Source organism: Dyadobacter sandarakinus (assembly GCF_016894445.1).
Lineage (GTDB): Bacteria > Bacteroidota > Bacteroidia > Cytophagales > Spirosomataceae > Dyadobacter > Dyadobacter sandarakinus.
In genome coordinates this window covers 1-57,671 of the sequence record NZ_CP056775.1, presented here as the reverse complement: position 1 = coordinate 57,671, position 57,671 = coordinate 1, and the positions used below count along the sequence as shown (strand labels likewise).

General features: G+C 48.9%; 45 protein-coding genes and 1 tRNA gene (1 of these 46 running past the window's edge). 29 read left to right on the top strand and 17 right to left on the bottom strand.

The annotated features are described in order from the left end of the window. On the bottom strand, nt 1-105 hold the 5' portion of the coding sequence (locus tag HWI92_RS00230) for a hypothetical protein (protein ID WP_204660208.1). Its footprint begins 348 nt before the window's first position; 105 of the gene's 453 nt are visible here — the first part of the coding sequence; the start codon lies at nt 103-105; its stop codon lies off the left edge, out of view. A 169-nt stretch (nt 106-274) separates the two neighbouring features. On the opposite strand from HWI92_RS00230, the gene HWI92_RS00225 reads away from it, so the two are divergent. Together HWI92_RS00225 and rfbD are read left to right on the top strand one after the other, a co-directional pair. Beyond that, nucleotides 275-589, top strand: coding sequence for a hypothetical protein (locus tag HWI92_RS00225; RefSeq protein WP_204660207.1), 315 nt, complete (start codon nt 275-277; stop codon nt 587-589). 178 nt (nt 590-767) lie between these two features. After that, nucleotides 768-1,634, top strand: a complete 867-nt coding sequence (rfbD, locus tag HWI92_RS00220; protein WP_204660206.1) for a dTDP-4-dehydrorhamnose reductase — start codon at nt 768-770, stop codon at nt 1,632-1,634. A gap of 60 nt (nt 1,635-1,694) precedes the next feature. Here the strand turns inward: rfbD and HWI92_RS00215 are convergent, their stop codons facing one another. Then, nucleotides 1,695-4,532, bottom strand: a complete 2,838-nt coding sequence (locus tag HWI92_RS00215; protein ID WP_204660205.1) for a family 78 glycoside hydrolase catalytic domain — start codon at nt 4,530-4,532, stop codon at nt 1,695-1,697. A gap of 24 nt (nt 4,533-4,556) precedes the next feature. Next, the gene (locus HWI92_RS00210; RefSeq protein WP_229248636.1) at nt 4,557-6,314 is read right to left on the bottom strand and encodes an alpha-L-rhamnosidase-related protein; all 1,758 of its coding nucleotides are present in this window, start codon (nt 6,312-6,314) and stop codon (nt 4,557-4,559) included. 343 nt (nt 6,315-6,657) lie between these two features. Here HWI92_RS00210 and HWI92_RS00205 point away from each other — a divergent pair, with 343 nt between their 5' ends. The 5 genes from HWI92_RS00205 (at nt 6,658) to HWI92_RS00185 (ending at nt 15,497) form a co-directional block, all read left to right on the top strand. Beyond that, entirely contained in the window at nt 6,658-8,361 is a 1,704-nt protein-coding gene (locus HWI92_RS00205; protein WP_204664126.1) for a sodium:solute symporter family protein, read from the top strand. 395 nt (nt 8,362-8,756) lie between these two features. Next, nucleotides 8,757-10,118 (top strand): TolC family protein, encoded by a 1,362-nt coding sequence (locus HWI92_RS00200; protein WP_204660204.1) that lies wholly within the window; start codon nt 8,757-8,759, stop codon nt 10,116-10,118. Between the two features lie 34 nt (nt 10,119-10,152). After that, complete coding sequence (locus HWI92_RS00195) at nt 10,153-11,247, top strand: efflux RND transporter periplasmic adaptor subunit (RefSeq protein ID WP_310589503.1); 1,095 nt, start codon at nt 10,153-10,155, stop codon at nt 11,245-11,247. Nucleotides 11,248-11,285: 38 nt separating this feature from the next. After that, nucleotides 11,286-14,450: an efflux RND transporter permease subunit gene (locus HWI92_RS00190; RefSeq protein WP_204660202.1), complete on the top strand. Its 3,165-nt coding sequence runs from the start codon at nt 11,286-11,288 to the stop codon at nt 14,448-14,450. A gap of 144 nt (nt 14,451-14,594) precedes the next feature. Then, the gene (locus HWI92_RS00185) at nt 14,595-15,497 is read left to right on the top strand and encodes a bestrophin family protein (RefSeq protein WP_204660201.1); all 903 of its coding nucleotides are present in this window, start codon (nt 14,595-14,597) and stop codon (nt 15,495-15,497) included. Nucleotides 15,498-15,554: 57 nt separating this feature from the next. On the opposite strand, the gene HWI92_RS00180 is transcribed toward HWI92_RS00185, so the two are convergent. Beyond that, nucleotides 15,555-16,949, bottom strand: a complete 1,395-nt coding sequence (locus HWI92_RS00180) for a DUF4270 family protein (protein WP_204660200.1) — start codon at nt 16,947-16,949, stop codon at nt 15,555-15,557. A gap of 484 nt (nt 16,950-17,433) precedes the next feature. Here HWI92_RS00180 and HWI92_RS00175 point away from each other — a divergent pair, with 484 nt between their 5' ends. Both HWI92_RS00175 and HWI92_RS00170 read left to right on the top strand, forming a co-directional pair. Continuing rightward, on the top strand, nt 17,434-18,462 hold the full coding sequence (locus HWI92_RS00175; RefSeq protein WP_204660199.1) for a Kelch repeat-containing protein: 1,029 nt from the start codon (nt 17,434-17,436) through the stop codon (nt 18,460-18,462). A gap of 32 nt (nt 18,463-18,494) precedes the next feature. Further along, nucleotides 18,495-18,797: a DUF4907 domain-containing protein gene (locus HWI92_RS00170; RefSeq protein ID WP_229248634.1), complete on the top strand. Its 303-nt coding sequence runs from the start codon at nt 18,495-18,497 to the stop codon at nt 18,795-18,797. On the opposite strand, the gene HWI92_RS00165 is transcribed toward HWI92_RS00170, so the two are convergent. Then, nucleotides 18,794-19,867 (bottom strand): endonuclease/exonuclease/phosphatase family protein, encoded by a 1,074-nt coding sequence (locus HWI92_RS00165; RefSeq protein WP_204660198.1) that lies wholly within the window; start codon nt 19,865-19,867, stop codon nt 18,794-18,796. The genes HWI92_RS00170 and HWI92_RS00165 overlap by 4 nt on opposite strands. A gap of 147 nt (nt 19,868-20,014) precedes the next feature. On the opposite strand from HWI92_RS00165, the gene rimP reads away from it, so the two are divergent. The 6 genes from rimP (at nt 20,015) to HWI92_RS00135 (ending at nt 28,030) form a co-directional block, all read left to right on the top strand. Continuing rightward, nucleotides 20,015-20,515: a ribosome maturation factor RimP gene (gene rimP / locus HWI92_RS00160; RefSeq protein ID WP_229248632.1), complete on the top strand. Its 501-nt coding sequence runs from the start codon at nt 20,015-20,017 to the stop codon at nt 20,513-20,515. Between the two features lie 83 nt (nt 20,516-20,598). Next, nucleotides 20,599-21,840: a transcription termination factor NusA gene (nusA, locus tag HWI92_RS00155; protein WP_204660197.1), complete on the top strand. Its 1,242-nt coding sequence runs from the start codon at nt 20,599-20,601 to the stop codon at nt 21,838-21,840. Between the two features lie 71 nt (nt 21,841-21,911). Next, on the top strand, nt 21,912-24,986 hold the full coding sequence (infB, locus tag HWI92_RS00150) for a translation initiation factor IF-2 (RefSeq protein WP_204660196.1): 3,075 nt from the start codon (nt 21,912-21,914) through the stop codon (nt 24,984-24,986). Nucleotides 24,987-25,217: 231 nt separating this feature from the next. Continuing rightward, nucleotides 25,218-26,198: a T9SS type A sorting domain-containing protein gene (locus HWI92_RS00145; protein WP_204660195.1), complete on the top strand. Its 981-nt coding sequence runs from the start codon at nt 25,218-25,220 to the stop codon at nt 26,196-26,198. Nucleotides 26,199-26,219: 21 nt separating this feature from the next. Further along, nucleotides 26,220-27,032 carry a phage tail-like protein gene (locus HWI92_RS00140; RefSeq protein ID WP_204660194.1) on the top strand — a complete coding sequence of 271 codons (813 nt, stop codon included), beginning with the start codon at nt 26,220-26,222 and terminating at the stop codon, nt 27,030-27,032. Between the two features lie 164 nt (nt 27,033-27,196). Beyond that, the gene (locus tag HWI92_RS00135) at nt 27,197-28,030 is read left to right on the top strand and encodes an exosporium glycoprotein BclB-related protein (RefSeq protein ID WP_204660193.1); all 834 of its coding nucleotides are present in this window, start codon (nt 27,197-27,199) and stop codon (nt 28,028-28,030) included. Nucleotides 28,031-28,106: 76 nt separating this feature from the next. Here the strand turns inward: HWI92_RS00135 and HWI92_RS00130 are convergent. The 3 genes from HWI92_RS00130 to HWI92_RS00120 all read right to left on the bottom strand — a co-directional run bounded on the left by HWI92_RS00130 (nt 28,107) and on the right by HWI92_RS00120 (nt 30,046). Further along, a tRNA-Val gene (locus HWI92_RS00130) sits at nt 28,107-28,181 on the bottom strand. Between the two features lie 21 nt (nt 28,182-28,202). Continuing rightward, complete coding sequence (locus HWI92_RS00125; protein WP_204660192.1) at nt 28,203-29,516, bottom strand: MFS transporter; 1,314 nt, start codon at nt 29,514-29,516, stop codon at nt 28,203-28,205. 71 nt (nt 29,517-29,587) lie between these two features. Further along, the gene (locus tag HWI92_RS00120; protein WP_204660191.1) at nt 29,588-30,046 is read right to left on the bottom strand and encodes a hypothetical protein; all 459 of its coding nucleotides are present in this window, start codon (nt 30,044-30,046) and stop codon (nt 29,588-29,590) included. Nucleotides 30,047-30,174: 128 nt separating this feature from the next. Here HWI92_RS00120 and HWI92_RS00115 point away from each other — a divergent pair, with 128 nt between their 5' ends. Next, on the top strand, nt 30,175-31,803 hold the full coding sequence (locus HWI92_RS00115; protein ID WP_204660190.1) for a T9SS type A sorting domain-containing protein: 1,629 nt from the start codon (nt 30,175-30,177) through the stop codon (nt 31,801-31,803). Between the two features lie 18 nt (nt 31,804-31,821). After that, nucleotides 31,822-33,837, top strand: coding sequence for a thioredoxin domain-containing protein (locus tag HWI92_RS00110; RefSeq protein ID WP_204660189.1), 2,016 nt, complete (start codon nt 31,822-31,824; stop codon nt 33,835-33,837). Here HWI92_RS00110 and HWI92_RS00105 read toward each other — a convergent pair. Next, a complete protein-coding gene (locus HWI92_RS00105) occupies nt 33,820-34,347 on the bottom strand; it encodes a DinB family protein (RefSeq protein ID WP_204660188.1) in 528 nt (175 codons plus the stop codon). The two genes, HWI92_RS00110 and HWI92_RS00105, sit on opposite strands and share 18 nt — an antisense overlap. A 215-nt stretch (nt 34,348-34,562) precedes the next feature. On the opposite strand from HWI92_RS00105, the gene HWI92_RS00100 reads away from it, so the two are divergent. The 3 genes from HWI92_RS00100 to HWI92_RS00090 all read left to right on the top strand — a co-directional run bounded on the left by HWI92_RS00100 (nt 34,563) and on the right by HWI92_RS00090 (nt 37,750). Further along, complete coding sequence (locus HWI92_RS00100) at nt 34,563-35,120, top strand: hypothetical protein (RefSeq protein WP_204660187.1); 558 nt, start codon at nt 34,563-34,565, stop codon at nt 35,118-35,120. Nucleotides 35,121-35,257: 137 nt separating this feature from the next. Further along, nucleotides 35,258-36,184, top strand: a complete 927-nt coding sequence (locus HWI92_RS00095) for a hypothetical protein (RefSeq protein ID WP_204660186.1) — start codon at nt 35,258-35,260, stop codon at nt 36,182-36,184. Between the two features lie 3 nt (nt 36,185-36,187). Further along, nucleotides 36,188-37,750, top strand: a complete 1,563-nt coding sequence (locus HWI92_RS00090) for a vanadium-dependent haloperoxidase (RefSeq protein ID WP_204660185.1) — start codon at nt 36,188-36,190, stop codon at nt 37,748-37,750. 71 nt (nt 37,751-37,821) lie between these two features. On the opposite strand, the gene HWI92_RS00085 is transcribed toward HWI92_RS00090, so the two are convergent. Together HWI92_RS00085 and HWI92_RS00080 are read right to left on the bottom strand one after the other, a co-directional pair. Further along, entirely contained in the window at nt 37,822-39,984 is a 2,163-nt protein-coding gene (locus tag HWI92_RS00085; RefSeq protein WP_204660184.1) for a xanthine dehydrogenase family protein molybdopterin-binding subunit, read from the bottom strand. A gap of 12 nt (nt 39,985-39,996) precedes the next feature. Next, on the bottom strand, nt 39,997-40,515 hold the full coding sequence (locus HWI92_RS00080) for a (2Fe-2S)-binding protein (RefSeq protein ID WP_204660183.1): 519 nt from the start codon (nt 40,513-40,515) through the stop codon (nt 39,997-39,999). Nucleotides 40,516-40,679: 164 nt separating this feature from the next. Here HWI92_RS00080 and HWI92_RS00075 point away from each other — a divergent pair, with 164 nt between their 5' ends. Continuing rightward, nucleotides 40,680-41,909, top strand: coding sequence for a DUF819 family protein (locus HWI92_RS00075; protein WP_204660182.1), 1,230 nt, complete (start codon nt 40,680-40,682; stop codon nt 41,907-41,909). Nucleotides 41,910-41,914: 5 nt separating this feature from the next. Here the strand turns inward: HWI92_RS00075 and HWI92_RS00070 are convergent, their stop codons facing one another. Both HWI92_RS00070 and HWI92_RS00065 read right to left on the bottom strand, forming a co-directional pair. Further along, a complete protein-coding gene (locus tag HWI92_RS00070) occupies nt 41,915-42,676 on the bottom strand; it encodes an MBL fold metallo-hydrolase (protein WP_204660181.1) in 762 nt (253 codons plus the stop codon). A 3-nt stretch (nt 42,677-42,679) separates the two neighbouring features. Further along, nucleotides 42,680-43,057 carry a response regulator gene (locus tag HWI92_RS00065; protein WP_204660180.1) on the bottom strand — a complete coding sequence of 126 codons (378 nt, stop codon included), beginning with the start codon at nt 43,055-43,057 and terminating at the stop codon, nt 42,680-42,682. A 224-nt stretch (nt 43,058-43,281) separates the two neighbouring features. On the opposite strand from HWI92_RS00065, the gene HWI92_RS00060 reads away from it, so the two are divergent. The 6 genes from HWI92_RS00060 (at nt 43,282) to HWI92_RS00035 (ending at nt 50,312) form a co-directional block, all read left to right on the top strand. Beyond that, entirely contained in the window at nt 43,282-43,896 is a 615-nt protein-coding gene (locus HWI92_RS00060) for a DUF1684 domain-containing protein (protein ID WP_229248630.1), read from the top strand. Nucleotides 43,897-43,935: 39 nt separating this feature from the next. Further along, nucleotides 43,936-46,362 carry a phenylalanine--tRNA ligase subunit beta gene (gene pheT, locus HWI92_RS00055; RefSeq protein ID WP_204660178.1) on the top strand — a complete coding sequence of 809 codons (2,427 nt, stop codon included), beginning with the start codon at nt 43,936-43,938 and terminating at the stop codon, nt 46,360-46,362. A gap of 54 nt (nt 46,363-46,416) precedes the next feature. Next, entirely contained in the window at nt 46,417-46,761 is a 345-nt protein-coding gene (locus HWI92_RS00050) for a hypothetical protein (RefSeq protein WP_204660177.1), read from the top strand. Further along, complete coding sequence (gene zapA, locus HWI92_RS00045; protein ID WP_204660176.1) at nt 46,758-47,060, top strand: cell division protein ZapA; 303 nt, start codon at nt 46,758-46,760, stop codon at nt 47,058-47,060. The genes HWI92_RS00050 and zapA overlap by 4 nt, the downstream gene beginning before the upstream one ends. 116 nt (nt 47,061-47,176) lie before the next feature. Beyond that, nucleotides 47,177-48,748: a ribonuclease Y gene (gene rny, locus HWI92_RS00040; RefSeq protein ID WP_204660175.1), complete on the top strand. Its 1,572-nt coding sequence runs from the start codon at nt 47,177-47,179 to the stop codon at nt 48,746-48,748. A 13-nt stretch (nt 48,749-48,761) separates the two neighbouring features. Further along, on the top strand, nt 48,762-50,312 hold the full coding sequence (locus HWI92_RS00035) for a magnesium chelatase ATPase subunit I (protein ID WP_204660174.1): 1,551 nt from the start codon (nt 48,762-48,764) through the stop codon (nt 50,310-50,312). Nucleotides 50,313-50,369: 57 nt separating this feature from the next. On the opposite strand, the gene recA is transcribed toward HWI92_RS00035, so the two are convergent. After that, nucleotides 50,370-51,437 carry a recombinase RecA gene (gene recA, locus HWI92_RS00030; protein ID WP_204660173.1) on the bottom strand — a complete coding sequence of 356 codons (1,068 nt, stop codon included), beginning with the start codon at nt 51,435-51,437 and terminating at the stop codon, nt 50,370-50,372. A 215-nt stretch (nt 51,438-51,652) separates the two neighbouring features. Next, nucleotides 51,653-53,146, bottom strand: a complete 1,494-nt coding sequence (locus HWI92_RS00025) for a hypothetical protein (RefSeq protein WP_204660172.1) — start codon at nt 53,144-53,146, stop codon at nt 51,653-51,655. Nucleotides 53,147-53,305: 159 nt separating this feature from the next. Here HWI92_RS00025 and HWI92_RS00020 point away from each other — a divergent pair, with 159 nt between their 5' ends. Together HWI92_RS00020 and HWI92_RS00015 are read left to right on the top strand one after the other, a co-directional pair. Then, nucleotides 53,306-54,340, top strand: a complete 1,035-nt coding sequence (locus HWI92_RS00020) for an aminopeptidase (protein WP_229248628.1) — start codon at nt 53,306-53,308, stop codon at nt 54,338-54,340. Nucleotides 54,341-54,354: 14 nt separating this feature from the next. Further along, complete coding sequence (locus HWI92_RS00015; RefSeq protein WP_204660171.1) at nt 54,355-55,149, top strand: DUF3108 domain-containing protein; 795 nt, start codon at nt 54,355-54,357, stop codon at nt 55,147-55,149. Here HWI92_RS00015 and HWI92_RS00010 read toward each other — a convergent pair. Together HWI92_RS00010 and dnaA are read right to left on the bottom strand one after the other, a co-directional pair. Continuing rightward, complete coding sequence (locus HWI92_RS00010; RefSeq protein ID WP_204660170.1) at nt 55,124-56,113, bottom strand: GNAT family N-acetyltransferase; 990 nt, start codon at nt 56,111-56,113, stop codon at nt 55,124-55,126. The two genes, HWI92_RS00015 and HWI92_RS00010, sit on opposite strands and share 26 nt — an antisense overlap. Nucleotides 56,114-56,152: 39 nt before the next feature. Continuing rightward, nucleotides 56,153-57,589: a chromosomal replication initiator protein DnaA gene (dnaA, locus tag HWI92_RS00005; protein ID WP_204660169.1), complete on the bottom strand. Its 1,437-nt coding sequence runs from the start codon at nt 57,587-57,589 to the stop codon at nt 56,153-56,155. Nucleotides 57,590-57,671: the final 82 nt, after the last annotated feature.

Genomic DNA, 57,671 nt, shown 5'->3' with positions numbered 1-57,671 from the left:
TAGGGCCGGAATGAGCAGCAAACAGGCAAAATTTAAAACTTTGTGGCCGGTAATGTTCTTTAAGAATGCAGTCGGGCTGAGCGTGGTACTTTGTGCACTGAGCATGGGTCGGAAATGATGAATATTATTAACGCTGATATAGGGCTTTGACGGTGGAATTCCGTAACAGCAAACATAATTAATATTAGATTCACATTGTAGAATATTTTCTAAAAAATTACCCAAACTAGTTACTAATATCACCTTCCAATATCAAACTTTACCAATACGCCACATGCATATGAATAGTGCAAAGGAATACCAGAAAGACAAAGTTTTGGAACCCTCTCCTGTTACGAAATTGAACAACGGATCCAGATATCCCCTCCTATCCGGCTTGCTGATCGGCGCGATCGGCGGTGCAGCCGGCACCCTGCTGTACAATGCTTTCCACGAAACAAGACTCTGGGGCAAAATGGCCTTTGTGTCGGACCGCATGCTGAAAATGATCAACCTTTCCTACAAGCTGCCCGTGATTGCAGTGGTTGTACTGGTCGCAGCAGCAGCGGCAGCTTCCTTCCTCTACTTCCGGAGGCCGGGAAAATTGTAGTATAAAGTCGCTGCACAGCATGGGAAGTGCCGGATTACCATCCCGACACTTCACTTTTTTCACAAAAGATTAGTACGAATTAGTTTTAAATGTCTTTACACACTATTTTAGAACGCGAACTTCTTTACAGCAGATCATTTCTCTATTTTCGCGTTCACTGAAACTTACAATCATCAGAATGAAAACAGTAATTCTCGGCGCCTCAGGACAATTGGGTAATTGTATCAGAAAGGTTTCCTCGGATAAAAGCATTGAAGGAATTGTGTTTCCGCCGGAGCAAACCAGCAATATCCTGGATGAGGCTGCGCTCGACTTATTGCTTTCAACTGAAAAGCCTGCCTATGTGGTAAACTGCGCGGCTTATACCGCGGTGGACAAAGCCGAAGATGAGCAGGAAATCTGCCGCAAGGTCAACCGCGACGGAGCAGCGAACATTGCCAGGGCCTGTCAGAAACACGGCGCAACCCTGATCCACATTTCTACGGATTTTGTTTTTAAGGGTGATGTTGCCCGCCCGCTCACGGAAACTGATCCTGCGGAGCCCGAAAATATTTACGGTCTGACCAAGCTCGAAGGAGAAGAAGAAGTAGCAGCATTATTACCCGCACATTTTATCATCCGCACCAGCTGGCTGTATTCCGAATTCGGTAACAATTTTGTAAAAACCATGCTCCGCCTAGGCAGGGAGCGGGACGAGCTGGGCGTGATCGTTGATCAGGTAGGCTCTCCTACGTATGCGATTGATCTGGCGGCTGCCATTCTGCATATCATTACTTCCGGAAGTATGGCTTACGGCATTTACCATTATAGCAATGAAGGTGTTACTTCCTGGTATGACTTTGCGAGGGCCATATTTGATATTAGTGAAACGCAGGTGCGTGTCAAACCCCTGAAAACTTCTGAGTACGTAACCAAGGCGGTACGGCCTGCATTTTCGGTGATGGATAAAACTAAAATCAAAAACACGCTCGGCCTGGATGTTCCCTACTGGCGCGACAGCCTGATCACTTGCCTGGAACAATTGTCTGTCACGGCACAGCAATAAGGTTACAGCACTATATTTCTCCTTGATTTTCGGGCAAATGCGGAGCGATACTGCCGAATATCAGCGCCGGATGTTAATGGTGTAGTTGCCGGAACCAACCGAAACCACTACAAAATCCTTCTCTCTGACAACCTGATGAATGCCCGGAGCATTTGACAGTTGCTGTCCATTGATCAGGATGCCGGTATCATCAGCAGCAGGTACAAACAGCCTCGCTTTTGTATTAACAGGCACTTGTACGTGCATAACCAGCTTTCCATTTTCTTTTTGCCAGGCGGAGACGATCTCTCCGCTCATTGTGCGCAATGAAGCTTTCAAGGAACGGATGCCATCACGTCCGGGGTGATCAGGCGCGATTTCGGGCTGAATGTCAAATTCCGTGAAGCCTGCCCTGGTAGCTTTGATCCCCGCAGCATTCCCGAACATCCATTCACAAACCGCCCCGAATGCATAGTGACTGAACGAGTTCATGGCCGCGTTATACTTGAATCCATCCTCCTTCGTGTAACTGTCCCATCGCTCCCAGATCGTGGTAGAGCCATTTTCTACTTCAAAACCCCAGGATGGAAAAGCTTTACTCAGGAAAAGGCGGTATGCCAAATCGGAGTGGCCGGTTGCAGACAGGGCCGGAAGCAGGGGCTTGGCACCCAGGAAACCCGTACCGAGTTTATCATTATTTTGATGAAGCAACTCCACCAGGTTGTTACCGGCACGATCCCGGGCCGTACCTTCGAGCAGGTTCATGTAAATGGCATTTGCATAGGCGGTTTGTGTGTGGCCGGTGAAGCCGAGGGAACCGTCTACATACCCCGCCCCGTCACCATATGCTGCTGAGTCGCATTTGAATCGTCCCTGTCCATCCGAGTAGTGGGCGAGTACAGCGCGCCGGATCTCACCTGCTGTTTTCTCAAATTTCTTCAGGTCACTCTCCTGACCGATTGCGGCCGCCATTTCTTTCATCAGGTCGGCGCAGTAATAGTAGTAAAAGGAAGCGAGCATATCCGGGGGCGTTTTTTTACCAAATGAAAGCCAGTCGCCGTACCCTCCCTTCGGATCAATATCAGCAAATGCATTCTCCTTGAAAACGTAAGCGCCCTGGCTTCTTTTTTCAAGAAAGTCCATAAAGCGCACCATGTTTTGCCAACCTTTCCGGATGAGGGTCGTATCACCATAGGCACGGTAAATCTGATACGGGCAAATAATGCCGGCTTCCATCCATCCGGGTGAAAAGGTGTCCGTTTTACGCAGATCAGGTCGCGGTGCGTACAATGGGAATGCGCCATTTTCGTATTGCCCGTCATTGAGATCGACCGTCCATTTGGTAAAAAAAGAAGCAGCATCCCGGTTAAAAGTGGCCGATTTGACATAAACCTGGGCATCGCCCGTCCAGCCGATACGCTCGTCGCGCTGGGGGCAATCTGTGGGTATATCAATGTAATTGGCACGCTGCGTCCAGTCGATGTTACTGTAAAGCTGGTTGACCATCGCGTTGTCTGTCTCGAACGTACCCGTTTTAGGTGTATCCGATCCGATGACCAGTCCCGTCAGTGTGGCATGATCGGGCTTGTTGCGCAAGCCGGACACCTCTGCGTACTGGAATCCGTGAAAGGTAAATTTGGGCTCCCAGGTTTCTCCTTTGGGATCACCCTTTAAAATGTAGGTATCAGTTGCCCGGGCCATCCGCAGGTTTTCTGTCATAAGCCGGCCGTCGGGATGTAGCTTTTCACCAAAACGTAACCTGATGGTATCACCCGCCTCTCCCCTGACCTGAATGCGTACTATGCCTGCAAAGTTTTGGGCAAAATCAAATATGTAGCTCCCGCCAGGGCGTGGCAATATGGTTTTCACAGCCAGCATCTGGGTAACTTTAACAGGAGGACCGGGGTATACCTCCACTTTCCTCCCGGCTTTGTCCGGAAATACCTGTGCCGGTTTCCAGCTCTGATCATGAAAGCCAGGCTGCTGCCAGCCGGAATGTTCCAGGCGGGCATCGTACGTTTCCCCATTCAGAAGGTCTGACTCCAGCAAGGCTCCCTGGTTTACTTTCCAGCTCTGGTCAGTTACGGTTACTTCCTTTTTTCCATCCTCATACTCCACTTCAAGCCGGGCTTTGAGTACCGGAACTTTACCATAGAATGCACGTACCACTGGATTGCCTACCAACAGCGAGTAGCCCAGGTAGCCCGCATACCAGCCGTAGGAAAGCTGGCTGGCCAATGCATTGGCGCCGGGTTTGAGGTCGGAGGTCACGTCATACACCTGGTAGTAAACGCGTTTATCGTAGTCGGTCCAGCCGGGTGTCAGATGCGCATCGCCGGTTTTTTTACCATTGATCGAAAACTCGTACAATCCAAGCGCCGTAACATAAAGCCGCGCTTTTTTGACTCCCTTTTTGATCCTGATTTCCTTGCGCAGGTAAGGTGCGGGCGGCAAATGGTATTTCGGACCTTTCCCCAGGTGATCCATATCCAGTCCGATCCATTGCGCCTTCCATTCATTTTTATCCAGGAGTCCGATCTCCCAGGATGCCGGCTTGCTCCATGGCCCGGCAACTCCGTTTTTATCCCAGCTCCTTACTATCCAGTAGCAAACCTGACGGGATGCCAGCGGCTTACCTTTGTAACCAACCTGAAAAGTAGCTGCCGATGGCACACGGCCCGAGTCCCAGAGGTCGGTCCGGCCCGCAGCAAGCTTCGCAATGGACGAAGCTGCAAGAATCTGATAGGCTGTCTGATGCTGGTCATTTCCGGAAGACGTGAGCTCCCAGCTCAGGCGCGGATATCGCTCGTCAGTAACGGGGTCGACCTTGTACTCACACCGCAGGTATGATGGTGTAAGCCCCTCGGCCCGGACAAATGCAGCAGAAAAAAAGAGGAGTAGCAAGAGCGCAGTTTTCATCAGGATCATCGTGGACACATGCATTTACCGTAATACTTTAATGCCTTTCGGAGCATCAATGGTGGACTTGACCGAACCGTTGGCCTGTTTTTCATGCCTGATCTTCACAATTCCCGCAGGTGTCGGATAGGTACCCTCAGCCCATTGAAGGTCGCCGAGGTGAGGCTGCACGCGGATGGTTTTGCCGCCGGGTTCCACTACGCTTACACCCAGCACATGCTCGGTCAACCACGAAGTAGGCCCGGATGCCCAGCCGTGGCAAAGGCTGTGACGAAGCTTTTTATAACAATATGCCCCAAAGTCGCCGTGAATATCATCTTTGCCATCGGGCACGAGCTCGGTGATCGGAGCTGCGTTTTTTGTCCAGGCCAGGTCAAAGTCCTCCCAGAAAGTGGTTGCGCCCATGTCCAGCATTGCACCCCAGTATGTCCGGATGCAGTCCATAGCGCCGGCATAGTCTCCTGCCTTGGCTTTTGCCTGCAGCATATAGTAGCCGTAAAATGTAGAAAACCGCTCGCAGCCTCCCTGTGCGATCACGTCTGCATTTGCCTTTTCAGCAGGGATCATACCTGCCAGGGCCATGAGTGCGGCGGCCTGTTTGGAACCATTTGCGTCGGGTACGTACATTTTCATCTGGGTGGCAACCTGCCTGCATTTGGCAGCCTGTCCCGGCTCGTCCAGTATCGTGCACAGCTCGCTGCCTGCTTCGAGCGTCATCACCATCATGGCCTGAAGACCGGCGTGAATGCCTTTGGGATTTTCGCTCGACGGCCAGTCGAGGAAGCGGGTACCATCCAGCTTTTCCTTGTTATCGCTCGTTTTTGACATCAGCAGATCCAGCAGGGCTACCAGGTACTTCTGCTGTTTGCGGAGGTATTCAAGATCTCCCTGATTTTTGTACAGATCACGGTGAATGAGCACCCACCACATGGAGTAAGCACTAATCCCATTCATCCAGCCGGGCAGCGGTGTGATGTCGCGGGCATGATCGAGGCTTTTGGCGACCACTTCATTTTTACCAAAAACCGCATTGATTGTCGTTACTTCCGGGTGCATATCCCCTACCCACACCAGACGGTCGCGCTTGATGCCATCCCAGAGAAATTCCTGCATGTTGAGGTGGACAGTATAAGCACCGGTGTTCCAGATGGTGTTCAGGCGCTCATCATTGCTTTTGAATGACCCCAGATAAGGAATGTCGCGGTACTCGAAAATGGCTCTTACTTCCTTCAACTGCAGTTCACGATTGGGATCAACGAGGTCTACCCGGGCAAACCGGAAGCCGGAGTTACCCACCTGCATCACCCCAAGCCAGGGTACCTGTACCGTAAAGTCACGCATGGCATGATCATTGGTCGCCCCCTGCACCGTATCAATATCTGACATAGCCTCGCTCACCGACTCTCCGAAGCGAATGCGTACGCGAATGGGCCGCTGGTCCGAAGGCTGGTCGGTGACGAGCTGAATGCCGCCCTGGATTTCCCGCCCGAAATCCAGCAGGATACCGGGTTGTACATCAGCAGTACTGATCATTTTGCAAAAATCCCGGTGTACCAGATCTGCCTGGCCGATACCGGGCCGAAGGAGGTTTTGTGCGTCCACGATACTGCCACCGGCCTTGTCGGACATCCACACAATGCGTGTCGGCGTCAGGTACTGCCTCACCCGGGAGTCTTTCTGGGCAAGGGTGTTTTTTTCAAAAATGGGTGGAAGTGACTGGGCGCAGACTCGGCCCACGATCAAAAGCAGCAGCAGTCCGGACACACGGAAAAATCGTTTCACTAGCAACGGGTTTAGGATTATTGTAATATTCGTTGAAAATAAATGATTATTAATTAGGCAACTAGCCTGTTGTGTCCTGTCCCGCCGGATCACACAATCCGGAAAGCCGGAGGGATGCACTTTTGCAATTATGCTAAAACAATGTAAAAACCGTTCTATTTTTGCCTTGCATTCATATCCTTCCCGAACCACCGGCAACCACCATGACCCATTCCCCAAGCGACCCGCGCGAGCGTGACGGTCTTCCGCCTTTTGCCAGCAGCTGGAAACAGCTGTATATATGGATGATCGCAACCCTGTTGCTGCTGATAGTCGTTTTCTATTTTATCATGACGCATTTTCAATGAACCCGCTGGACTGGATTGTACTCTCGCTTACGCTCATATTCGTTGTATCATACGGGATTTATAAAAGTCGGGAAAAGCACACGATGGACTCGTTCCTGCTGGCGGATCAGTCGCTGCCGTGGTACCACGTAACCTTGTCGCTCATGGCCACCCAGGCCAGTGCCATTACTTTTCTTTCCGCTCCCGGCCAGGCGTATACAGACGGTATGCGTTTCGTGCAGTTCTACTTCGGGCTGCCGCTGGCGATGGTGGTCCTCTGCATCACATTCGTGCCGAAGTTTGGCCAGCTCAAAATCTTTACGGCTTACGAATTCCTGGAAAAACGGTTTGATCTTAAAACAAGAGCCCTGACTTCCTTTCTCTTTCTGCTGCAGCGCGGACTATCAACCGGGCTCTCCATTTATGCACCTTCCCTGATACTGTCGGCCATACTGGGGTGGGATATTACATGGACAAATATTATTTCCGGCGGCATTGTAATGCTTTATACCATTGCAGGCGGCAGCAGGGCTGTGTCGTACACCCATCAGCAGCAAATGGCCATCATCACGATCGGGATGGTGGTGGCAGGGTACCTGGTTGTTTCATACCTGCCCGCAGATGTCTCGTTTACGGATGCGTTGCATGTAGCGGGTAAAATGGGCAAGGTTAATCTGATTGACTTTACGTTCGACCTCAACAACCGGTACAATGTGTGGTCGGGGCTTATCGGCGGCTTTTTTCTCCAGTTATCCTATTTCGGGACAGACCAGTCGCAGGTAGGACGCTTCATGACCGGCAGTTCGCAGGGGCAAAGTAAGCTTGGCCTGGCAACAAACGGACTGCTGAAAATCCCAATGCAGTTCCTGATCCTCCTCGTGGGTGTACTGGTGTTCGCATTTTACCAGTTCAAAACCCCGCCCCTGTTTTTTGACCAGACAGCTGTGGACAAGGTACGCAACACCGAATATGCATCGGAATACGCGGCCCTGGAAAAACAGCACGAGCTGATCCAGGGCAAAAAACGAGGGCACGTAATGACACTGACACAGGCACTGCGGGATGACAATGAACAGCAGATCGCGCAGTCGAGGGAGGTACTTGCGGGTATGGAAGCGGAGGTAAAATCAGTTCGTGAAAAAGCCACTAAAATACTTTCCCGGGCTAATAAAAGCGAGATCAACGATGTGAATTACATTTTCCTGCGCTTTGTGATCGATTACCTGCCGGTGGGCATGGTAGGACTGCTGATTGCGGTAATCCTGCTGGCCTCCATGGGCTCCGTGGCCGCTGCCTACAACTCGCTGGCATCCTGCTCCATTGTAGACATTTATAAAAGGATTATCCGCAAGGACGAAGACAACCGGGACTATGTACAGGCTTCGCGCTGGGCCACGTTCTTCTGGGGTATTTTCTGCATTGCCGTCGCACAGTATGCGTCGCGGCTGGGGAGTATGATTGAAGCGGTCAACATCCTGGGTTCGCTGTTTTACGGAGTGATCCTGGGGATTTTCCTGGTGGCGTTCTATTTCGAAAGCATCGGCAGCCGGGCCGTGTTCTGGGGAAGCGTACTGGCGGAAATATTCGTGATCATCAGCTTCAAGCTCAACCTTACCGCATTCCTTTGGCTGAATCTCATCGGCTGCATGCTCGTCATTGCCTTTGCCTGGATCATAGAAAAGCTGGCGCCTGAGCCGGCCAAGGAGGGAGACGTTGTTTAGTACCAATGTATGTACCAGCGGTTACATAATCATTTTTTACATAAATGATTGACGTCGGGTACTATCCTGTCAAGAGGTACTATTCTTTTAAAAATTTATCCTTTTTCAAGAATTCATATATTTTAAGCCATTTTTTAGGACTTTATATGAAACTATTCCGGGTTATTAATGCTTTGCAAAGTATGGATCGGTACGTGCAATGGTAATACCATTGACATGTCACCGATTTTTTCAGTTAATTTAACCTGACCCGGTTTATGTCGTTTTCCTCCGATCCAAGCTCATCCTGGATTAACTATTCATTCATTCCGACTGACAGCTGACGTGGTGTTCCTCCCAGGTTCCAGCCGGTGACCCGTCGGTTTACATTCTATCTATCCAAAAATAAGTTTTACATGAATTATTGGTCTAAGCCACAAAAAACAATGCGTTTGGCGCTTAGCTCGGCATTCCTCCTATTCGTTTCATTTTGTCCTGTTTTTGCGCAGGATATCAGGGAAGGCACCAAAGATGCACCTACCCTACAGAATGCAACCCTCCCGGAGGTAGTTGACTACGCCCTGAAACACCAGCCGGTGATCCAGCAGTCGCTGATCGATGAGCGCATTACAGATGAACAGGTACGCAGCAGGTTGGCTGACTGGTACCCGCAGATCAGCGCTAACTACAATTTACAGCACAACTTTATCGTGCAAACCAGCATTATCGCCGGCAATCCTGTAAAGCTGGGTGTCAAAAACATTTCTTCTGCTCAGTTTACATTGTCACAGCAGATTTTCAACCGGGATGTGCTGCTGGCCAACCGTACGCGCAGAGACGTACTCCTTCAGGCCAGCCAGAACACCTCTTATAACAAAACCGACATTGCGGTAAATGTATCCAAAGCTTTTTACGATGTACTGGCTACTTCACAGCAGATCGACGTGGCCGAAGAGGATATCGTCAGACTGGAAAGAAGTCTACGCGATGCTGAAAATCAATACAAGGCCGGGGTTGCTGACAAGATCGACTTCAAGCGCGCGACGATTTCGCTGAACAATACGAAAGCGAACAAAAAAGCCAATGAGGAAATACTGAAAGCCAAAACAGAATACCTGAAAACCCTGATGGGCTATCCGGTGGATCAAGCGCTGGAGATCAGCTATGATACCCTGCAGATGGAACGCGAAATCACCCTGGATACCCTGCAGACGGCTGATTTTACAGGAAGAATCGAATACCAGCTTCTTGCCACACAGAAAAAATTACTGGAAGCAAATCTACAGTACAACAAATGGAGCTACCTGCCCAACCTGTCGCTGAACGGAGCCTATAACCTGAATTTCCAGAACAACCAGTTTTCCGAGCTCTACGGGACCAATTATCCCAACTCATTCGGCTTGTTTACACTGTCCCTGCCGCTGTACCAGGGTGGAAAACGCAAGGCCAATACCCGCCAGGCCGAGTGGCAGATCAAGCGCGTGGACTGGGATATCAAGGGATTGCAGATGAATGTAAATTCCGAGTATGCCACCGCACTGGCCAACTACAAAGGCAACCTGACCAACTTACTTGCGCAGAAGGAAAATGTGGATCTGGCCCGGGAAGTATACGATGTATTGCAGCTTCAATACAAATCAGGTATCAAAACCTACCTGGAAGTAGTAACCTCCGAGACTGACCTGCGGCTTGCGCGCATCAGCTACTACAATGCATTGTACCAGGTACTTGCCAGCAAGATCGACGTACAGCGGGCCCTTGGCCAAATGAATTATTAATCTGAAAATACAGGATGATATGTTTTTAAATACCATGAAATATTACTCAGTTGTTCTGACCGCACTGGTACTCTACGCCTGCGGCAACAAAAACCAGCAGCAGCAACCCGCAGGCCCGCAAGCCATCCCGGTAGCGCTGGAAGTGGCTAAGACCGCAGAAGCAAGCTACTATGACGAATATCCCGGTACCATCGTACCATTGAACGAAATTGAACTCCGCCCGCAGGTGACCGGATTTATTACCGGCATCCATTTTACGGACGGATCCCGGGTTCGCAAGGGCCAGCTTTTGTATACCATTGATGCTCAGCTTTATACTGCCAATTACGACCAGGCCGTGGCCAATGCAAATGTGCAGGAAGCCAACCTCGTTCGGGCACAGAAAGATGCTGACCGCTACCATGAACTTGAAAAAAATGATGCAGTTGCCAAGCAGCTCGTGGACAATGCGGATGCGGCGCTCGAAGTAGCCAAAAGACAGGCTGAAGCCGCCAAAGCAAATATCCAGGCAGTACAGACGAGTGTTCGTTATACTAAGGTAGTTGCACCGTTTGACGGGGTGATCGGCATTTCTGCCGTGAAAGTAGGCGCGCCGATCTCGGCAGGACAAACTGTTCTGAACACCGTATCCACCGACACGCAGCTTGCTGTGGATTTCAATGTGGACCAGAAGGAAATTTACCGCTTTACGAACCTGATGAAGAGTCAGAAAGCCAATGATTCCACATTCACATTGAAATTCGGCACGGACGTGTATCCTGCAAACGGAAAAATTGCGCTGCTCGACCGTGCAGTGGATCCGCAGACGGGTACTATTAAGGCACGTCTTATTTTCCCGAACAAGGATAATCAGCTGCGTGCAGGTATGACAGGAACCGTGCGGGTGCTGAACAATGCCGCCGCCAAGTCTATCGTGATTCCTAATAAGGCTGTAACCGAGCAGCTGGGTGAATTCTTTGTGTATGTACTGGGTGACAGCAGTAAGGTCAGCCAGCGCCGCGTGGAGCTGGGTACTGCGATCGGAGCCAATATCATTGTGAAAGAAGGATTGAAAGAAGGAGAAAAATTTGCGGTAGAAGGGGTACAAAACCTCCGGGAGGGCGCAGTGGTACAGGAAAGTAAAAAGTAATCCCTCCTATCCTACCAACTTATAATAACTCGTAGAAAATGATTGCAGACGTTTTTATAAAAAGACCCGTAACAGCTATCGTATCCTCGATTGTGCTGGTGCTGGTCGGGATTATTGCCCTTACCACTCTGCCGGTGGCGCAATATCCCGATGTAACCCCGCCCACGGTATCCATTACCGGCAACTTTACAGGTGCGGATGCCCAGACGGTGGAGCAGACCACGACAACGCCCATTGAAACCCAGATTAACGGTGTGCCGGGCATGACCTACATGTCCAGCAACAGTACCAGCAGCGGACAAAGCAGCATTAACGTAACGTTTGATGTGGGTACTGACGTAAACATTGCCGCCCTCGACGTTCAGAACCGCGTAAGTGTGGCGGAACCGACGCTGCCGGATGCGGTAAAAAGACTTGGACTTACCGTAAGAAAGCGGCAGCCGAGTATCATGCTTGCGCTCGCCCTCTACTCGCCCAAGGGTACGCACGATGCGCAGTTTATCGGTAACTATGCCAACATTTACCTGAAAGATGCATTGCAGCGGGTGAAAGGTGTAGGTGATATCATTTCGCGTGCAGACGATTTTGGTATGCGGATCTGGCTTAATCCTGATAAGCTCGCCAGCCTCCGGATGACGCCGTCGGATATTTCAGCGGCCCTGTCGGAGCAAAACCTTCAGGTAGCAGCGGGAACGATCGGTGGTACGCCCCAGCCCAATCAGCAAAGCTTTGAATACAGCGTACTGACCAACAGCCGCCTGAATACCAAGCAGCAGTTTGAAGATATCATTGTTCGCTCCTCTCCTGAAGAAGGCAGCGTGGTGTACCTCCGCGACGTGGCCCGCGTGGAGCTTGGAAAGTTTGACTATGGCGTAAATGCATTTGTAAGCGGTAAACCGGCTGCATTCGTACTGATCTACCAGGCACCGGGTGCTAATGCACTTGACACCTATGAAGGCGTGATGAAGGCTTTGGAGGAAATGAAGAAGACCTTTCCAAAAGACATTGACTACGTGGTACCTACAGAAACTGCCACGGTTGTACAGGTGTCCATCGAGGAGGTACTGCACACATTTGCAGAAGCAATGGTGCTTGTGGTGATTGTGGTTTTCCTGTTTTTGCAAAACTGGCGTGCAACGCTCATCCCTATCCTTGCGATCCCGGTATCACTGATCGGTACCTTCATTTTCTTTATCCCGTTTGGTTTTACCATCAACACCCTCACGTTGTTTGCATTCGTACTTGCTATCGGTATTGTAGTGGATGATGCGATTGTGGTTGTCGAGGCAGTTCAGCATTATATTGATGAAAAGAAAATGTCTCCGAAGGATGCAACGGTCCAGGCGATGAAAGACATTTCGGGTCCTGTAATTGCCATTGCATTGATCCTGGCTGCGGTGTTTGTTCCGGTAAGCTTTGTGCCTGGTATTGTGGGCCGGCTCTATCAGCAGTTTGCGATTACGATTGCCATTTCGGTATTGCTTTCGGCCTTTGTGGCACTTTCGCTGACGCCTGCATTGTGCTCGATCATGCTGAAACCTACCAAAGATGAGAATGACCGGAAAAACTGGCTTGAAAAATTCTTCGACAGGTTCAACCGCTGGTTTGAACGCGTAGCGCACAGCTATACCCGCGGCGTTGCCAAATGGATCAAAGCCACACCGCTGGTGCTGGTCATGATGGTTTGCCTTTTTGTAGGTCTTTTCTTTTTGTTTAAAAATAAACCCTCGGGCTTTATCCCGGTCGAGGACGAAGGCCGCCTGTATGTTACCTACGAAATGCAGGAAGCCACTTCCACAAACCGCAACGTGGAAATGATCAAAGACATCATGCAGCGCGTATCTTCCATTCCCGAAGTGCGGGTAGTGGGTGGATTGGCCGGGCTGAACATCATCAGCTTTTCCAACAAGTCCAACGTGGGTACCATGTTTGTCAACCTGAAACCGTGGGCAGACCGTAAAGGTGCGGAACACCATGTACAGGCTGTGATCAAGGAAATCCAGAAACGTACCGCCGACATCAAGGAAGCGAGGGTACTGGCCATTGCGCCGCCGGCAATCCCGGGTCTGGGTGCCACCTCCGGTTTTACATTCCAGTTGCAGCAGTCAACCAGTACCGACAACATTCAGCAGTTTGAAGGTGTGGTGCGCAACTTCCTGGGTGCTGTTAATAAACGCCCCGAGATTGCAATGGCTTATACCTTTTTCAATGCAAGAACACCAAGTTACCAGATTGATGTAGACCGGGATAAAACCAAAAAGCTCGGTGTGCAGGTGAATGACGTGTTCAGCTCGCTGTCCACTTTGCTGGGTAGCTCCTATGTCAATGACTTCAACCTCTACGGACGGAACTTCCGCGTGATGGTTCAGGCGGACAGTACTTTCCGATCGTCGCTTGAAAAGATCCAGAGCTTTTACGTCCGCAACCGCCAGGGTAACATGATCCCGCTGAGTGCGCTGGTCACTTCCAAAGTTGTGGAAAACCCTGCATTGATCTCCCACTATAATATTTACCGGTCTGTCGAGATCAACGGAACACCAAAACCCGGATTCAGCAGCGGCCAGGCGATCACCGCGCTGCGGGAAGAAGCGGCCAAGCTGCCTGCAGGATATTCCTATGAATTTTCGGGTATGAGTAGTGAAGAGATCAAGGCCGGTGATAGTACTACAACGATTTTCGCGATATCCATTGTTTTCGTGTTCCTCTTCCTGGCGGCACTTTACGAAAGCTGGTCTATCCCGTTCTCGGTACTCTTTGCAGTACCTATAGGTGCGTTCGGTTCAATTTTAACCCTGACGTTCCTGCCTAATCTGTCCAATAACATCTATGCGCAGATTGGTCTGATCACGCTGATTGGTCTTGCTGCCAAGAATGCGATCCTGATCGTTGAGTTTGCCAAAGAGCGGGTGGATAGCGGCATGGAAGTGGTCAAGGCTACGCTGGAAGCGGTACAGCTTCGTTTGCGGCCCATTATCATGACTTCACTCGCCTTTATCCTCGGCGTACTTCCGCTTGCCTTTGCAAGCGGCGCAGCGGCCGAGTCGAGGAAAACGATCGGCTGGACGGTATTCGGAGGTATGCTTGCGGCTACGTCCCTCGCAATTTTCGTAGTGCCGGTACTCTTTGTAGCCATTGAAAAATTGGTGACCAAGAAAAAACATCCGGTAGATGAAAACCCCGGTTCAGTGGAAGTACCTGCCTGATTTCCCAAGCAATAAAAAGCGCGGGACAATGGATGAATTATATCCATTGTCCCGCGCTTTTTTATTACAGTTTAAAAATTCGCAGGCCGCTATAGACGGAGGTAACAAATTTTTACGGACATTCTCCGAAAATTTTCCGCTCCTATGTACGTCAAACAGGTATTTTCGATATGGCGCCTCCTGCAGGGCATTTGGGCCGGTGTACTGGCGGTAACCATTTACTCGACCCTCGTATTCTACCTCTATACTTACGAAAACTGGCATTTCCTTTCATTTCCGGTCTCCATTATCACGATTTTAGGCACCGCACTTTCGCTGCTGCTGGGTTTCAGGACCAACTCGGCCTACGACCGGTGGTGGGAAGCAAGAAAAGTATGGGGAGCAATCGTCAATGACAGCCGCACGCTCGTGAGGCAGGCAAGTGCATTTATAACAACAGAAGAAAAGGAGAAGAAAGAACTCATTTCCAACATTGCACATCTGCAGATTGCCTGGTGCTATGCGCTTACCAACAGCTTGCGGAAGGAGGCAGTACTGGTGTATGCAGATCTTCATCTGAATGCCGAAGAACATGATTACATTTCCAGGCAGGACAATATTCCCAATGCGATTCTGAACCTGATCCAGTTTAAGCTGTCGGACCTGAACCGGGCGGGAAAGCTCGAAACCCTTCTTTACCAAAACATAGACTCTACCGTGCAGCGGCTATGTGATGCGATGGGAAAATGCGAGCGTATCAAAAACACGGTATTTCCCACTCAGTACAGCTTCTTTGTCATTTTTGTGATATTCATCTTTACGCTCATCCTTCCTATGGGCCTGGTGGAAAGCATCGGACGGATTTCAATTCCGGTCACTTTTACCATTTCCTTCCTGTTCTTTTATGTAGAGTGGATCGCGTACATCATGCAGAATCCGTTTGAAAACGGCCCGAATGACATTCCCATGACCACGCTTTCCAGAACCATCGAAATCAACCTTCTTCAGATGATCGATGCACCGAAAATTCCCGAAAAGATACTGCCGAAAAAAGGGGTAGTTATGTAAAATGCAAATATCCCGGCGGAAGCGCCGGGATATTTGCATTTGATGTTTAAGCTCTTTTTACTGGTCTACCTTTACATTGGTATAGTAAAGTTCCAGCTTTACACCCGGCTGCGCATTCTGCTGACTGCCGATCACGAGTCTGGTCACGCTTTTACCAAACTCTGTCCCTGCTTCCAGGTAAGCCACAGATGCTGTGCTAAACGGCGAAGTACGCAGCAAAAGCCCCGAGCCATCCGAAGTTCCGGTCGTAAGCAGGCTAGTTACAAACGTAGTCACGTCAAACAGGTAGTACTGGCGGTTGTTGAGTAAGTCATTGACGAGCGTTCCTGCAACAGCCTGAGAGCCTGTATTGGTAATCTGGTACAGCGGTGTGGCCAGCCCGTCGCTGGCATTGGTATATACCTGATTGTTTTTATCACAAAGGTAAACGTACAATGCATTTGGCGCCGGAAGCATGTCGGTGAGGGACGCCCTGAGTGGCTCAACACGCAGGAAAGCACGGTTGACTACGGTAAACTGGTCGTATTTCAACTGATCCACATAAGGAAAGTCGACTCTCGTCATAACCCCTACTCCGCCTTCGATAAACGACATATTTCCGGACTGGGATGCTGGCAGCGCAAGCCTTCCGGAAGGAAGCTTGGCGAGCTGTGTGCCGGCGCGGTCGGCCAGGATCTGGTTATAGCGGGCGGTCGTATTTAATACGGTTGAATCTTTGCGCACACCATCTACTTCCTGTACGTGGTAATGCAGTTGCACGGAAGCACTGTCGAGCCTGAAACCTACCACAGGACCATTGTCAGTGGCTCCCGGGGCAACCAAAAGGCCTTTTACAATATTGATCCAGTCATTATTGTTGTTGATCAGCTTGTTCTGGCCTTTTGAAAACAGATCTTTACCCAGTACATCCGACAGCTTGATTTTCAGCCAGGGCTTTGTACGGGGACGCGGTACTACCTTTACTTTCGCAATAGGTAGAATATCAAAAGGTGTAGTATCGTGATTGTAGTAAGAATTTTTATCCGTAATGTCCTGCTGCAAAGTATGCACGCTCAGGTTCATTGGCTTTGTTGTATCGCCATATACGTACTGGTCATAGCGCAATGCAAGGATCAGCGAATCGTAAACGGCAGTTTCAGGAACAGAAATGCCGGAGTTTGTAGTAGGCTGAAAGAAGGTAGATGCCTGAATTTTTCCAAAATAGGGATCCATGTAACGACCTACCAGGAGGCGGCTAGGGGCGCCGGTCATTACGGAGTCACTGCCCACGGATGAGATCATCACAGATGCAGTATCCGAAAACAATACTGAAAAGTTGTCCGGGTTGGGCTGTACGATGGATTCGATCTGATCCCCCCATTCACATCCTGCAAGGGAAGCCGCCAGTCCCAGTATGATCAGAAATTTATAAGCCCTTGAAGATTTCTTAATAAGAAATTGGTTGAATTTCATCTAACGCAAGACAGTAAAAAGTGCAAAAATATCAGATGCAATCTTAATTACAACATGATTCTGGTAATCAGGACAAAAATGTACTTCATGTTTGATTGCAACAAAAAGCCGTGCACCGGCGTAATGCCGATAAGAGAACGGATATGTATCGGTACGCAATGCGCATTCAAAAAGTGGCAAGTGTAAATGAAACGCCGAAGTTTGCCGGGTATTTTACCTTTCGAATTTGACCGCCCGGAGCAACCCGGAAAAATGCCTGTTTAAGCATTGCAGACAACATCGTGTGAAGGCATTACGTTGTGCAGGAGCAATCCTAAGTTTAGACAAAAAGTAACTTAGAATTTTACTTAGCAACATCAAGATGTTATGTTTGCAAAAATTTCAAAAAGGCTGAGCTGTTCAATGTCAGGGAAGTTTAGCTGAATTCTGGTAGTCTTACAAATAAACATTCATACGCAACAATTAGTCAAACCATACAGTTTACATGTTCAATACTTTAAGAAAGACATCGTTAGCCCTTCTGATTGCTTCTACTGCACTCGTTCAAATTAGCTGTAACAAGGATTCAGATCCTGATTTGCTGGGCAACTGGTACAGAACCGGCATTCCCAACTTTGGAGGATCTGCCAGGGCCCGGGCTGTAAGCTTTGTGATTGGCGACAGAGGATATATCGGTACTGGTCTGACCAACGAGACCGTGCCAAGAGTGAAGGATTTCTGGGCTTACAATGCCGGTACTAAAATATGGTCGCAGGTAGCTCCTTTTGCGGGCACCGGCCGTACAGATGCAGTAGCATTTGTAATTGGCGGAAAAGCATACGTCGGAACAGGTTATGACAATGTAACCACGATCGACAATGGTTATAAAAAAGACTTTTACTCCTACGATCCTGCCACCAACAAGTGGACAGCCGTAGCTGATTTCCTGGGCGGAACCCGCCAGTACGCGACTGCATTCTCCGTGAACAACAAAGGTTACGTGGGACTGGGATATAATGGAAGCGGTTTCTACCAGGATTTTTATCAGTATGATCCTGCCACTGACAAATGGAGTGAAATTGCAACGTTCACAGGCGGAAAACGCCGGGGTGCACTTTCATTCACACTCGAAAATAAGGCTTATGTAGGTTTTGGAACCAACAACTCCGGCACGGAAACCAAGGATCTCTACGTTTTCGATCCTGCGGGCAACAATGGCAGCGGTGCCTGGATCCGTACGGAGCACGATGATACTGATTTCCCGACCCGCTCACATGCACTGGCCATGGTAATCAACGGCAAGGCATATATAGTAGGTGGAAACGGAAAGTCTGATGCCTATTCTTATGAGCCGGGAACCAACACCTGGACCGAAGTATCCAGCTTCGCAGGTGGACAAAGAGGCTTTTCGGCCGGATTCGCAATCGGAAATACCGGGTATATGGGTACCGGAAGTCCTACCGGATCAAACGGATATGACGATTTCTGGGCATTTGATCCGAGTGTTGCCGCTAACGACGACGATAATCAGTGATCTCGATCAAGAGAAAACGAACTTTCCTGTTTTTGTTCATAGCCTTCGCTATTGCAGCCTTGTTCTTTTACAGAACAAGCTCCATAGGCGAAGGCTATGGTCGTATTAAGGTCAAAGCTTATCAGGTAACCGAAGGCTGGGGCTACCGCATTTATGATGATACAACACTGATCATTGAGCAGCCTGTTATTCCCGGCATACCCGGCACAGCGGGATTTAAGACCCGACAGGACGCGCTGAAAACGGGCGAGCTTGTTCAGCAAAAACTTTCCAGAGGTATTTTCCCCCCTACCATCACTGCCGAAGAGCTGGACAGCCTGGGAACCCGTCCCTAACGCAGCCGGTAAGTTCCCATAATTGGGTAATGGTCAGAATACTGTACCGTATCAAACGTCATGAAATTGGTAAGTTCGAGGCGATCGTCACTATAAAACTGGTGGTCAATGCGGATAAAATTGGGCGTGTGGTTGTAAGTAAAGCCAAAACCTTTTCCCTTCACCTCAAATGCATTAGAGAGTTTGCGCCGGAGCCTGCCGTAAACGTAACTGTATGCAGTTTCATTAAAATCTCCGCATACAATTACCGGGTATGGTGAAGACGCGATCCAGGTTTCGAGCGCATGAAGCTCCACTGCATGACGGTCAAATCCACGTTTCATCCGCCGGAGGATCTTGGTTCCTTCGCGTTTGAACCCCTCCCCTGTTCTTTGTTGTTTGAGCAGCGCCATATTCAGCGTCATCGAGAAGAAATGCAGCCCGATGACCCGCACGGTATCCTTCCTGATTTTCACATCTACCTGGATCATCCCGTTTTGTGAAATAAAAACCGTGTCTTTTGAAGCTATAATTGGGTACCTGGAATATACTGCCAGTCCCCAGTAACTCGGATCGGAGCGCTGACGGTTATTGTAAAAACGGCTGTGCCGGTACCCGCCATCGTGCAACACCCGGTTAATCTGATACAGCTTGGTGACATCCTCGTAGTACTCGGGCATGCATATGACATCCGCACCGGCATCCCTGACCCAGCGCTGCATTTGCCGGATATAACTCCTCATAGGCTTGTCGTGGTGGGTAGCATCCCGTTGAAAAGCTACTACATTGTAGCTCAACACCGAAAACGCATCGGAAGCCGGCTCAGGCTTGTTCCCAGACTGATAAGTACGCGGAAGAAAGACGGTGGCAACCAGCAGCAGCAGTATGGGAAGCCAGATTTTCCTGCGATCGAGCAGCACCCAGAAAAGTACCGCTGCTATATGCAAAAGGATGACCACCGGGAACGACATCATCATAAATCCGGTTATCCAGAAGTGGAACGGTGTCCAGAATATCAGGATGTAAATAAAGATAGTGTATGCTGCGAAAAGCTGGTAAACAAACCAGGCCGCTCTTTTAAAACCAGTCATTCAATCGACATTTTTTTTGCAAAAATACGCGAAGAAGGCCAATTAGGAAGACTCCTCCCGAACTTGTAGAAGTGATAAAATAGTTATACCTTTGCATCAAATTCTATTTTAATCGAATGATTGAGGGGGTCTTAACCCCTTTTTTATTTGCAGCATAACCAATACATGACGATAAAAGAGCGTTTGGAAGTTTTGCTGGAGCCGCTAATTGCAGAAAGTGACTGTTTCCTGATCGACGTAGTCATAAAGCCATCCAAGGCAAGCACGAAAGTGATGATCCTGGCAGACAGCGACGAAGGCATTACAATACAGCAATGCACATCCATCAGCCGGCAGCTGGCCAAGCAATTGGAAGATGAGGATATTTTCCCGGATGCGTATACATTGGAAGTTTCTTCTCCCGGGCTGGATCAACCCCTGGTTTTACCAAGACAATACAAGAAAAACATAGGCCGCAACCTGAAAGCCACACTTAAAAGCGGCGAAACAATTACCGGAACGATACAGGAAGCGAATGAAGCATCAGTACAGCTGCTGCTTGCACCGCCTAAAAAGAAGTCCAAAACACCGGTGACGGAAGCGGAACTGACCAGGACAATCCCCCTGGACGAGGTTGCCAAAGCAATGATAGAAATATCATTCAAATAAGATCAGATCGGGAAAAGCACGGCTTGTTCTCAATTATATAATATGTATAACTTAGTATCAGCAAAATATTCTATCAAATAGCAATGGATAGCGGAATATTAATTGAATCATTCGCGGAGTTTGCAAACTCCAAAAACATCGATCGGCCTACCATGATCAGTGTTTTAGAAGAGGTATTTCGTACTATGATTCGCAAAAAATATGGTACCGATGACAATTTTGATGTCATTATCAACCCGGAAAGTGGTGACCTTGAAATGTGGCGTACCCGTGAGATTGTTGATGATAATTCGGAAGATATCTGGGAATACAATAAAATTCCGCTGGCTGAGGCGCGCAGGATTCAGAGCGATTTTGAAGTAGGCGAAGAAGTTGCGGAAGAAGTTAAACTGGTGGAGTTTGGTCGCCGGCTGGTACAAACAGCCCGTCAGACGCTGATCCAGAAGATCAAGGACATGGAGAAGGAAATCATGTTCGAAAAATACAAAGACCAGGTAGGTGAAATGATTACAGGCGAGGTATATCAAACCCTGCGTCACGAAGTAATCATTGTGGATTCGGAAGGTAACGAACTTTCGCTTCCGCGCACGGAGCAGATTTCAAAAGACCGCTTCCGCAAGGGAGAGTCGGTGAAGTCAGTCATTCACAAAGTGGAAATGAATAATGGTTCTCCCAAAATTACCCTGTCGCGGACATCTCCGGTGTTCCTGGAAAGGCTTTTTGAAGTTGAGATCCCCGAAATTTATGACGGTATTATTTCTGTGCGGAGGGTTGTACGCGAACCGGGTGAACGTGCCAAGGTTGCGGTAGAATCATACGACGACCGTATTGATCCGGTGGGTGCCTGTGTGGGTATGAAAGGCTCACGCATACACTCGATTGTACGTGAACTTGGGAATGAAAATATAGATGTAATCAATTATACCGATAATCTGGAATTGCTGATCAGCCGTGCATTGAGCCCGGCAAAGGTAAGCTCCATGCAGATCGACCGCGAGAACAAGCGGGTGTCGGTTTTCCTTAAACCCGACCAGGTTTCACTGGCCATCGGAAAAGGAGGCCAGAACATCAAGCTTGCGGGCAAGCTGGTCGGAATGGAGATCGATGTATTCCGGGATATTGAAGAACAAAACGATGAAGACGTCGACTTGTCAGAATTCTCTGATGAAATCGATGAGTGGATCATTTCCGAGCTCCACAAAATTGGTCTGGACACTGCCAAAAGCGTGCTGGCCCTGAGCAAGGATGAACTGGTACGCAGAACTGACCTTGAAGAAGCAACCGTCGAGGAGGTCCTTGATATTCTGCGTAAAGAATTTGAATAAAAATACAGGTTGAACGGTCTGACAAGCGGTTCTTCCTTCAACGCAAAACTTTTTTTCTATTAATTGCTAATATGGCAGAAGATAAAATGATGCGCCTTAGCCAAGTGGCACGGATCCTGAATGTAGGTATAACTACAATCGTGGATCATCTGTCTGCCAAAGGGTATAAGGTAGAAAGTAACCCTAATACCAAAATTAATTCTGATCAGATTGAATTTCTTGCAAAGGACTTCAAGTCGGACGACTTGCGCTCTTCGCTTACTGCTAAACCAGCGCCGCCGGTAGCTGCTCCTGTTGAGCCGGTGAAAGAGGAAAAGGTAAAAAGCGACGTAGATGAAATTCTTTACTTCCGCAATGCGCCTGCCAAGCCTGTGGAAGAAAAGCCGGTAGTGGAAGAAAAAGCGGAGGCTTTCCAGCCAGCTTTTGAAAACCGCCTTCCGGGCATTAAAGTAGTAGGTAAGATTGACCTGGGCGCCAAACGCAGTGCGCCGGTAACTCCTCCTGCTGCCCCCGCCCCTGCTCCCAAAGCGGAAGTTCCTCAGGAACCCGTCCAGGAAGTTGTTAAAGAAAGTGCGCCTGTAGAGGCTAAAGAAGAACATAAGCCGGCTCCCGTCGCTGAACCAGTACAGGAAACCAAACCGGTAGAAGAAGTGAAGCCAGAGCCTGTGAAAGCGGAAGAACCGCAGCCCGAGAAAGCACCGGCTGCACCGGTTGCTCCCGTAGTGGAAGCAGTGCCGCAGCCTGTTGCCGAAGAACCGGCACCTGCTCCGGTTGTTGAAGCGCCTGCTCCGCCGGTTGCACAGCCTGCTGCTCCTGCACCTGCTGAAACTACGCCTGAAAATGAACCTTCCGAATTAATCGAAGCCAAAGGCGAACAGCTCCGGGGATTGCGGGTAGTAGGTAAAATTGAACTGCCTACCACACAGGCGAAGAAAAAAGACCCGGTTGCTTCCAGTGACTCGGCTGCTGATAAAAAACGAAGAAGAAAAAGAAAACGCATTCGTGATGGTGCACCTGTAAGCGGCGAAAACCGTCCTGCGGATGCTCCGGCAACTGCCGATCCAAACCGGCCGAAAGATCCGAATGCAGCACCTGTAAACCGCAATGCACCGGGCACAGGCAACCAGCAAAATAATAACAACACTGCAAAACCTGGCACCAACCGCTCGGGTAGTAACAATAATAACAATAGTAACAACAATACAGGTAACAACCGCCGCGGTACCAAACGTGAGGAAGTGTCTGATAAAGAAGTGTCGGACAACATTCGCGCTACCATGGCCCGTATGGGTGGTGGTAACACCCGGAACATGGCCCGTGGCGGAAAAGGCGGCAGAAGAAGAGACCGCGCAGACGCCAATGATGCCCACGGCTTCGGCGACGACGAAACAAAAGTATTGCGCGTAACCGAATTCGTTTCAGCGAATGACCTTGCGTCATTGATGGACGTGACCGTGCAGGAAGTTATTTCCGTATGTATGAGCATGGGTATGTTCGTATCCATTAACCAGCGTCTTGATGCGGAGGCGATCACATTCATTTCGGACGAGTTTGGCTTTGAAGTGTCGTTCATCTCTGCGGAAGAAGAAGTGCAGGGTGATGTGCAGGAAGAAGTTGACGCCGAAGAAAACCTGAAAGAACGTGCTCCTATCGTTACCATCATGGGTCACGTTGACCATGGTAAAACGTCGCTTCTTGACTATATCCGGAGTGAAAATGTAGCGAGCCGCGAAGCGGGTGGTATTACCCAGCACATTGGTGCATATAGTGTAATGACCAAAACCGGTAAGAAAGTAACATTCCTTGATACACCGGGTCACGAAGCATTTACAGCAATGCGTGCCCGTGGTGCGAAGGTAACTGACGTGGTTATTGTAGTGATTGCAGCGGATGATGCCGTAATGCCTCAAACCCGCGAAGCTATTAACCACGCACAGGTAGCTGGTGTACCCATTGTATTTGCATTCAGTAAAGTAGATAAGCCGGGTGCCAATACAGAGAAAGTGCGGGAAGAACTTGCCAACATGAACCTCCTCGTGGAAGAATGGGGTGGTAAATACCAGACGCAGGAAATTTCTTCCAAAACCGGCCTTGGTATCGACGAGCTGCTTGAAAAAGTATTGCTGGAAGCAGAGCTTCTTGAATTGAAAGCAAACCCAGACCGCCGTGCCATCGGTACCGTGGTAGAAGCATCCCTGGATAAAGGCCGTGGCTATGTGACTACAATCCTGGTTGAAACGGGTACGCTGAAAGTAGGTGATGTGGTACTTGCCGGAGCTCATTTCGGAAAAGTGAAGGCGATGACTGACTATCTTGGAAGACGCCTTAAAACAGCAGGACCTTCAACGCCTGTGCAGCTGCTGGGCTTGAATGGAGCTCCACAAGCCGGTGACCGCTTCAATGTATTTGAAAATGAACGTGATGCCAGGGATATTGCTACCAAACGCGAACAAATCCAGCGCGAGCAGTCGATCAGGACACGTAAGCATATTACCCTGGAAGAAATTGGCCGCCGGAAGGCAATCGGAAGTTTCCGTGAACTTAACCTGATTGTAAAAGGTGACGTGGACGGATCGGTTGAAGCGCTTTCTGACTCACTGCTGCAACTCTCTACCAATGAAGTACAGGTAAATATCATTCACAAGGCCGTAGGTCAGATTTCGGAATCGGACGTCAACCTTGCGATTGCATCTGATGCGATTATCGTAGGATTCCAGGTGAGGCCGTCTTCAAACGCCAAAAAACTGGCAGAGCAAGATCAGATCGAAATCCGCCACTACTCGGTGATTTACAATGCCATCGAGGAGATTAAGGATGCGATGACAGGTATGCTTGCTCCAACCATCGAGGAGATCATTACTGGTAACATCGAGATCAGGGAAGTATTCAAGATCAGCCGGATCGGTACCATTGCAGGATGTTATGTTACTGACGGCTATGTGAAACGTAACAACAAGATCAGGGTTGTCAGGGATGGTATCGTACTATTCACCGGAGAGATCGACTCCCTCAAACGTTACAAAGACGATGTCCAGGAAGTTCGCAACGGTTACGAGTGTGGTTTGAGCGTAAAAAATTACAACGATATAGAAGTTGGAGATATCATAGAAAGCTTCGAATTGCGTGAAGTAAAACGAACATTATAATACATGCCTTTTTAAAGGCTAAGCGTTCAAAAGAAAAAGCGACCCGGTTTATTCCGGGTCGCTTTTTTTGTTTTACAAAATATAAACATTCTAACTATCACTGCAACTTTTCTATAATTAATAGAACTAACTCTATAATTTTTTATTAGTAAAAGTTAATTCTTTATCTACATTTGTTCAGCATGCATTATAACTAATTCATGTTATCTCACTCAATCAAACATTAACTTCATGAAACGTTGTCTATTATTCTGTCAGCTTGCACTGTTCTCCACAGGTGCTGCTCACGCCCAATTTACCGCAGGTACGGATGGGTTTTTCATTGGTACCGGCACCGACGTTTATCTTAATGGTCTGACATTAAGACCAGGTGAACCTATCACCCTTGAAAACAAAACACAGGCTATCAACGCGCAGCCTGTTGATGGTCAGCCGCCAAGCATTGCAAGAGTTTACCTGTTTGATTCGCCCCTCACCGGCTTTATCGGGCGCCTCGGATTTTTCTACAATGACAGTGAACTGAACAACAACACCGAATCCGCTCTTAAGCTTACGTTTGGCAACACGAATTACACCAGTGCTACCAACACGGTGATCGATCAGGGGCTTAATTACATGTATAGCGATTTTGCAACGCCTATTACATTCGACCGGGTCACTGCCGCCACCGAAAATGCATTGCCGGTTTCCCTGGTAAATTTCCTGCTCAGGAAAGAAGGCGGTGCAGCACAGCTGAGCTGGAAAACTTCCCTTGAATCAAACAGCGCTTTCTTCGAAGTGCAGCGCAGCGTCGATGCACGCACCTGGACTGCATTGGGTATGGTTACCGCAGCAGGCGAGAGCCGGGAAGCGAAGGACTATACTTTTACCGACAATGCACCCGTCGCAGGTGACAACTATTACCGATTACGCCTTGTAGATAATGACGGCTCCTTTTCATTCAGCCAGCTCAGAAAGCTGTATATGGAAAGTGTACTCGCAGCATCCGTGTACCCTAATCCTACCGCAGACAAGCTTCTTGTTACAGTGGATGATTGGAACAAAGTACGGAGTGTGCGACTGATTGATGGTCTCGGCCGCAAGCTGCTCGACACCCAGGATCAGAAAAGTGCCGCAGAAATCGACGTTAAAAGCTATCCTTCCGGCCTCTACCTTTTGCAGGTGGTGCGGCAAAACGGAAGTATGCAAACGATCAAGGTTGTAAAGAAGTAATCACTGCAAAGCGTTTCCTCAATGAAATCAAACATTCACATCTGTTTACCGGCAAAGTACGTCCGTACTTTACTGGGCTATACGACTTTTCTTGCACTGACAGTACTCAGCTTTACAGCGCTGGCGCAGGTAGGTGTAGGAACAACCACGCCCGACGCAAGTGCACAGCTTGATGTTACCGCATCCAATAAGGGTATACTGATTCCCAGGTTAACAGAGTCGGGTCGAAGCTCGATCGCCGCGCCCGCCAATGGTTTGCTGATTTATCAGACCGACAATACTCCGGGGTTTTATTATTTCAATGGAAGCCAATGGCTGCCGATCGCCGGGGCGGGTTCCAATGCTCCCGCAATCGGCTTCTCGGCCGTAGGTACAACAAGCTCGCAGAGTACAGCGGGTGCCATTAACGCGTCATGGTTTATCAGGTATATAAATCAGGGATCATTAGATGTATCCACCAGTACCTATACCGTTCCGCAAAACGGACTTTACAAGGTTTCAGCCAAGCTGAACTATGTACAGCCCACAGCATCTACCGTTTCACTTGGTGCCGGGGTTGATCCAAATATTCAGGTTCGTGTAAATGGTTCCGAGGTTGGAAGAAGCTTGTTTCCGATTTACAATGTCAACATAGCACTGGTTTTGACGCTCCGTACAATGGTCAATACGGGGACACTTGTTTTTGATGATGTCCTTTCACTGAATCAAAATGACCAGCTGGGTTTGTATTACGACAACGACGGATACACGGCTGCTATCGAATTGGGTTCAAGCAGCAATGGTATTACCTGGACAGTCATGCGAATCGGTGATTCACCTGTGTCGCCTCCATGACAGCACCTGCATCTCAGGCATCCCGCCAATTCTCCGCCCCTTTCACAGCGCTCTGGGGAACAAGAACCCTGTTTTACACTACATATACTGCGACGGGATCTCGTATAAACAGCCGGAAAGACGGCAACAATCAAACATCAAACAACTCTTTAAATTGTAAAGCAATGAGATATTCCATTAATACTATCCCGCAACAATCCCTGAAACGGTCCGCCTTGCGCCCCTTGATTGCCATGCTGATTCTTACAATTACAGCATTTTCAGCACGTGCCCAGGTGGGTGTAGGAACCATTAATCCAGATCCCAGCGCCCAGCTTGAAGTACAAGCTCCTAATAAAGGTGTACTGATTCCGAGGATGCCGCAAGCCGCACGAAATGGCATTCAGAATCCTGCAAATGGCTTGCTGATTTACCAGACTGATAATACGCCGGGCTTTTACTACTTTGATGGTGACACCTGGAAACCCCTCACGCCCGCTGCGGCGGCGCCTGGTGCTGCAATCATTCCATATGCATCGGGTTTGCCTGTTACAATGACGACCCTGGTTGGCGGGCTGGCAGGAACATCCTCATTGGTTGCATTTGGCAATTCCACGACCGGCGTATCTCTGATCGGTGGGATCATTGACCTTACCAGCACGCCAAATATGGCATTTACAGTTCCACGGGCGGGTACGATCACTTCACTGGCAGCTAACTTTTCGGCCACTATTGCACTTTCATTGGTTGGCACAGCTGTTACGGTAACTGCCCAGCTTTTTGTCGCGTCCAATGGCAGCAATGTTTTCACTGCCATACCAGGTGCTTCCGTGACACTTGCACCCTCACTGACAGGCATTATTTCAATTGGCACAACAAACGCAGGAATCACAACCGGACTTGCTATTCCCGTAAATGCGCAGGACAGGCTGCTGCTTGTTTTTTCATCCACTGCTACCGGATTATCATTGGCCAACACAGTGACAGGCTATGCAGGCGGGGGACTATCGATTAACTAGTGGATGGTATAGGAAGAGCATTCATGTATGATTACAAAAACAGAAAAGCTGCGGAAATCCGCAGCTTTTCTGTTTGTAGGACGTAGCGGGTTCGAACCGCTGACCTCCGCCCTGTCAAGGCGGCGCTCTGAACCAGCTGAGCTAACATCCTTCTTGGGGCTTCAATATTAAATCAATTTTTGTTACCCTCCAATCCGAAATGGTAAACTTTGCGGGACGGTATCCGCGACAGTAATACCAGTCCGATAACGAAAATGATCAGCAATGCAAGAATGCTGTTGCGCATACTTCCGGTGAGATATTCAACAGTGCCGTAGATAAACGTGCCGGTTACAATAGCGATTTTTTCCGTCACATCATAAAAACTGAAATACGATGCCGTCTCGGAAGTATGCTCCGGAATGAGCTTGGAGTAGGTAGAACGCGATAGCGACTGTATGCCGCCCATTACCATTCCTACGGCACATGCTACAAAATAAAACTCCATTGCTTCCGTGGTGTAATATGCCCCGAGACAAATACCAATCCAAATAGAAACGCCGACCATTAATGCATAAATATTACCGATCCATCCCGACAGCCAGGCGAATGTATAGGAACCAATAATTCCTACCAGCTGGATCAGCAACACGGTAATGATCAGGCTTTGCGACGGCAGCTTCAACTCGGTTGCGCCAAAAAGGGTAGCCACATACATGACCGTGCGGACACCCATGGTGTAAATGAAAAATGCAGTAAGAAATTGTGCAAGGTAGGGCTGCCTGCGCAGTTCGCGGTATATGCCCGCTAGTTCTTTAAAGCCGTTGAAGATCCAGTTTCCAGACTTCTCACGGGTAGGTGTACCGGCAGGAAGGTAGTGAAAAGGTATTTGTGCAAACAAAATCCACCACAATCCCACTGTAAAAAAGCTGATGCGCGCCGGCAATGCTTTATCCGTAATACCATAGAAGCCCGGCGCCAGGATCATGCTCAGATTAAACAGCAGCAACAAAACACTGCCCAGATAACCCATTGAAAAACCCCGTGCACTGTACCTGTCGAAATTATCCTCGGTTGCAATTTGCGGCAGGTAAGAGTCATAAAATACAATGCTCCCACTCCACCCTACAAGGCTTAGCCCAAACAGAAAAATTGACGGGATGAGTGTTTCTTTTGTAAAAAAGTAAAGCCCCATACAGCTCAGCGCGCCCAGGTAGCAGAAAAACTGCATGAAAGTTTTCTTTTTGCCCGTAGCATCCGCCACCGCAGTGCACAGGGGAACAGCGGCCGCAGTAATCAGGAAAGCAAAGGAAACTGTGTAGGAAAACAGGACCGAACTCTTAATCTGCAATCCCAGGAAATTAGTCTCAGGTGTGCCGGATGCATGAAGGGCGGTAGCGCTGAAATAAACCGGAAATATGCTCGACACAATGACCAGCGCATGCACGGAGTTGGCCCAGTCGTACATGCACCAGGCATTGACGACTACCGGATCGTTTTTTTTCATTGAAAATTGTTTGCTGCAAAATAAAAAAAGCGGCATTGAAAAGCCGCTTTCCTGCACGTTACTGGTGCCAATTATTTGATCACAGGCTCAAAGACCATCAGTGTCTCCTGCTCAGTGCCGGCAACCGGCATTTTGCTTTTTAATCTTAACCGGCTGTTGGTAAGCTCCTGCACACCAAACTCACCCGAAAAGCCCGAAACTTTGATGTCAAGGGTTGCATTGTTGTTAATCAGGTACCAGGTACCACCATTGATCACCTGGCTGGACTTACGCTCGATGGCCTTCGTCACGTTATTTTGTAAAAACTGGATATCCATGTATTCACCGATGGCCTGGGTCTCGATATTGAGCTGGCTGTTCGGGATCGTTTTTCCATTCAGGTCGGTCACCGCCGTCATCCTCCACGGATAGCTTACCAGGATCTTATCCTTTTCGGTAAGCTGGGGGGTTTCGTTTTCATCCTTATCTTTATCGCAACCGGCAATAACAAACAGGAGCAGGAGTGGAAAAAACAGCAGTAATCGTTTCATAGAAGTTAAATATGTGTTACGGAGAGTGTTTTTTAAAACTTAAAAATGAATGCCGGCAGGTACCGCCGCTCCCGGAAAAGTGAAATTCAGGATAGTGCAAAAGTAACGAATTTGTTTGGTCGAATCTTATGGGATTTAACTTAAAGATGTGTTCAGGAAGATTACTTACCCTGTTGCTTTATCTCCTGCTCGCAGGTAAAGTGGGTTGGGCTCAGGATTGTCAGCCCGGTTATGTGCTAAACCCGGTCACGGCAAATAATACGATTGAGTGGGATAAATTTCCTGAATTTACACTTCCCTTTACCGTCATCTACTCCGCCACGCGGTTTGGTGATACGCAGTCGCAGCCGCTCAAACACGGCTTTTCGCACCTGGCCATGTTCAGTGGCAGTGAGCCCGGGTCCTTGCCAGCTGCTAACCGGGCCAATCTCTGGTACGGAGTAGCCACTTCCAGCGGCAATCAGCCCTGGGCCGATAATGCACTCAGAAGTCCGTGGGGAAATGACACGGCCGCCTACCGGGCCTACTGGGACAACTATGCAGCGACCATTTATGACGCTTCCATCTTCTGCCTGGATATTGAAAGAATGCAGCGGGAAGACCGTGACATCCTGGCCCTGAAATCAAATGCAAACATCCCTCAAAGCTACCGGAACCTTCCCGATGCCGACTTTATAAGTACTTATAAAAGAGACATGCGCTGGTGGTACACGGAAGCGATCAACCGGTTCAAAAGCAAAAAGCCGGGTGTGCTCGTATCCAGTTACAGCGATGTACCCGTACGTAATACCTGGCTCAATATTACTTCCAACAGCTGGCAGGACTGGACCACCAATGCCGGGAGAACGCACTACCTCACTCAAAACGATGCCGGGCAGGTGGGCGGGAGCTTTTACAATGCGATGGACTTCCTGACACCGTCGCCTTATTACTATTATGGTTACGATCACCCCATCGGCAAGGATTACCTTTCCTACCTGCTTTTTAACATAGAGGCCAATGTGGCGTGGAGCAACAAGCCGGTCATTCCGTTTGTGTGGATGCGCGTGCACGACAGCTACGATCCGGATACCCCATTGATATCCGACTTTATGGCCGAAGCGACGGCCATTTTCCCGTTTTTTTCAGGAGCAAAAGGTTTGTGGCTTTGGGAAAACCCATTTTTCCCGGGAAACAGGCAGGAAAATTACAGTACCTATGAGCACTTTATTTACGGGCTTTACCGTCTTTCAGCATTTAAAAACATGTTTGAAGGAAACTATGAACTAGTTATACCGATGTCTGCGCGCGACCACATGGCGCTGCAAAATCCGGTGTGGCGTGGCTTGGTAAAAGGGAGCGAAATCCTGATTGCAGCCCAGAATCCCTATGCCGCCGACCAGACAGAAACGCAGGTATTGGTATCTTATCAAAAATGGGTAAGAACCATTACGCTCAGGGGAAAAGAAGTTTTTCTATGCAAATTCGACCTGAACGATACGGTAACTTCTGCACCGGAAGAATTGACGGAAGCATATGTATACCCCAATGCTGCCCAGCATGAGCTGAATGTAGTACTCTCCGGTGCAAATGCCGGAAACATTACTTTTTCCCTTGTGAACCTGAAAGGACAGGTGGTCATGCAAAAGCTGCTCCGCACCTACGCCGGCGAAACCCGCGACGCCATTACGTTGCCCCGGCTTGCTTCGGGCATGTATTTTGCCCGTTTCAGCAGCAATTCAAAAACCATTATCCGGAAGGTAGTGGTGCACCAGTAGTACTTTTCATCAACAATTATGAACCGACTCAGTCAAGAAACCAGCCCATACCTGCTTCAACATGCCCATAATCCCGTGGATTGGTATCCGTGGGGCGAAGAGGCACTGCAAAAAGCCAGGGATGAAAATAAGCCGATCCTCGTGAGTATCGGCTACTCAGCCTGTCACTGGTGCCATGTGATGGAGCGGGAGTGTTTTGAGAAAGAAGCAATTGCTGAGGTGATGAATGCCCACTTTATCTGCATTAAGGTTGACCGTGAGGAGCGTCCCGATGTAGATGCGGTATATATGGATGCGGTGCAGGCGATGGGCGTGCGCGGGGGCTGGCCGCTGAATGTATTCTTGCTGCCTGATGCCAAACCTTTTTACGGTGTGACTTACCTCCCGCCGCAAAACTGGGTTCAGTTGCTGAAAAGCATTGATACGGCATTCAACACGCATTACGATCAGCTGGCAGAATCGGCAGAGGGTTTTGTACAGAACATGATGGTATCCGAAACGGCCAAATACGGGCTCACCAGGTCAGGGATTGACTTCTCCCGAGACGATCTGGATACGATGTTTGAAAAACTAAAACAAAACTTTGACACCCGCAAGGGAGGTATGGACCGGGCACCCAAGTTCCCGATGCCTTCCATTTACAAATTCCTGCTGCGCTACTACGATATCAGTCAGAATCCCGAGGCGCTTGCCCAGCTTGAACTTACGCTGAACCGCATTGCATTGGGGGGTATTTACGATCATGCAGGTGGCGGCTGGGCCAGGTACTCTGTTGATGATGAATGGTTTATACCTCATTTTGAAAAAATGCTGTACGACAACGCACAGCTACTGAGCATCTACGCACAAGCCTACTCACTTACCGCAAACCCGCTGTACAAAGATCGTATCGAAAAAACCATCAGCTGGCTGGAAACCGAAATGCTGGATGCGGACGGTGGGTTTTACTCAGCACTGGATGCTGATAGTGAAGGGGTCGAAGGCAAGTTTTACATATGGACTGCCAGCGAGCTGCGGGAGATCCTGGGAGCGGATTACGACTGGTTTTCAAAGCTTTATAACATTTCTGAGGAAGGTAACTGGGAGGATGGACATAATCACCTGCACCTGACGGCCGATCCCGAAAAAATACTGGCGGGGTTAGACCCGGCTCAGAACCTGACTGAAAAGTACCAAGCCGCCCTCACCAAACTTGCCTCCGTCAGGGCTGCACGCGTACGTCCGGGACTGGACGACAAAATCTTGGCATCTTGGAATGGCTTGCTGATAAAAGGCCTTACAGATGCTTACCGGGCACTTGGAGATGAGAAAATCCGCCAGCTGGCTGTCAGTACAGGTAATTTCATCTTTGAAAAAATGACCCGTGATACTACGCTGCGGCACTCCTACAAAAATGGAAAGGCCACCATCACAGCCTTTCTGGAAGACTATGTTGCTGTTACCGAAGGATACCTGGGCCTGTACCAGGTTACTTTTGACGAAAAGTGGCTTACTGCCGCGGCCTCACTCACAGACTATACCGTCAGTAACTTTTATGATGAGGAGGACAAGTTTTTTCACTTTACAGATGCAGGCGGCGAACAGCTGATTGCGCGTAAAAAGGAGATTTTTGACAATGTCATTCCGGCATCCAACTCAATGATGGCCGAGAACCTGTACCTGCTTGGCAAAATGCTGGACCGCGCGGACTTCACCGAAATAGCGGAAACAATGCTTGGTAAAATGAGCCGGCTGCTGCTCACCGACGTACAATGGTTAACAAACTGGGCTGCGCTTTACTGCCTGGGTGTCACAGCCACCGCCGAAATCGCCATCGTCGGACGCAATGCCGACACGCTGCGAAAAGATCTTGACCGTTTTTTCATCCCGAACAAAATTGTGATGGGAACCAGCACCAGCTCCACCCTGCCCCTGCTGCAGAACCGGAGCGAAATCAATGGAGCTACCGCAATGTACGTGTGCTATGACAAAACCTGCCAGCTGCCCGTAACGACCGTTGAGGAAGCCCTGCACCAGTTAAATGGTGCCGAGTAGCGGCAGGTATCGTTCGCGAATGATGTTCATGTGATGGATCGGATGGCCCGCAATGACGAAGCCCAGTGCCAGGGGCGTAATTTCCGACTGGTTGGCAATGCCTTTGCGGGTCAGCATGGTAAAGTCCATGTTGGTAAATAAGGCTATTGAACCAGCTCTCACTACTTTAAATTCCTCCATCAGGTCTTGCAAGGTACATTTGTTGACCATGGTGTGGGCTGCCAGCACCGCTTCGTCGTAACCGGCAAGTTCCGTCTTGTCGTTTCTTGAAAAACGAAGGGCACGGTAGCCCATAATACGTTCATTGTCTATCACATGCTGGATCGTGTCCTTGATCGTCCATTTACCGGGCGCATATACTTTGTCTCCCAAAGTTTCCAGCTGTTCCAGGTCCGGGTAAACATTTTCGGGTGTATATTTTTCAAATGCCTCAAAGAGGTCAATGTTTTCAACCAGGTTGATGTACCTGTCAAAAAACGCGGGCGTCGGGTTAATATCTGATCTGTTCATAGCCGTAAAAAGGTGATAAAATCTGAATAAAAATAGGAGAGGAAAAAATTACCGGGACAGGTCCTGAAAATCGTTTAATGCCCATCAAAGGGGATTGTACCGATAGTAACATCCGGTTACTTTAAAACATTGCTGCCAAGCAAGTTACAGTATTTACGGGCAGGTCTTGCTTAATTCGTACTAAAATCCCACATTTGGTGACAAATCCTCTTTCATTGAAAAAAATAGCTTCCATAGGACTTCTTGTTCTGCTGCTCTACAATATGTTCGGGCTGAGCTTTGCTGTTTTCTTCTTTGACAAGAATTACCAGTCTGCAGCTGTCAATGTGGCTGGCACCGATCCGGAGATTTTAAAGCTTTACCTGCCTTCACTTCCCTATTCCGAAAATACGGAAATCCAGCCCGAATCCCTGGAAGGCCTTATTCGCCGGGATGGTAATTTTTACAATCCGACCAGCATTACGCATTCCAATGATACCCTGTATGTGACACTGCAAAGCAACCAGGCAGCACGTGATCACTTTTTTGAGCTGGCAGGTGCCATGCAGGCTGCCAGTAATCCTGAGAATGCCCTTCCGGGCAATCCCTACACCAAGGTATTAAAGCTGCTGGGCTCTTTATTAAAAATTTACATACCCAATACCGCTAATTACAGCTGGCCGCAGGAAGCCATAGCAGCCAGCGTAATCCAATGCTATGAAGTAACGCGCATTTGCACGTACACCGCAGCCACGGCAAGCCTGCCTACCCCACCTCCCGAACTTCTCTCCTGATTCATGTAATGCCTGGCTGTCAGCCGGCTGCGTTCACCCTGCTGCCCGTATTTCCGGGTAGACCTCTTCTTTGTTACACGCTTATTTTTCTGCTGCATCTTACACAGCCAGAATGATTTACCCTATTTCATCTGAATATGTTAAATTCTCTACAAAGCCTCAAAGGCATTTTTTTAACCCTCCTGTTCCTGACAGGTTTTATCAGCCGGGCACTGGCGCAAATGCCCAATGATGCCATTTACATGTCTAAAAAAACAGCATGTCTTGCGGTGTCCTACGGACATAGTTCATGGGATAAATACTGGGAAAATAAGATGCTGCGCGAAAACCTGAACATCGGCCGGCATACGACACAGAGCGTGATGCCGATGCTCGCAGTTGGTATTACCAAAAATCTCAATATCATCGCAGCTGTACCTTTTATATGGACCAAAACCAGCGCGGGCAATCTCATGTGGCAGCATGGGGTTCAAGACGCCTCCCTTTGGGCCAAATACCGATTTCTGAATGTTTCAGGACTTTCACTGCATGCCATCGGCGGCGTGTCCATTCCTACCAACAACTATGTCGCGGACTTTATGCCGATGTCTATCGGAATGCAGTGCAAAACTGCCACAGCCAGGCTGCTGGCCAGCTACCGCCATGCAGGCACGGGCCTCTATGTGACAGCTTCGGGCAGCTACATTTTCCGCAGTAAAATCAACATCGACCGTGATGCCTACCAGGCTGACAATCAGATTTATAATACCGGGCAGGTAAGTGTACCCAATGCCTACGACATGTCTGCACGGCTGGGGTACCTCAAACACGGCATCCAGGCTGAGGCATATGTGGAGCACGGCGCATGTGACGGAGGTGACTACATCCGGCGCAACGATATGCCTTTCCCCACCAATAACATGAGATCGACGATTGCGGGGGTTTATGCCAAATTTCAGCCTCGTAACATCGGGGTGAATGCGCGGGCAGGCTATGTGCTGGAAGGTTCCAATGTGGGCCAGAGCACCTCTTTTTCCATAGGCGTCCTTTATCAGTTTCGTTATTTAAAAACAGCAAAAAACTAGACTATGAAATCAGTATTGTGCCGGGTACCCGGGATAATGAAAGTAAATATCGCGTTCCTGCTTTCGGCAACATTTTTGTTTTCGTGCAGCAAGAGGGTGGATGATCCTATTGCCGGTGTAAACAACCCGTCCAGCCTGGATGCGGAAGCTGGCAACTGGAAACCCTATATTTTAGCTTCCAGCCAGGAAATTCCTGTCTCGGAACCAAAAGCAGCAACTTCCGCTGAATACAAGGCTGAGCTTCAGAAGCTGAAAGAGACCGTGGCCGCAGTAACGCCCCGCCAGAAAGAGCTTGTTAATTACTGGGGTGCCGGCGCTGTATACCGCTGGAACGAAATCGGCCGGGAACTCGCTGCCAGGTACAATACGCCGCCTGCATCCAATCAGGATGGAAAGTACCCCGTACCTGATCCGGCCAATCCGCTTGCCGACCCGAAGTTTCCTTTTGCAAACCCGCCCTACACGGCGCGTGCACTGGCGTACCTGAGCGTAGCCCAGTATGATGCGCTGATCAGCGCGTGGAAATACAAGTTTACCTACAACCGCAAAGCACCGTCGAAGAATGATCCGTCACTGGTCGCCATGCTACCCGTCACAGAGCTACCTTCTTATCCTTCTGAGGATGCCGTCGTAGCGGAAGCATCATTTGCAGTATTGAAAGCAATGTTTCCCGGCGAAGTGCCATTCCTTGAACAAAAGCTGAACGAGCATAAAAACAGCCGTCTCTGGGCTGGTATGAACGTGGAAAGCGATGTGACAGCAGGGGCTGAACTGGGGAAAGCAGTCGCTGCCAAAGTAATGGCACGTGCCAAAACGGATGGTATGAGCGGGGCTAACAACCAGGCCAAGACTGCTGAAATGATCGCCAATGCAAAGGCGATAGGTACAACAGAGCCCTGGGTAAGCCAGGAATTTCCGGCACGCCCTGCTATGCTGCCTACTTACGGACTTGTGCTTCCCTGGAACTTTGCCCAGGCTGAGATCGCGACGATGCGCCCGCTGCCTCCTCCGGCTATCGGCAGTGCCGAGTTTCAGAAAGACATGAACGAGCTCCTTCAGATCGCCAAAAACCAGACCCGCGAGCAGTCCCGAATTGCAAGCTTCTGGTCTGACGGGGTGGGAAGTTACACCCCTCCTGGCCACTGGCATCGCAGGGCAGCCAACCTCTGCCACGATAACAGTTTCAGCGAAGTACGTACGGCCCGTACCCTTGCCCTCACCGGCACTGCCATACAGGATGCCGGTATTTGCTGCTGGGATGCCAAATATTACTATTACTATCCGCGCCCCAACCAGATGAACAAAAAAATAAAAACATCGGTGGGCCTTCCCAACTTCCCGTCGTATACGTCCGGACACTCTTCCTTTTCGGGTGCTGCGGCAGAAGTACTTTCCTACATTTTCCCCGCTGAAAAGGAACGCCTGGATGCCATGGCGGCAGAAGCATCTGTTTCGCGTATTTATGGCTTAATCCATTACCGTTTTGATTGTGAAGCAGGATTGAAGTCGGGGCACAAAGTAGGTGAAATGGCTGTTGCCCGGGCCAAGGCGGATGGTGCGCAGTAAAAAACAGGTTTTATTATAAATGACAAATGCGGCTTCTGGCCGCATTTGTCATTTATAAGCATCAAAAAAGTTTATCCTAAACGCTGTATATCGAACGGCAGCTTGCGGAGCCTCTTACCGGTAGCAGCAAAGATTGCATTACCCAATGCAGGTGCAATGGGAGGCAGTCCCGGCTCTCCCACTCCGCCCGGTGCGGAACCGCTGTCTACAATATGTACTTCTATTTTGGGAGTTTCATTGAGCCTCAACAGGTTGTACTGGTGAAAATTGCTTTGATCGCAGGCTCCGTTTGAAAAAGTGATACCGTCTTTTATGGCAGCCGTAAGTCCCATCACAATGTTGCCTTCCGTCTGCGCCTTCACATTGTCCGGGTTTACGTAATAGCCACAGTCAATCACCGACACTACCTTATCAATCTTTACGCCTGTATCTTTTTTTGAAACAGTAATACAACAAGCGGAAATACTATTGAATGATTTAAAAACTGCCAGTCCTTTTCCCGAACCCTGCGGCAACTTTTCATCCCAGCCGGCTTTTTCGGCCAGGGTATCCAGTACTTTCCGGAACCTTTCATCAGACAGGATATCTTTCCTGGCCTGCAGTGGGTCTTTGCCGGCTAACGCAGCCAGCTCGTCTATAAAACATTCCTGGCCCCACCCAAAGTTGGACGCATATACCGACCTCCACCAAACAATCGGAATGTCTGTTTTTACATGTGTATAACTGATTTTGGAAGCCGACCCAAACTCGTATTTATTGTTACCTGTGCTAATCTCCTCACTCAGCCAGGGATCAGCCTCGTCTTCTTTTAATCCCTTGAACACCTGCCCTACTATGGATTCGCCGATCGCGTGATGATGATAGCCGGTAATTTTTCCGTCTTCAACAAAACCCTGCATGTGGCTGAGCATTCCCGGCCGGTAAGGTCCCTGGCTGATATCATCCTCCCTCGTCCATATTACCTTCACAGGCTTTTTCACAGCCTTTGAAAGATGACAGGCTTCCAGCACAAAGTCGTGGTACGCTTTCCTGCCAAATGCCCCTCCCAGCAATGCCACATTGATTTTCACCTGCTCAGGTTTCACTTTCAGGTAGCCGCTTACGTCGCGGATGGTCCAATCAGGTCCCTGAACCGGTGCCCATATTTCGACAGATCCATCTTCCTTTACATGTGCAATCGCATTTTCAGGTTCAATGGGTGCATGGGCCAGGAACGGTGTTTCATAATTTGCTTCCAGCTTTTGTGCCGCAGTGGCATACCTGGCCGTAAAGTCACCTTTTTCTTCAAAATTAATCCCATTCTTTTTCGCTGCCTCATGCATCTGACTCACATACGCAGCCGTGTCTACAAGCTGACCATTTGCTGTACTGTCCCATTGTACCTGCAATGCTTTTTTTCCTTTCAATGCAGCCCACCAGTTGGTGGCAACTACGGCTACTGCCTCGGAAGTGGTATGCGGCATCGTCCGCTCTGTACGGATCACCTGCAATACCCCTTTGATCTTTTTTGTTTCGGAATCATCAATGGACACGATCCTGCTGTGAATGCCCGGTGAGTGCAGAATACTTGCATATACCATCCCCGGCACATCCACGTCGATGCCGTAAACAGCCTTACCCGTCACGCGCTCAGGCACGTCCAGGCGCTTGTTGTATTTACCAATGATCCTGAAATCCTTAGGCTCTTTGAGCCTGGGATTTTTAGGAATTTCGAGCCGGGATGCATCGTCGGCCAGCTCTCCGTAGGTCAGGCTTTTTCCACTGGCTTTATGCAGTACCTTCCCGTCCTCGGCAGTACATTCCGATACGGGCACGCCCCATTTTTTAGCCCCTGCCTCAATCAGCATTTCCTTCGCTGCGGCACCTGCCTTGCGGATCGGCTCCCAGAGCTCCCGTACCGAGCTGCTGCCGCCCGAGGTTTGACTGCCGTATTTACCCTGCCCGTCACTCTGTACGATCTTTACTTTTGCCAGATCCACTTCCAGCTCTTCCGCGAGCAGGGAAGGTACTGCCTGCGTGGAGCCCTGCCCCATATCCGGCCGCGGGTTCACGAGTGTAATACCACCTGCGGTGTCGATGATGATAAATGGATTGATTTCCAGCCGGAGAATGGCCGGGGTAATCTTTTTCAATGCAGCATCCCGGGCAAAGCCGGTCACGCCCAGTGCGAGACCAAACGAAGTAAGTCCGGAAGCGCGCAGAAAATTTCGTCTTGATGTTTTGCTATTTTCCAATGTTCAGGAGGACTAGGGTTTAGCGATAACTTCATTTTTACCCACCTTACCAATGCCGTTCGAGGAAACTTTCATTTCTTCTGCGGCCCGGTGAATCGCTTTCCGGATGCGGTCATAAGTACCGCAGCGGCAAAGGTTACCGCTCATGGCGGCATCAATATCCGTGTCAGACGGGTCGGGATTGGATTTCAGCAAGGCCACGGCAGACATAATCTGGCCCGACTGGCAGTACCCGCATTGGGGAACCTGCTCTTCGATCCAGGCTTTTTGTACCACGCTGAGCTTGTTTTCGCCTATACCCTCAATCGTGGTAATCTTGTCATTCTTCTGTATGCCGGATACAGGAAGCTGGCAAGACCTTACCGGCTGACCATTCAGGTGTATGGTGCAAGCGCCGCAAAGTGCCATGCCGCACCCGAACTTTGTCCCTTTCAAATCCGCAAAATCCCGGATTACCCAGAGCAGCGGCATGTCGGGTTCGACGTCAACCCTGACTTTTTTGTTGTTTACGGTTAAATTATATAGAGCCATGATGAATGAGACTGCAGCCGATTCCTGCTGCAAATGTTCTTGTAAAATATTGCAAAAGTAGGACTTTAACAAACATAAATGTACCCCCTTCATGGCGTGCAAACTTTCATTCTGATTGTCGAAAAACACGCTTAATTTTGTTTTCCCGGTTTAAACCCAGCTGCATGATAACCAACGATGCTACCCTCCTTGGGGTACTGATGATCATTCTCGCCCTTATTTTTTACACAGCATCTCTTTCTTCCTGGAAAAAGTTTTACACCATTATCCCGCCTCTCCTGCTCTGCTACTTCATACCAGGCCTGCTCAACTCAGCAGGCGTGATCAATGGAGCTGCCTCCCAGTTGTACCCGGTGGTTTCCAAATATTTTCTTCCGGCCTGCCTCGTATTTTTTACAATCGGGATGGACTGGAAATCACTGGCCCGCCTCGGCCCGAAGGCACTGATCGCCATGCTGGCGGGTACTGCGGGCATTATGATCGGGGGACCGCTGGCATTATGGCTTGTGGGTAAGCTCAGCCCGGCTACGGTAGCGGGCGAAGGTGCTGATGCATTGTGGCGTGGCCTCGCCACCATTGCAGGCAGCTGGATCGGTGGCGGTGCCAATCAGACAGCCCTCCGCGAGGTATTCCACCCTAGCGACCGGCTGTTTTCACAAATGGTAGCGGTAGATGTGCTGATTGCCGAAGTGTGGATGGCGATACTGATCTACGGTGCGGGTATTTCGGCGCGCATTGATCACTGGCTGGGCGTTGCGCACAATCCTATCGGGGATGTCAAGGACAAGCTTGATGCCGCCCAGAAAGCAAATGAACATATTCCTGCATTGCGCGACTACATTTACCTGGCAGCAGTAGGATTCGGCGCTACGGGTATTTCGCATGCTGCTGCCGGGATCATTGTTCCGTATTTATCACAAAATTACCCCGCACTCGAAAAGTACAGCCTCACCTCGGCATTCTTCTGGGTCATCTCCATTGCAACCCTGATCGGCATTGTACTTTCAGTGTCACCGCTCAGAAAACTCGAATACGCCGGAGCATCAAAGCTGGGCTCGCTGTTCCTGTATGTACTAATCGCCACCATCGGTATGCAGATGGACCTTAAAGCGGTGGGCGACAATCCGGGCCTTTTCGCAATCGGCCTGATCTGGATCAGCATTCATGCCCTGATTATCTTTCTGGTGTGCAAATGGCTGAAAATTCCTTTTTTCTTTTTGGCAGTCGGCAGCCAGGCCAATGTAGGCGGCTCGGCTTCGGCCTCGGTTGTAGCTGCTGCATTCCACCCTGCCCTGGCTCCGGTAGGCGTACTGCTGGCCATCCTGGGTTATGCAATCGGCACTTATGGGGGATATATCACTGCATTGATGATGCAGTGGGTGAGTAACGGCTGAGTTGCTTACAGATCCAGCACCAGCTCGTCGTAGGCTAGCCTTACATACGGAGGGAGTTCATTTTCCACATCTGCATGGCGGCCCAGCCTGTGGCTGATGTGGGTAAGATACGCTTGGGGCACAGCCAGTTTTTCTATAAGCTGCAGGGACTGGGAAAGTGTAAAATGCGAGATATGCGGTTCTTTCTGGAGCGTGTCCAATACCAGTACCTTCGAGCCTTTGATTTTTTCCTGCTCTTCCTCTGAGATGAAATTGGCGTCTGTAATGTAGGTAAAATCGCCGATCCGGTATCCGTAAACGGCCAGGCGGTGGTGCATTACCTCAACAGGATGTATGCTCACGCCCTGAATATTAAACGGCTTGTTTTCAATAGCATGAAGCTCAAACTGCGGCACGCCGGGGTAACGCTGCTCTGTAAATGCATACGCAAACTCCACCCGGATCTGGTTCAATACCTCGGCCCGGCCGTAAAGTGGAATGTCCCTGCCCGACTTATGATTAAATGCCCGGATATCGTCCAGCCCGGCGGTATGGTCCTTGTGCTGGTGGGTGAAAATGGCCGCATCGAGCTCCCGCACGTTGGCGCGCAGCATTTGCTGGCGGAAGTCCGGCCCGGTATCGATCACGAATGACTTTCCTTCTGTCTGAATCCAGACGGAGGCTCTCAGACGCTTGTCGCGGGGGTCTTTAGAACGACAAACGACACAATCACAGGCAATAACCGGTATTCCCTGTGATGTGCCGGTTCCTAAAAATGTAACTCTCATGAATTATTCCGTCAAATGCGCCACGACTTCGACTAGGCGGTCGAAGTTCAGCGGCTTCATCAGCGCATCGTCAAATCCTGCGTCTTTAAAGTCTTCTTCTGAATAGTTTTTTGCATTGCCCGTGATCGCCACAATCGGTGTTTTGGCTTTCTTTTCGTCGGACAGCTTTCTGATACTTCTTGCGCACTCCATCCCATCCATCACCGGCATGTTGATATCCAGAAGAATAATGTCAAAATCTTCTTTTTCAAGCAGCTGCAATACCTGCTCGCCGTTTTTTACCGAAGTAATCTCATAATGTTGAAATTCCAGAATCTTCCTTGCCAGATTTTGAATGACTGAACTGTCTTCGGCAATGAGTACTCGTTTTGTGTATGACATATGATGGGCCAGGTATTATGATTTAAATTTTGCCAGTCAATTTAGGTATATTTCAATGAACATCGCAAACCGGCGCATGGAGAAGTTTCAAAAATCGACTAAAAAGGGAAATAAACATCTGATACTTTTTCAAACCTGTTTAATGCTTGTAAGTTTGCAATTTTCCTGATCATCAGCGTTGCGACATGTTCAAAAATAAGGTAATCCGATACAGTACATTTGCGATGATAATTGCCATCCTGGCCTATTTTATCATTGAAAACAAAAATGGCAGCTCCTCCTCGGACAATGCCGCCACTGCCGCTGACCCTGCCCTGTACGCTGGCAAGATCAGCGAAGAGCGCAAGACCAAAGACGAGCAGTTCCGCACCGGCGACGACTCGCCCATTGCCGACAAGGCTGCCTTTCATGGGTTACACTACTTCCAGCCCGACCTGTCTTTCCGCGTCCGGGCGACCATTACTCCTTACACGAAAGACGACCGGGAAGTAACTGTCAAATACACGGATGGCAGCTCTGAGAAGTACCAGAAATACGGCTATGCCCATTTCGAACTGGGAGGCCAGCAGCAAAAGTTACTGCTGCTGAAAAATGAATCGACCATCTCGGTATTGTTCAGGGATGCTACAAGCGGAAAACAGACGTATGGTGGAGGCCGATACATTGATTATCCTGAATCAGGGGTAAAAAACAATGTAATGACCCTCGATTTCAACAAAGCGTACAATCCGTACTGTGCTTACCAGGAAAGCTACGCCTGCCCGGTGCCTCCGGCCGAGAATACCCTCGCCGTGGCTGTTACGGCCGGTGAGCAGCTGGAAAGCGCGATCCATGATTAAATCCTTAATTTTGCATTTCTGAATACATAAAGCATCCGCATGAAAATCTCATATAAGTGGCTTAAAGATTTTATAGAAATTACCGAGGTACCTGAGGAAATCGGTCAGTTGCTGACCGGTACCGGCCTGGAAGTAGAAGGAATTGAGGAGATCGAGTCGGTACGGGGAGGCTTGCAGGGTGTGGTGATTGGAGAAGTACTTACCTGTGAAAAACACCCCGAGGCCGATCGTCTGAAACTGACTACCGTGGATACCGGGGCTGAAAACCCGCTTTCGATTGTTTGCGGCGCACCCAATGTAGCCGCCGGGCAGAAGGTGATCGTGGCCAATGTTGGCGCTGTACTGTACCCTACCGGAAGCACCGAGCCGCTGGTTTTGAAAAAATCGAAGATCCGGGGCGCATTGTCCGAAGGTATGATCTGTGCGGAGGATGAGCTGGGTATCGGCACTTCGCACGACGGCATTCTGGTACTGGATACAAACCTGCCCAATGGTACATCCGCCGCGGAGTACTTCGGCATTTCCTCGGATTACCTGATCGAAATCGGCCTCACCCCCAACCGGGCTGACGCAGCATCCCACTACGGGGTAGCCCGTGACCTGAAAGCCGTGCTTGACCGACCAATACACCTGCCTGATGTTTCAGCTTTTCAGGTGCAGCATACAAATGCTAATATTGATGTGGAGGTAAGGAACCAGGAAGCTTGTCCGCGATATGCGGGGCTGACGATCTCGGGCCTGCAAGTCGGCGAGTCGCCGGAGTGGCTGAAACAGCGGCTGCAAACCATTGGGATCCGCTCTATCAACAACATTGTGGACGTAACCAATTATATCTGTCATGAGTTGGGTCAGCCGCTGCATGCTTTTGACCTAGACAAAGTGGGAGGTAAAACGGTGATTGTGACCACGGTGGCCGACGGTACCCCCTTTGTTACCCTTGACGGCATAGAAAGAAAGCTTTCAGATAAAGACCTGATGATTTGCGGGGAAGGTCAGCATGGGCCGGAGCCGATGTGCATTGCAGGTGTTTTTGGCGGACTCAGCTCAGGCGTGAGTGCCGGAACAACCGCTATTTTTCTTGAATCAGCCTATTTTTCACCTGTCTGGGTGAGGCGTACTGCCCAGCGTTTTTCTCTGAAAACGGATTCTTCTTTCCGGTTTGAGCGGGGTACTGATCCCAATATGCCGGTTTATGCATTAAAAAGGGCAGCTCTGCTGATATGCGAAATTGCAGGGGGCCAGATCAGCTCGGACGTTACGGACATTTATCCTGAACCTGTACAGGATTTCAAAATTGCCATGAAGTACCGGAACATCGACCGGCTTATTGGAAAACAGCTGGGCCAGGAGCTGATACATAGTATCCTGAACAAGCTTGATATTCGTGTGGAAGATGCAACAGAAAGTACTTTCACCGCCATTGTTCCGCCCTACCGGGTCGACGTACAGCGGGAGGCGGATGTGATTGAGGAAATATTGCGAATTTACGGTTTTCAGCAGGTGGAGCTTTCCGAATCATTGAGCTCCGACTACCTGTCTGACTTTCCTGTAAATGATCCTGAAAAGCTGAAACTGCGCATAGCAGAGCTTCTCGCCGGAAATGGTTTTTTTGAGATGATCAATAACTCGCTTACCAAGCCTGAGTATCATCAGCTGCTGGCGGGAAGCCTGGAAGGATCACCTGTCAAAATCCTGAACTACCTGAGCGAAGACCTTTCGGAAATGCGCCAGACGCTGCTTTTTTCGGGCCTGGAAGTAGTTGCCTACAACAGCAACCGCCGCCAGCGCGACCTGAAATTGTTTGAGTTTGGCAAAACTTACCAGCAGGTTCAGGATAAGTACGTTGAACGTGAAAGACTATCGTTATTTATCACCGGTAACATGCAGCAGGAATCCTGGATTGCAAAATCCCGGGAAGTTACGTTCCATGACCTGGCCGCAGTGGTAAGCCAGGTACTCGGCGCATTGAAACTGCGCGACTTTGAGAAGCAGGAGGTGTCCGGAAGTATGTTCCAGTCGGGGCTTGCGCTGAGTGTAAACCGCAAAACCGTTGTGACATTGGGCGTACTTCAGACTGCACTTGCGAGGAAGCTCGACATCAAGGCACCGGTTTACTATGCCGATTTTGACTGGGAATACCTGACCAAACTGTACTCATCGGCAGTGGCTTACAAGGAAGTACCGAAGTTCCCTGAGGTACGCCGCGATCTGTCGGTGGTGGTAGACAAAAAGGTAACATTTGAAGCTCTGAAGCAGGCTGCCTACAAAACGGAACGTCAGCTCCTGCGCGCTGTAAATGTATTTGACGTGTATGAAGGGGCTAATCTGGAAGGCAAAAAGTCCTACTCGATCAGCTTCACTTTGCAGGATGAGCAGCAGACCCTGACTGATAAGGTCATTGATAAATCCATGCAGCGGCTGATTGCCACCTACGAGCGGGAGTTTGAGGCTTTGATCAGAAAATAGAAAGGAAGTTCCGCAAACCCTGCCGCGGGGTAGTGGCTTAAAACAGCTTCATCCATGGAGAAAAGTACAATACGCACCCTTGAACACGAGCTGACCGCCCTCGAAAAGAAGCTGGGTATACTGATCAATATAAAAGAAAAATTAAGTTGGTCATTATCAGAAGCTCAGCGTGAAAATGCGGAGTTGAAAACTGAAAATTTGCGGCTCAGGGAGGAAGCTAAGGAAATGAGGAAAAAATACACCACTTTGGAAAAAGACTTTAATAAGTCTAAAAGTTTCGCTAAAATTGTCACTAATAAACTGACGCCAACAAGCGGAATTGCCGAGCTTAAAGAATCAGTTGAAAGATATATACAAGAGATTGACAAGTGCATTGAAATGCTTGAAGATACCTTATGAACAATGTTCCAAGTCCCGATGTGTCAGTGTTTATCAAGCTGATGGACAGAGGCTTTAACCTGAGCGTCCCGGCGGACCAGGAAAAGTTTTACAGGGAAGGGTATGAAGCATTCATGCATAAAGTCAAACATCATAAAAGAGGAAAAAATTACGACGATATAGAGGCCATAGCCCTCGCTTCCATCGATTGCCTGGTGGCACTGCAGAAGAGCCAGGAGGTCATGAAAGAACTTATTGAAGCATTTCAAAACAGGGTAGCCAAGCTGGATGATACCATTTCCGCCGCCATTGAAAGCTGATTGTTCAGGTACATGACCCGTAATTTCCTTTTTACTCCTTATATCATTTCAATTCAGGGCATCGGCATGATGACGCAGGGTTAGTCGGTTAAAACCACATATAACCATTACCTGAAATGTCAAGTTCTTTAATTTTCATCGTGCTGCTTTCAGACATCATTGCGATTGGTGTCGGTATTTTTGCAGGCAAATACATTTTTCAAAAGTCATTCGACCAGAAAGAAAAAGAGGCCCAGGAGCGGGCTGCCGAAATTCTGCGCAATGCTGAAATAGCTGCTGAAAACATCAAAAAAGACCGGATCCTGGAAGCCAAGGAAAAGTATCTGCGGCTCAAATCGGAGTTTGAAGAGGATGCCAACAAAAAGAGAAGCATTCTTCAGACCAACGAACAGAAACTAAAACAGCGCGAGCAGAGCCTGAACCAGGGCCTTGAACAAAACAAAAGGCGCGAGCACGAGCTGGAAGCATTAAAAACCAATCTTAACCAGCAGCTTGAAACGGCTACCAAACGCAAGGATGAGGCCGAAAAAATGCTGCATCAGCAGGTAGCCCAGCTTGAAAAAATAGCCAACCTTACAGCTGATCAGGCCCGCGAACAACTTGTGGATGCCTTAAAGGCCGAGGCCGAAACGCGCGCCGGATCCTTTGTAAAAAGTGCCATGGAGGAAGCCAGGCTTACTGCTACCAAGGAGGCTAAGAAGATTGTCATCGAGACCATCCAGCGGACTGCTGCCGAACATGCCATTGAGAACTGCGTGTCTGTTTTCAACATTGAGAATGACGACATTAAAGGAAAAATCATTGGTCGGGAAGGTCGCAACATACGGGCACTGGAAGCAGCTACCGGCGTGGAAATTATTGTAGATGACACGCCCGAAGCTATTGTAATTTCAGGTTTTGACCCGGTGAGAAGAGAAATTGCAAGACTTTCATTGCACAGGCTTGTACAGGACGGACGCATTCACCCGGCTCGCATTGAAGAGGTTGTTGCCAAAACCCGGAAGAACATTGACGATGAGATCGTCGAAATTGGTGAGCGCACCGTGATCGATCTGGGTATTCACGGCTTGCATCCTGAGCTGGTAAAAATGATCGGCCGCATGCGTTTCCGCTCATCTTACGGACAGAACCTGCTGCAACACTCCCGTGAAGTGGCAAAATTGTGTGCTACCATGGCCTCTGAACTGGGCCTTAATACCAAACTGGCCAAACGCGCCGGCTTGCTTCATGATATCGGCAAGGTATGGCCTGAAGAATCAGACCTGCCGCATGCGATCCTGGGTATGGAGCTGGCGAAAAAATACAAGGAAAACCCTGAGGTTTGTAATGCAATCGGTGCTCACCACGACGAGATCGAGATGACGAGCATGCTTTCGCCGATCATTCAGGTTTGTGATGCCATATCGGGTTCCCGCCCCGGAGCGCGCCGTGAAATGATGGAGTCGTACATTCAAAGGTTGCGCGATCTCGAAAACCTGGCACTATCTTTTGACGGAGTTGAGAAATGCTACGCCATCCAGGCCGGCCGCGAACTTCGGGTAATAATCGACGCAGAAAATGTATCAGATGAAAAAGCCGGAATGCTATCATTCGATATTTCTCAGAAGATTGAAAAAGAAATGCAGTATCCCGGCCAAATCAAAATTACAGTGATCCGTGAAATGCGGTCAGTAGCTTACGCGCGTTAATCAACCATATTACATGACTTATTCACAGCTTACCAGTTCAGAGCTTTTGGGAATCCGAACGCTGGGCGAATTAAAAAGGGCAGGCTACCAGTCGAAAAGCATCAAGCAGGAGCTGCGTGACAACCTGATCACCAGGATCAGGAACAAGGACAATGTATTTCCCGGCATCTGGGGATATGAAGAAACAGTTATTCCTGATGTGGAAAGGGCTATTTTGTCCATGCACAACATCAACTTTCTGGGTCTCCGCGGTCAGGCAAAGACCCGGATTGCCCGTATGATGATCAACCTGCTCGACGAATACATTCCATACATTGAAGGTTCCGAGTTGCATGACGACCCCCTGAATCCATTGTCACGCGCTGCACACGATGCCTTAGCTGAATACAGGGACGACACGCCTGTTGCATGGCTGCACCGCGATGAGCGTTATACCGAAAAGCTGGCTACCCCCGACGTATCGGTAGCCGACCTGATCGGGGACGTGGATCCTATTAAGGCCGCAAGCCTCCGGCTCCCCTACTCCGATGAACGTGTCATTCACTTCGGACTGATTCCGCGTTCTCACAGGGGTATTTTTGTCATCAATGAACTGCCTGACCTGCAAGCACGCATTCAGGTGGCTTTATTTAATATTCTGCAGGAAGGTGATATTCAGATCCGTGGCTTTAAGCTGCGGCTTCCGCTTGATATCCAGTTTGTATTTACTGCAAATCCTGAGGATTATACTAACCGCGGAAGCATCGTTACTCCGCTGAAAGACCGGATCGAAAGCCAGATAGTAACGCACTATCCTAAGACGATCGAAACCGGCAAGAAAATTACCGAGCAGGAGGCAGTTGTTAAAACCGAACAGAAAGGACTGGTTAAAGTTAACGAACTCGCCAAAACACTGATCGAACAAATTGCATTTGAAGCGCGTGAAAGTGAATATGTGGATAGTAAGAGCGGCGTTTCTGCCAGGCTTACAATCTCCGCTTACGAAAGTTTGCTTTCCACTGCTGAGCGCCGGGCATTGATTAACAATGAAACTTCCACTTACATCCGTGTATCAGACCTTTATGGTGTGGTGTCGGCTATTTGCGGTAAAGTAGAGCTGGTGTATGAAGGCGAGGTAGAAGGGCCGGTGATCGTTGCGCAAAATCTTATCGGCAAGGCAATCAGAACGCAATTCCTGAATTTCTTTCCGGATCCCGAAAAAAGCAAAAAGAGCAAGATCAATCCGTACGCCAAGGTGATCGAATGGTTTGGCGCTGGCAACCAGATGGAAATGCTGGGTGACATGACCGACCGTGAGTACTCTGCGCGCCTCAAAACGATTGACGGACTTGACGATTTTGTGGATATGCTCAGTGCATACGCAAGTGCCGAAGAGAAGTTGTTTATGATGGAATTTGCACTTCACGGCATGGCAGAATTCTCGCTCATCGGTAAGCAGTCCCTGGATCAGGGAATGAAGTTCCAGGATCTGGTGAGCAGCATGTTTTCAGGTCCGGGAGAAGATGACGACGATTACGACTTTGATGACGACGACGATGATAATAATGGCAGAAAGCCATTTTAATAACAAAGCCCGGTGAGTATAACTCAACCGGGCTTTTTCATTTATTGGAAATCAGGATCACACCGGAGCACCATCGTCAACGACGTTCGGCTCACTTGTATCAATCAAAGAATCAGGATCATTATTGACCTTACCCCTTACTTTTGCTTCCAGCTCGTCCATTAACTCAGGATTGTCCTTGATCAGGGTTTTCACTGCATCACGGCCCTGTCCGAGACGGTTGCCATCATAGCTGAACCATGAACCGGACTTTTTCACAATATCAAGTTCCACCGCAAGGTCGATGATCTCTCCTACTTTGGAAATACCTTCGCCGTACATAATGTCAAACTCAACTACCTTGAATGGAGGCGCCACTTTGTTTTTAACCACTTTCACGCGTGTACGGTTACCCAGTACCGCATCAGCACTCTCCTTGATCTGACCAACCCGGCGAATATCCAGACGCACCGAAGCATAGTATTTCAATGCATTACCACCTGTTGTCGTTTCAGGGTTACCGAACATGACCCCGATTTTTTCACGCAGCTGGTTGATGAAAATACAGCAGCAGCCGGTTTTGTTGATCACGCCGGTCAGCTTACGCAGTGCCTGCGACATCAGACGTGCCTGCAAGCCCATTTTACTTTCGCCCATCTCACCTTCAAGCTCAGCACGCGGTACAAGCGCCGCTACGGAGTCGATCACAATGATATCTACCGCACCACTGCTGATGAGGTGCTCGGCAATTTCAAGAGCCTGCTCGCCACTATCAGGCTGTGAAATCAAAAGGTTGCTGGTATCAATGCCCAGTTTTTCAGCGTAGGAGCGATCAAATGCATGCTCCGCATCGATGAATGCTGCCAATCCGCCTTTCTTCTGTGCCTCTGCAATGCAATGCATGGAGAGAGTTGTTTTACCTGATGACTCAGGCCCGTAAATTTCAACAACACGGCCGCGGGGTACGCCACCTACGCCCAGGGCGAGGTCAAGTCCCAGGGAGCCTGTCGAGATTACGGGAATATCAAGAACTTTGGTATCACTCAGGCGCATTACTGTGCCTTTACCAAAGGTTTTATCCAGCTTTTCCAGCGTTGTTTGCAACGCTTTTAGTTTGTTGTCCTTATCCGTTGTTGGTTGTGCCATAAAGCAGTACAAAAATTAAATTTGCATGTGAAAATAGCGGCCTTTACTAAGCAAAAACTGCTATCAGATACTCGTTTATCTTTTGTAAATATATCTAATTTTAACACGAAAAACAACCATTTTCCGGGCACTTTGATGAATAAAACAGGTAATCTTTTGAGGATGAACAGGACACTTGAAAGCCGGTAAAAACCTTAGCTTTCAAACGGCAGATTTCAATTAGCGACCGGCTTTTCAGGGGCCATTTTGAGTTCATAAAATGAATCTTTTTTACCCAGATACTGGTCGGCCTCCTGCTGTGACCACTTGGCCTTAAGCACCTCGTAGATATTCGGATATGCATCGTAAGGAATGGGTGTAAACTGCACCTTTTCAGGCCAGGCACCGGCTGTCCAGACGTTTACGCGGAGTGCCCTGACCAGCCTGCCTGCTCCGATAAGGCTGCCGGACACAAGCATCAAAACAAGAATCAGCTGCACCGGCATTGCGCGCAATTTTGTCCAGAGTACCAGCGTTGGAATGTCCGAAAGTGGCTTGAAAAGATAAATTCCGATGATCAGTAAATAGGGAATTAAGCCCCGGAACAGGAAATCATTTACTTTTCCGATCCGGTATATTGGAAAGACCATGACAAAAATCAACAGCAGCCAGAATGGAAATGACGGCAAAATGCGGTTACCAGTCTTGCTGAAAAAACGGTATACCAGAAAAAACACGGCCAGATTAAGACCAATATTGATCGCATATTCGATAACCCTGTTGACCATACTATCCGGAAATTGCCAGATAAAACCGGATACCGGCGCCTGTTCATGAGAAGTAAAAAAAAGGAGTATCGGACCACAGGCAAGTACCGGTAGAGCGACAGTCCGGAATACCAGCGGCCAGTTGAGACGCAGCCGGGCCAGTATCCATTTACGGATGATCAGCACAGCGCTGAGCAAGCCCATTGTAAACGCCGGAAAAACGGCCCACCAGAAGGTAAGTGCAACCGGCAGCACAATGTATTCGAGCGGCTTACGGTGTTGCAGCAGGTAAATAAACATACCTCCCAGCAGAAGCGACGGAATGACCTGATTAGGAACCCACAGCAGGTTTTCGAGGCTCGACCAGGATTCGATCCCGAAGTCACCGAATTCGTAAAGCGCACCGGTCAGTTTATAGAAAACCGTCTTCAAAACATGCGGCATATCACCTACCGACATTGCCAGGACTACATACAGTGGCTTTTTGTTCAATGCAATATAAACCCAGGCAATACCCAGGTAAAACCCGGCCATGGTCCAGATGAAAATGGCTGCTTCACTCAGGGCTCCCACCCATTTGGAAATCAGCGCCGGTACCAGGTAGTATCCGTAATAGTAAGAAATAACCGGACCATCGGCAGGAATGCGGATAGGCCAGGAATACTTGTACAGCTCAAAAAACTTTACATTGTGGCACCAGTAATCGAAAGTCTGGTAAGCCAGGCCGCACACACCGCACATAAAGGTTACAACCAGCGACATCGCTCCGATTATTAACAGATCTCTACCGGATAATAAATTGTCGGTAGAGAAATCTCCTGAGCGTAGTAATTCCGTAGATGAAAGCAAGAGTACCGCAAGCCCGAAAATAGCCAGCACAGGGTTGGTCCAGTAGCAGTAAAAAAGAATATTGGGCAATAACAAATAACCGACGCTGAGAAATCTGAGCTGTTTAATATTCATTACAAGATGCGGAAGCTGAGTATGCAGCGGCAAAAGTACCCAATACAAAAACAAAAAATGCCGTTAATAATGTTTTTGATCAGGTAACGGCGGGATTGAATATCTTACGACTTGCAAATACCAGATGGTGGTATTGCCGTCTTAATACTTTGAGCAGACGTGTTAAAAAAATTTATTGCAGGAGTCTTAATTCTCTTACTGGTTGCCGGAATCTATTACCGTCAGATACTAAGTTATGGCTGGATGCAGGCCAAAGGGCAGATCAGCATGCTCATGCAGGTGGAAGAAGTAGAAAAGGTACTGCTCGACCCGGCATTTCCGGACTCGCTCAAAACCAGGATCAGGCTGATACAGGAGATCAAGCAGTTTGGGATAGATTCGCTGGGACTTTCGCCCTCAAAGAATTACACAACCTTCTACAACCAGCACGGCAAGCCGCTCATCTGGCTGATCACAGCATCGGAGCGGTACAAGGTTGCGCCCTACAAATGGACTTTCCCGATCGTGGGAACATTCCCTTACAAAGGCTTTTTTGACTCGACACGGGCTGCGAAAGAGGAACAACAACTGATTGCGCAAGGCCTTGATACAGATATGGGTGACGTCTCAGCCTGGTCGACGCTGGGGTATTTTCGTGATCCCATCCTGTCCAGCATGTTCAGGAGAAAAGATGGCAGCCTGGCAAACCTGATTTTACATGAGCTTACACACGGAACACTATTTGTGAAGGACAATCTCGAACTGAACGAGAACCTGGCAAGCTTTGTGGGCGACCAGGGTGCAATCCGCTTTTTGAAACATAAATATGGGTCCGACTCTCCGCAAATGAAAGCATATGAATACTCCAAGCAATACAATGACGCCTACTCGCGGCATATGCTGCGAGGTGCAAGTCAGCTTGATAGTCTGTACAGCACTTTCGCTGGTCTTGCACCAACCCCTGACAAGGACAGTTTGAAAAAAGGGCTGATCCGTCACATTGTGGAGACCTCGGATACGCTGCTCAACGGACAGCTCGGAACTTTAAGGACAAACCGCAAGGTTGACCGGGAAATGCCCAACAATGCATTCTTTATCAGTTACCTCACATACAAATCCCGTCAGGATTCGTTTTTGCAGGAGTACCAAACCAAATTTTCCGGCGATCTTAAAAAATACCTGTTGTATCTGAAAGAGAAATATCCTTCTCTTTAACCTACTCTTTTGGCATGAAGAAATCACATTGGATCACACTAGCTTTCATTTTCACCATTTTTCTTATTTCATTCCGCCAGTACGATCAAAACCGCGTTATTACGAACAAGAGCTTCGGAACGGGCGAAAAAGTGGAATACCGCGTGCATTACGGCTTTATCAATGCAGCTGAGGCCAAGGTTGAAATAGGAAGATCCATTTCTACGATCAACAGCAGACCTTGCTTTAAAGTGAATGTCAGCGGCCGGACCGTGGGTGCATTTGACCTGATCAGCCGGGTGCGGGATACCTGGCGGTCTTACATCGATACTTCGGCAATTATCCCGCTGATGTTTGAGCGGGAAATTCAGGAAAACAAGTACCGGAAAGATGAAAAGGTGATGTTCAACCACACCAAGGACCAGGCAATTTCCACGGTAAAGAACGAAACCAAAACCTATAATGTCCCCAACAACATTCACGATATCATCAGCGGGTACTTTTACCTGCGAACCATGAACTTTGAACGCATCCAGGAAGGAGAAGTGATTGAGATACCTACTTTTTTTGACGGCGATGTATACAAATTACGGTTCAAATATGCCGGGCGGGATGTGATCAAGACCAAGTATGGAAAAACGCGCGTTTTGCGACTCAATCCACTCATTCCTGACAACAAGTTTTTCAAAGGCGATGAGCCTATGCGGCTGTGGGTGTCTGACGATACTAACAAAATCCCGCTGAAAGCCAAGGTCGAGCTGGTAATCGGATCTCTGGAAATGGATCTGAAATCCTATAAGGGCCTTAAAAAAGAGATTGTATGGTTTTGAAAAACACTTTTCGAAACTCCTGTAAAATGCGCGCCGGAAAAGGCAGCGCATTTTTGTTTATGCTCAAAAAAGGAACCCGCTGAGCTCCAAAGCCTTCGTAAAAGTAAGCCACTGATGCTATTTCCGGACTTTCAAAATCAAACGTTTTTATCGCTCCGCAATGCTGGTGAAAGTACCGGTCGAGCAGGAAAGTGCGGGCATGTCCTCTTTTGCCGTGCATGTCTGCTGCATTGAAAAGATAAATGGCCTGAATCCCGTGGCGTACGACCAGTATGCCTGCGTGCACCTCCCCCGCTTTTACTGCATGCCATACTTCGGCAAGATTTTTCTCTTTAAGGCATTGAAATAATTTTTCCAACATCAGGTATGCGGCGTTGTTCACGCCTCCTGCAACTTTGCCCGCGTGATTTTCTTTAAAAAGCCTGATGAGCGCACAAGTATCCGCAGCAGGTACTAGCGCCCAATGTTCGTGCGAGGCACGCCTGAGCTGCGTCCTGCGATCCCGGTAGTAAGCATTTGGGATGGTCTCAGGATCATCGTGAATCTCTAACCATTGTGTATGCAGGATTTTGAAATTCAGGAAAGTGATATTGCTCAGATATCCGGTATTATGCGGATTGAAACAGTAAGCTGAGATATACGCGTACCGGCGGTTTATCGCCTGCAAAACCTGCATCACCAGATCCCTGCTTAATGTGCATTGTGAAAAAATGCCCAGATACTGACAAAATAAAGGCTGGTAAAGTATCCTGTAACCGCATTTGAATCGAACCGGTAGCGGAACTGCCAGCCGGTAATGTTCAGTTGGCCATACCAGAGCCTCCCAATCCTGACAAACCTGATCAAGGTAATAGGTAAATGCATACACCACACATTGATGTGACGCAGTGATCAGCGCGTTCCATGCAGTCTCATCGACCTGATGGCGCGAAAGAAAAACAGGGGTAAAGTCAGGATAATGCATGAGCTGGCCAGGATGTTCCAGCTCTTTGGACGGTAAAAGCTACTTGAAGTAACTGCGCAGCTTTTGCAAAGTTTCTTCCACGTCAGGTGCTTCGTCAATCAGAATATTGACGCTCTGAACCGAGTGGATGACGGTACTATGGTCGCGACCGCCGAAATGGTACCCGATTGATTTCAGGGGAAGATCGGTATACTCCTTGGCCAGGTACATGGCGAGCTGACGCGGATATACAACTTCTTTTTTCCGGCTTTTACTTTTCAGGTCTGCAATGGTAATCTGAAAATAGTCCGCGATCACTTCCTGAATCGTGTCGATCGTTACTTCCTTACTTTCATTGGTAACGATATTGCGGAGCGTATTTTTGGCAAGCTCCACGTCGATCTCCCGCCGGGTAAGCGATGCCTGTGCCATCAGCGACACAATCACGCCTTCCAGCTCCCGCACGTTGGAGTTGACGCTATGCGCAATGTACTCAATCACGTCATAGTCAATCGAAATACCTTCAGACTGGATCTTCTTTTGGATAATCGCAATACGGGTCTCAAAATCCGGAGCCTGTAAATCGGCGGTTAAGCCCCATTTGAACCTGGACAAAAGCCTGTCCTGCAAACCTTCCAGCTCACGGGGTGGCCGGTCACTGGTCATGATAATCTGCTTACCGAGCTGGTGGAGGTGGTTAAAAATATGGAAGAAAGTATCCTGCGTTTTTTCTTTACCTGACAAAAACTGCACATCATCAATCGCCAGCACATCCACCCGCATGTAAAAATCGGTGAAGTCCTGCAATGTGTTGTTTTTGATCGAATTGATAAACTGATTGGTAAACTTCTCAGAGGAAACGTACAGTACCTGCTTGCTGTCGAAATGGTTGATAATGTAATTTCCGATGGCCTGCACCAGGTGTGTTTTACCCAAACCTACTCCCCCGTACAACATCAGCGGGTTAAAGGAAGTAAGTCCCGGACGCTGCGCTACCGCAAATCCTGCCGAGCGCGCCAGCCTGTTGCAATCTCCTTCAATGAAGTTATCAAACGAGTAATTGGAGTTCAGGTACGTATCCAGGGTCATCGAGTCCTGGTCTTTGTTGCGCTGAAATCCTTTGCGCGGGTCAGTGGTAAAGTTGTCTGGTTTGGAGTAATTGGTAGACTTGGGCGTGGACACATTCATGGTCAGGGGCTGATGCTTATCATTCCCTTTGTCCACAATAATGGAATATTCCAGTAAACCGTCGCGTCCGATGGCGTAGTCCAATGCCTTGCGCAGCAGGTTTACATAATTGTCTTCAAGCCACTCGTAGAAAAACTGGCTGGGCACCTGGATGGTAAGTACTTTTCCATAGAGCTTCAATGGCCGGATAGGTTCGAACCACGTTTTATAACTATCCTCCGGAATGTGCAGCCTGACCAACTGCAAACAAGCATCCCAAACCTGGTCGACCTCTCTATGTGTGGCTACTCTTTCCAATTGACTTACCAAATTCCTGATGTCATAATCTTAAAAGGACGGCAAAGATATAAAAATACCTGATCTCTGCAGATGATCCCAGGGTTCAATTTAA

Bases quoted from the DNA above. Each gene is read 5' to 3' on its own strand.
- HWI92_RS00110 (WP_204660189.1), top strand. From the start codon at position 31,822: ATGAACCGACTCAGTCAAGAAACCAGCCCATACCTGCTTCAACATGCC.
- HWI92_RS00225 (WP_204660207.1), top strand. From the start codon at position 275: ATGCATATGAATAGTGCAAAGGAATACCAGAAAGACAAAGTTTTGGAA.
- HWI92_RS00065 (WP_204660180.1), bottom strand. From the start codon at position 43,057: ATGTCATACACAAAACGAGTACTCATTGCCGAAGACAGTTCAGTCATT.
- rfbD (WP_204660206.1), top strand. From the start codon at position 768: ATGAAAACAGTAATTCTCGGCGCCTCAGGACAATTGGGTAATTGTATC.
- HWI92_RS00070 (WP_204660181.1), bottom strand. From the start codon at position 42,676: ATGAGAGTTACATTTTTAGGAACCGGCACATCACAGGGAATACCGGTT.
- HWI92_RS00025 (WP_204660172.1), bottom strand. From the start codon at position 53,146: ATGAATATTAAACAGCTCAGATTTCTCAGCGTCGGTTATTTGTTATTG.
- HWI92_RS00010 (WP_204660170.1), bottom strand. From the start codon at position 56,113: ATGCATTATCCTGACTTTACCCCTGTTTTTCTTTCGCGCCATCAGGTC.
- HWI92_RS00105 (WP_204660188.1), bottom strand. From the start codon at position 34,347: ATGAACAGATCAGATATTAACCCGACGCCCGCGTTTTTTGACAGGTAC.
- HWI92_RS00180 (WP_204660200.1), bottom strand. From the start codon at position 16,949: ATGAAATTCAACCAATTTCTTATTAAGAAATCTTCAAGGGCTTATAAA.
- HWI92_RS00125 (WP_204660192.1), bottom strand. From the start codon at position 29,516: ATGAAAAAAAACGATCCGGTAGTCGTCAATGCCTGGTGCATGTACGAC.
- HWI92_RS00200 (WP_204660204.1), top strand. From the start codon at position 8,757: ATGAATTATTGGTCTAAGCCACAAAAAACAATGCGTTTGGCGCTTAGC.
- HWI92_RS00190 (WP_204660202.1), top strand. From the start codon at position 11,286: ATGATTGCAGACGTTTTTATAAAAAGACCCGTAACAGCTATCGTATCC.
- HWI92_RS00075 (WP_204660182.1), top strand. From the start codon at position 40,680: ATGATAACCAACGATGCTACCCTCCTTGGGGTACTGATGATCATTCTC.
- HWI92_RS00165 (WP_204660198.1), bottom strand. From the start codon at position 19,867: ATGACTGGTTTTAAAAGAGCGGCCTGGTTTGTTTACCAGCTTTTCGCA.
- HWI92_RS00090 (WP_204660185.1), top strand. From the start codon at position 36,188: ATGAAATCAGTATTGTGCCGGGTACCCGGGATAATGAAAGTAAATATC.
- HWI92_RS00035 (WP_204660174.1), top strand. From the start codon at position 48,762: ATGACTTATTCACAGCTTACCAGTTCAGAGCTTTTGGGAATCCGAACG.
- infB (WP_204660196.1), top strand. From the start codon at position 21,912: ATGGCAGAAGATAAAATGATGCGCCTTAGCCAAGTGGCACGGATCCTG.
- HWI92_RS00120 (WP_204660191.1), bottom strand. From the start codon at position 30,046: ATGAAACGATTACTGCTGTTTTTTCCACTCCTGCTCCTGTTTGTTATT.
- HWI92_RS00115 (WP_204660190.1), top strand. From the start codon at position 30,175: ATGGGATTTAACTTAAAGATGTGTTCAGGAAGATTACTTACCCTGTTG.
- HWI92_RS00050 (WP_204660177.1), top strand. From the start codon at position 46,417: ATGGAGAAAAGTACAATACGCACCCTTGAACACGAGCTGACCGCCCTC.
- recA (WP_204660173.1), bottom strand. From the start codon at position 51,437: ATGGCACAACCAACAACGGATAAGGACAACAAACTAAAAGCGTTGCAA.
- HWI92_RS00175 (WP_204660199.1), top strand. From the start codon at position 17,434: ATGTTCAATACTTTAAGAAAGACATCGTTAGCCCTTCTGATTGCTTCT.
- HWI92_RS00185 (WP_204660201.1), top strand. From the start codon at position 14,595: ATGTACGTCAAACAGGTATTTTCGATATGGCGCCTCCTGCAGGGCATT.
- HWI92_RS00095 (WP_204660186.1), top strand. From the start codon at position 35,258: ATGTTAAATTCTCTACAAAGCCTCAAAGGCATTTTTTTAACCCTCCTG.
- rny (WP_204660175.1), top strand. From the start codon at position 47,177: ATGTCAAGTTCTTTAATTTTCATCGTGCTGCTTTCAGACATCATTGCG.
- HWI92_RS00015 (WP_204660171.1), top strand. From the start codon at position 54,355: ATGAAGAAATCACATTGGATCACACTAGCTTTCATTTTCACCATTTTT.
- HWI92_RS00135 (WP_204660193.1), top strand. From the start codon at position 27,197: ATGAGATATTCCATTAATACTATCCCGCAACAATCCCTGAAACGGTCC.
- HWI92_RS00215 (WP_204660205.1), bottom strand. From the start codon at position 4,532: ATGAAAACTGCGCTCTTGCTACTCCTCTTTTTTTCTGCTGCATTTGTC.
- zapA (WP_204660176.1), top strand. From the start codon at position 46,758: ATGAACAATGTTCCAAGTCCCGATGTGTCAGTGTTTATCAAGCTGATG.
- HWI92_RS00140 (WP_204660194.1), top strand. From the start codon at position 26,220: ATGAAATCAAACATTCACATCTGTTTACCGGCAAAGTACGTCCGTACT.
- HWI92_RS00145 (WP_204660195.1), top strand. From the start codon at position 25,218: ATGAAACGTTGTCTATTATTCTGTCAGCTTGCACTGTTCTCCACAGGT.
- HWI92_RS00080 (WP_204660183.1), bottom strand. From the start codon at position 40,515: ATGGCTCTATATAATTTAACCGTAAACAACAAAAAAGTCAGGGTTGAC.
- HWI92_RS00195 (WP_310589503.1), top strand. From the start codon at position 10,153: ATGAAATATTACTCAGTTGTTCTGACCGCACTGGTACTCTACGCCTGC.
- pheT (WP_204660178.1), top strand. From the start codon at position 43,936: ATGAAAATCTCATATAAGTGGCTTAAAGATTTTATAGAAATTACCGAG.
- HWI92_RS00205 (WP_204664126.1), top strand. From the start codon at position 6,658: ATGAACCCGCTGGACTGGATTGTACTCTCGCTTACGCTCATATTCGTT.
- nusA (WP_204660197.1), top strand. From the start codon at position 20,599: ATGGATAGCGGAATATTAATTGAATCATTCGCGGAGTTTGCAAACTCC.
- HWI92_RS00060 (WP_229248630.1), top strand. From the start codon at position 43,282: ATGATAATTGCCATCCTGGCCTATTTTATCATTGAAAACAAAAATGGC.